The sequence below is a fragment of the Blautia liquoris genome (genome assembly GCF_015159595.1).
Lineage (GTDB): Bacteria > Bacillota > Clostridia > Lachnospirales > Lachnospiraceae > Novisyntrophococcus > Novisyntrophococcus liquoris.
In genome coordinates, this window is the sequence record NZ_CP063304.1 from 1,730,148 (window position 1) to 1,787,818 (window position 57,671).

50 protein-coding genes and 1 tRNA gene (2 of these 51 cut by a window edge) are annotated in these 57,671 nt (G+C 41.7%); 12 read left to right on the forward strand and 39 right to left on the reverse strand.

The window, feature by feature from the left end:
• Together INP51_RS07985 and INP51_RS07990 are read left to right on the forward strand one after the other, a co-directional pair.
• Positions 1 to 792, forward strand: the 3' portion of a protein-coding gene (locus INP51_RS07985) for an ABC transporter ATP-binding protein (protein WP_193737155.1). 9 nt of this gene lie to the left of the window's left edge; 792 of the gene's 801 nt are visible here — the last part of the coding sequence; the start codon falls outside the window, past its left edge; it ends in the stop codon at positions 790 to 792.
• Complete coding sequence (locus tag INP51_RS07990) at positions 752 to 1,552, forward strand: ABC transporter permease (protein WP_193737156.1); 801 nt, start codon at positions 752 to 754, stop codon at positions 1,550 to 1,552. The genes INP51_RS07985 and INP51_RS07990 overlap by 41 nt, the downstream gene beginning before the upstream one ends.
• A gap of 82 nt (positions 1,553 to 1,634) precedes the next feature.
• Here the strand turns inward: INP51_RS07990 and hisS are convergent, their stop codons facing one another.
• From hisS to INP51_RS08065, 15 genes are all read right to left on the reverse strand, one after another.
• Positions 1,635 to 2,891: a histidine--tRNA ligase gene (hisS, locus tag INP51_RS07995; protein ID WP_193737157.1), complete on the reverse strand. Its 1,257-nt coding sequence runs from the start codon at positions 2,889 to 2,891 to the stop codon at positions 1,635 to 1,637.
• Positions 2,891 to 3,526: an HD-GYP domain-containing protein gene (locus INP51_RS08000; protein ID WP_193737158.1), complete on the reverse strand. Its 636-nt coding sequence runs from the start codon at positions 3,524 to 3,526 to the stop codon at positions 2,891 to 2,893. Before INP51_RS08000 ends, hisS begins: the two co-directional genes overlap by 1 nt.
• Positions 3,474 to 4,928, reverse strand: coding sequence for a coproporphyrinogen dehydrogenase HemZ (gene hemZ, locus INP51_RS08005; RefSeq protein WP_331463531.1), 1,455 nt, complete (start codon positions 4,926 to 4,928; stop codon positions 3,474 to 3,476). The genes INP51_RS08000 and hemZ overlap by 53 nt, the downstream gene beginning before the upstream one ends.
• 13 nt (positions 4,929 to 4,941) lie before the next feature.
• Entirely contained in the window at positions 4,942 to 5,571 is a 630-nt protein-coding gene (locus tag INP51_RS08010; protein ID WP_193737160.1) for an MBL fold metallo-hydrolase, read from the reverse strand.
• Positions 5,572 to 5,575: 4 nt separating this feature from the next.
• Positions 5,576 to 7,882 (reverse strand): RelA/SpoT family protein, encoded by a 2,307-nt coding sequence (locus tag INP51_RS08015; protein ID WP_193737161.1) that lies wholly within the window; start codon positions 7,880 to 7,882, stop codon positions 5,576 to 5,578.
• A gap of 75 nt (positions 7,883 to 7,957) precedes the next feature.
• Complete coding sequence (locus INP51_RS08020; RefSeq protein WP_193737162.1) at positions 7,958 to 8,482, reverse strand: adenine phosphoribosyltransferase; 525 nt, start codon at positions 8,480 to 8,482, stop codon at positions 7,958 to 7,960.
• A 144-nt stretch (positions 8,483 to 8,626) separates the two neighbouring features.
• Positions 8,627 to 10,339 carry a single-stranded-DNA-specific exonuclease RecJ gene (gene recJ / locus INP51_RS08025; protein ID WP_193737163.1) on the reverse strand — a complete coding sequence of 571 codons (1,713 nt, stop codon included), beginning with the start codon at positions 10,337 to 10,339 and terminating at the stop codon, positions 8,627 to 8,629.
• A 104-nt stretch (positions 10,340 to 10,443) separates the two neighbouring features.
• Positions 10,444 to 11,802 carry a thioether cross-link-forming SCIFF peptide maturase gene (gene scfB, locus INP51_RS08030; protein ID WP_193737300.1) on the reverse strand — a complete coding sequence of 453 codons (1,359 nt, stop codon included), beginning with the start codon at positions 11,800 to 11,802 and terminating at the stop codon, positions 10,444 to 10,446.
• A gap of 118 nt (positions 11,803 to 11,920) precedes the next feature.
• Complete coding sequence (gene scfA / locus INP51_RS08035; protein WP_193737164.1) at positions 11,921 to 12,064, reverse strand: six-cysteine ranthipeptide SCIFF; 144 nt, start codon at positions 12,062 to 12,064, stop codon at positions 11,921 to 11,923.
• A gap of 64 nt (positions 12,065 to 12,128) precedes the next feature.
• The gene (locus INP51_RS08040) at positions 12,129 to 12,500 is read right to left on the reverse strand and encodes a TIGR04086 family membrane protein (RefSeq protein WP_193737165.1); all 372 of its coding nucleotides are present in this window, start codon (positions 12,498 to 12,500) and stop codon (positions 12,129 to 12,131) included.
• A 68-nt stretch (positions 12,501 to 12,568) separates the two neighbouring features.
• Entirely contained in the window at positions 12,569 to 14,134 is a 1,566-nt protein-coding gene (locus INP51_RS08045; protein WP_193737166.1) for a hypothetical protein, read from the reverse strand.
• Positions 14,135 to 14,285: 151 nt separating this feature from the next.
• Positions 14,286 to 16,130 carry an ATP-dependent zinc metalloprotease FtsH gene (gene ftsH, locus INP51_RS08050; protein ID WP_193737167.1) on the reverse strand — a complete coding sequence of 615 codons (1,845 nt, stop codon included), beginning with the start codon at positions 16,128 to 16,130 and terminating at the stop codon, positions 14,286 to 14,288.
• 140 nt (positions 16,131 to 16,270) lie between these two features.
• A complete protein-coding gene (locus INP51_RS08055) occupies positions 16,271 to 16,717 on the reverse strand; it encodes a threonine/serine exporter family protein (protein ID WP_193737168.1) in 447 nt (148 codons plus the stop codon).
• 2 nt (positions 16,718 to 16,719) lie between these two features.
• The gene (locus INP51_RS08060; RefSeq protein WP_193737169.1) at positions 16,720 to 17,505 is read right to left on the reverse strand and encodes a threonine/serine exporter family protein; all 786 of its coding nucleotides are present in this window, start codon (positions 17,503 to 17,505) and stop codon (positions 16,720 to 16,722) included.
• 6 nt (positions 17,506 to 17,511) lie between these two features.
• A complete protein-coding gene (locus INP51_RS08065; protein WP_193737170.1) occupies positions 17,512 to 18,183 on the reverse strand; it encodes a Crp/Fnr family transcriptional regulator in 672 nt (223 codons plus the stop codon).
• Between the two features lie 117 nt (positions 18,184 to 18,300).
• Here INP51_RS08065 and INP51_RS08070 point away from each other — a divergent pair, with 117 nt between their 5' ends.
• Together INP51_RS08070 and hcp are read left to right on the forward strand one after the other, a co-directional pair.
• The gene (locus INP51_RS08070; RefSeq protein WP_193737171.1) at positions 18,301 to 18,963 is read left to right on the forward strand and encodes an ATP-binding protein; all 663 of its coding nucleotides are present in this window, start codon (positions 18,301 to 18,303) and stop codon (positions 18,961 to 18,963) included.
• Between the two features lie 53 nt (positions 18,964 to 19,016).
• Complete coding sequence (hcp, locus tag INP51_RS08075) at positions 19,017 to 20,585, forward strand: hydroxylamine reductase (RefSeq protein WP_230406919.1); 1,569 nt, start codon at positions 19,017 to 19,019, stop codon at positions 20,583 to 20,585.
• A 56-nt stretch (positions 20,586 to 20,641) separates the two neighbouring features.
• On the opposite strand, the gene INP51_RS08080 is transcribed toward hcp, so the two are convergent.
• The 5 genes from INP51_RS08080 to ssnA all read right to left on the reverse strand — a co-directional run bounded on the left by INP51_RS08080 (position 20,642) and on the right by ssnA (position 28,064).
• Complete coding sequence (locus INP51_RS08080; RefSeq protein WP_193737302.1) at positions 20,642 to 21,661, reverse strand: M23 family metallopeptidase; 1,020 nt, start codon at positions 21,659 to 21,661, stop codon at positions 20,642 to 20,644.
• A 162-nt stretch (positions 21,662 to 21,823) separates the two neighbouring features.
• Positions 21,824 to 22,228, reverse strand: coding sequence for an RrF2 family transcriptional regulator (locus INP51_RS08085; protein WP_193737172.1), 405 nt, complete (start codon positions 22,226 to 22,228; stop codon positions 21,824 to 21,826).
• A 70-nt stretch (positions 22,229 to 22,298) separates the two neighbouring features.
• Complete coding sequence (locus INP51_RS08090) at positions 22,299 to 23,522, reverse strand: ROK family protein (RefSeq protein ID WP_193737173.1); 1,224 nt, start codon at positions 23,520 to 23,522, stop codon at positions 22,299 to 22,301.
• A gap of 193 nt (positions 23,523 to 23,715) precedes the next feature.
• Complete coding sequence (gene ygfK, locus INP51_RS08095) at positions 23,716 to 26,703, reverse strand: putative selenate reductase subunit YgfK (protein ID WP_193737174.1); 2,988 nt, start codon at positions 26,701 to 26,703, stop codon at positions 23,716 to 23,718.
• 29 nt (positions 26,704 to 26,732) lie between these two features.
• Entirely contained in the window at positions 26,733 to 28,064 is a 1,332-nt protein-coding gene (gene ssnA, locus INP51_RS08100; protein WP_193737175.1) for a putative aminohydrolase SsnA, read from the reverse strand.
• Between the two features lie 377 nt (positions 28,065 to 28,441).
• On the opposite strand from ssnA, the gene INP51_RS08105 reads away from it, so the two are divergent.
• From INP51_RS08105 to INP51_RS08130, 6 genes are all read left to right on the forward strand, one after another.
• Complete coding sequence (locus INP51_RS08105; RefSeq protein WP_193737176.1) at positions 28,442 to 29,104, forward strand: helix-turn-helix transcriptional regulator; 663 nt, start codon at positions 28,442 to 28,444, stop codon at positions 29,102 to 29,104.
• A gap of 55 nt (positions 29,105 to 29,159) precedes the next feature.
• Complete coding sequence (dpaL, locus tag INP51_RS08110) at positions 29,160 to 30,383, forward strand: diaminopropionate ammonia-lyase (RefSeq protein WP_193734384.1); 1,224 nt, start codon at positions 29,160 to 29,162, stop codon at positions 30,381 to 30,383.
• A 103-nt stretch (positions 30,384 to 30,486) separates the two neighbouring features.
• Positions 30,487 to 31,800, forward strand: coding sequence for a YgeY family selenium metabolism-linked hydrolase (locus tag INP51_RS08115; RefSeq protein ID WP_193734385.1), 1,314 nt, complete (start codon positions 30,487 to 30,489; stop codon positions 31,798 to 31,800).
• A 97-nt stretch (positions 31,801 to 31,897) separates the two neighbouring features.
• Positions 31,898 to 33,091 carry a knotted carbamoyltransferase YgeW gene (gene ygeW, locus INP51_RS08120; protein WP_193734386.1) on the forward strand — a complete coding sequence of 398 codons (1,194 nt, stop codon included), beginning with the start codon at positions 31,898 to 31,900 and terminating at the stop codon, positions 33,089 to 33,091.
• Positions 33,092 to 33,114: 23 nt separating this feature from the next.
• Complete coding sequence (gene arcC / locus INP51_RS08125; RefSeq protein ID WP_193734387.1) at positions 33,115 to 34,059, forward strand: carbamate kinase; 945 nt, start codon at positions 33,115 to 33,117, stop codon at positions 34,057 to 34,059.
• A gap of 119 nt (positions 34,060 to 34,178) precedes the next feature.
• Positions 34,179 to 35,537, forward strand: coding sequence for a uracil-xanthine permease family protein (locus tag INP51_RS08130; RefSeq protein WP_193734388.1), 1,359 nt, complete (start codon positions 34,179 to 34,181; stop codon positions 35,535 to 35,537).
• A 109-nt stretch (positions 35,538 to 35,646) separates the two neighbouring features.
• Here INP51_RS08130 and INP51_RS08135 read toward each other — a convergent pair whose 3' ends face one another.
• The 7 genes from INP51_RS08135 to INP51_RS08165 form a co-directional block, all read right to left on the reverse strand.
• Positions 35,647 to 36,933 (reverse strand): amidohydrolase family protein, encoded by a 1,287-nt coding sequence (locus INP51_RS08135; RefSeq protein ID WP_193734389.1) that lies wholly within the window; start codon positions 36,931 to 36,933, stop codon positions 35,647 to 35,649.
• A 15-nt stretch (positions 36,934 to 36,948) separates the two neighbouring features.
• Positions 36,949 to 37,326, reverse strand: coding sequence for a RidA family protein (locus INP51_RS08140; protein ID WP_193734390.1), 378 nt, complete (start codon positions 37,324 to 37,326; stop codon positions 36,949 to 36,951).
• A 48-nt stretch (positions 37,327 to 37,374) separates the two neighbouring features.
• The gene (locus INP51_RS08145) at positions 37,375 to 38,046 is read right to left on the reverse strand and encodes a helix-turn-helix transcriptional regulator (protein ID WP_193734391.1); all 672 of its coding nucleotides are present in this window, start codon (positions 38,044 to 38,046) and stop codon (positions 37,375 to 37,377) included.
• A 74-nt stretch (positions 38,047 to 38,120) separates the two neighbouring features.
• Positions 38,121 to 39,131 (reverse strand): aspartate--ammonia ligase, encoded by a 1,011-nt coding sequence (asnA, locus tag INP51_RS08150; protein ID WP_193734392.1) that lies wholly within the window; start codon positions 39,129 to 39,131, stop codon positions 38,121 to 38,123.
• 41 nt (positions 39,132 to 39,172) lie between these two features.
• Positions 39,173 to 41,362, reverse strand: a complete 2,190-nt coding sequence (locus tag INP51_RS08155; RefSeq protein ID WP_193734393.1) for a DNA topoisomerase III — start codon at positions 41,360 to 41,362, stop codon at positions 39,173 to 39,175.
• A 104-nt stretch (positions 41,363 to 41,466) separates the two neighbouring features.
• Positions 41,467 to 42,798, reverse strand: a complete 1,332-nt coding sequence (locus INP51_RS08160) for an ATP-grasp domain-containing protein (RefSeq protein ID WP_193734394.1) — start codon at positions 42,796 to 42,798, stop codon at positions 41,467 to 41,469.
• Between the two features lie 38 nt (positions 42,799 to 42,836).
• Positions 42,837 to 44,090 carry a glutamate-cysteine ligase family protein gene (locus INP51_RS08165; RefSeq protein ID WP_193734395.1) on the reverse strand — a complete coding sequence of 418 codons (1,254 nt, stop codon included), beginning with the start codon at positions 44,088 to 44,090 and terminating at the stop codon, positions 42,837 to 42,839.
• An 85-nt stretch (positions 44,091 to 44,175) separates the two neighbouring features.
• Here INP51_RS08165 and INP51_RS08170 point away from each other — a divergent pair.
• Both INP51_RS08170 and INP51_RS08175 read left to right on the forward strand, forming a co-directional pair.
• Positions 44,176 to 44,248 (forward strand) — tRNA-Thr (locus INP51_RS08170).
• A gap of 178 nt (positions 44,249 to 44,426) precedes the next feature.
• Positions 44,427 to 45,002 (forward strand): N-acetylmuramoyl-L-alanine amidase family protein, encoded by a 576-nt coding sequence (locus INP51_RS08175; RefSeq protein WP_193734396.1) that lies wholly within the window; start codon positions 44,427 to 44,429, stop codon positions 45,000 to 45,002.
• 101 nt (positions 45,003 to 45,103) lie between these two features.
• Here INP51_RS08175 and INP51_RS08180 read toward each other — a convergent pair whose 3' ends face one another.
• From INP51_RS08180 to pyrF, 12 genes are all read right to left on the reverse strand, one after another.
• Positions 45,104 to 47,341 (reverse strand): DNA gyrase/topoisomerase IV subunit A, encoded by a 2,238-nt coding sequence (locus INP51_RS08180; protein WP_193734397.1) that lies wholly within the window; start codon positions 47,339 to 47,341, stop codon positions 45,104 to 45,106.
• 21 nt (positions 47,342 to 47,362) lie between these two features.
• Positions 47,363 to 49,285, reverse strand: a complete 1,923-nt coding sequence (locus tag INP51_RS08185; RefSeq protein WP_193734398.1) for a DNA gyrase/topoisomerase IV subunit B — start codon at positions 49,283 to 49,285, stop codon at positions 47,363 to 47,365.
• A 158-nt stretch (positions 49,286 to 49,443) separates the two neighbouring features.
• A complete protein-coding gene (locus INP51_RS08190; protein ID WP_193734399.1) occupies positions 49,444 to 50,172 on the reverse strand; it encodes an MBL fold metallo-hydrolase in 729 nt (242 codons plus the stop codon).
• A 30-nt stretch (positions 50,173 to 50,202) separates the two neighbouring features.
• A complete protein-coding gene (locus tag INP51_RS08195; protein ID WP_193734400.1) occupies positions 50,203 to 52,269 on the reverse strand; it encodes an aminopeptidase in 2,067 nt (688 codons plus the stop codon).
• A gap of 73 nt (positions 52,270 to 52,342) precedes the next feature.
• Positions 52,343 to 52,657, reverse strand: a complete 315-nt coding sequence (locus tag INP51_RS08200) for a hypothetical protein (RefSeq protein ID WP_193734401.1) — start codon at positions 52,655 to 52,657, stop codon at positions 52,343 to 52,345.
• Positions 52,644 to 53,114, reverse strand: a complete 471-nt coding sequence (locus INP51_RS08205) for a VanZ family protein (protein WP_193734402.1) — start codon at positions 53,112 to 53,114, stop codon at positions 52,644 to 52,646. Before INP51_RS08205 ends, INP51_RS08200 begins: the two co-directional genes overlap by 14 nt.
• A gap of 47 nt (positions 53,115 to 53,161) precedes the next feature.
• The gene (locus INP51_RS08210; RefSeq protein WP_193734403.1) at positions 53,162 to 53,314 is read right to left on the reverse strand and encodes a hypothetical protein; all 153 of its coding nucleotides are present in this window, start codon (positions 53,312 to 53,314) and stop codon (positions 53,162 to 53,164) included.
• 19 nt (positions 53,315 to 53,333) lie between these two features.
• Positions 53,334 to 54,008, reverse strand: a complete 675-nt coding sequence (gene pyrE, locus INP51_RS08215; RefSeq protein ID WP_193734404.1) for an orotate phosphoribosyltransferase — start codon at positions 54,006 to 54,008, stop codon at positions 53,334 to 53,336.
• 64 nt (positions 54,009 to 54,072) lie between these two features.
• Positions 54,073 to 55,233 (reverse strand): M20 family metallopeptidase, encoded by a 1,161-nt coding sequence (locus tag INP51_RS08220; RefSeq protein WP_193734405.1) that lies wholly within the window; start codon positions 55,231 to 55,233, stop codon positions 54,073 to 54,075.
• A gap of 21 nt (positions 55,234 to 55,254) precedes the next feature.
• Positions 55,255 to 56,160, reverse strand: coding sequence for a dihydroorotate dehydrogenase (locus tag INP51_RS08225; RefSeq protein ID WP_193734406.1), 906 nt, complete (start codon positions 56,158 to 56,160; stop codon positions 55,255 to 55,257).
• Positions 56,161 to 56,940 carry a dihydroorotate dehydrogenase electron transfer subunit gene (locus INP51_RS08230; RefSeq protein WP_193734407.1) on the reverse strand — a complete coding sequence of 260 codons (780 nt, stop codon included), beginning with the start codon at positions 56,938 to 56,940 and terminating at the stop codon, positions 56,161 to 56,163.
• Positions 56,937 to 57,671: the 3' portion of an orotidine-5'-phosphate decarboxylase gene (pyrF, locus tag INP51_RS08235; protein WP_193734408.1), read on the reverse strand. 198 nt of this gene lie beyond the right edge of the window; 735 of the gene's 933 nt are visible here — the last part of the coding sequence; its start codon lies beyond the right edge, outside the window; the stop codon is at positions 56,937 to 56,939. The genes INP51_RS08230 and pyrF overlap by 4 nt, the downstream gene beginning before the upstream one ends.

Consider the following 57,671-nt stretch of genomic DNA (forward strand, 5'->3'; position numbering starts at 1 on the left):
CTATTAGAGTTAAAAAATATATGCTTTTCTTATCATAGCATGGAAGGTGAAACAAAAGCCCTCACCGATATCAATTTTACAGTAGAGGAAGGCGAATTTGTTGCTGTTGTCGGCCCCAGTGGATGTGGTAAAAGTACGATTCTGAACCTGATCTCTGGTTTAATTGAACCAGAATCCGGTTCAATTTTTATTAAAGGAAAACCACTTAAAAAGTCCGAAATCAATATCGGATACATGCTGCAAAAGGACCACCTCTTTGAATGGAGAACGATCTATCGAAACGTGATATTAGGTTTGGAAATCCAAAAAAAATTAAACAGCGAAACAAAAGCAAAGGTTGATGAAATGCTAAAGACCTATGGACTGGATGAATTCCGCGATGCCAGACCATCACAACTATCCGGAGGAATGCGTCAAAGAGCGGCTCTGATCCGCACATTAGCTCTTGAACCTGCACTTCTATTACTTGATGAACCTTTTTCGGCTTTAGATTATCAAACGAGATTATCCGTCGCAGATGATATCGGTCAAATTCTAAAAGCGCAGAAAAAAACCGCGCTGCTTGTCACACACGATATTTCGGAGGCGATCAGTATGGCAGATCATGTCGTTGTACTTTCCAGCCGGCCTGCGATCGTAAAATCAATCATTTCAATAGATATGGGAATTGAAAACCGGACGCCGATGACCTCGAGAAATGCACCGGCATTTAAGAACTATTTCAACAAGATATGGAAGGAGTTGAATGATCATGAAAATGAAGACGTGTACCGCACAGGAAGCATATCTTAAAAAACAGCTCTCCAGAAAATACCAGATACGTTTCTTCCGCATCTTCCTGCTGCTGGCTTTTATCCTCCTCTGGCAATGTGCTTCAGATCTTGGATGGATTGACTCCTTTATCTTCAGCAGTCCGGTAAAAGTGGTCAGGACGTTTTATAATATGGTGAAAGAACACAGCCTTTTTTTGCATATCGGCGTGACCTTGGCTGAGACATTAATCAGTTTTGCTCTGACGATTATATTTACAGTTGTAACTGCGGTCTGCCTTTGGCTCTTCCCCAGATTTGCAGATGTCATGGAGCCCTATCTGGTCGTACTGAACTCGCTTCCAAAATCAGCCCTTGCACCACTACTGATTGTCTGGCTGGGAGCTAATATGAAGACAATCATTATCGCAGGGATGTCTGTCGCACTATTTGGATCAATCATCAGTCTATATCAGGGGTTTCAGGAGGTCAGTCAGGAAAAGATGAAACTGATCTATACACTTGGCGGTAAAAAGTATGAAGTATTGACAAAGGTAGTCCTTCCTGCCTCCACTCCTTATCTGCTGAGCGCATTAAAAGTTGATATCGGTCTTTGTCTGGTAGGTGTCATCATAGGTGAATTTATCGGTGCAAGACAGGGTCTTGGATATCTGATCATCTACTCCAGCCAGGTTTTTAAGCTTGACTGGCTTATCCTTTCCATCATTATTCTCTGCGCAATTGCTATGATTCTATATCAGGGCGTCTGCTTCATAGAAAAGTGGTACAATGACAAAAAGTAAATGAGGAACCTATCATTCTGGTATTCTCCAATAAAAAAGGAGTGTGTGCAGGAAATATAACTGCCACACTCTCCTTCTATGCTTAGATCGTATCTGTAAAGAACTCACAAATCTCGTCGTATCCCTCCATATTGAGTTGTTCTTTCTGGAACTTTTTATTTTTTTTCATCATACAAACCTGAACAGATATCCCTGATTCGCGCTCCTTCGAAGCTTTTTCCAGAATCTCTGTCATCTGCGCAGAAGGCATATTCTTCTCTATCAGGTAAGCCTTTTTAACGGACGCGTCTGGAATTTTAAATTCTCTTTCCATCAGAAGCATTATGATACGTTCAAAGCCAATAGAAAAACCACATGCAGGAACTTTGTTACCCGTGAACTTTGCTATCATCTCGTCATAACGTCCGCCTCCGCCGACTGAGCCTCCGAATTCATCCATAGAAATTTCAAAAATTGTTCCAGTATAATAGGACATTCCCCGAACAAGTGTCGGATCAAATGCAATTTTAAAACTGGCACTTTTTAATGTATCCACAGTTTCTATAATCGCAGTAAGGCCTTCTACAACCTCTTGTTCCAGAAATTCACCCAGTGTCTCCTTGATATATTTAACGCCTGAAATATCCTCGGTTACATTTTGAAATAAATTCATATATTTGGAGACGGAATTGTGATCAAATCCCTCTTTTTTTAATTCTTCTTCAACACCATCAGGGCCAATTTTATCCATCTTATCCAGAATAATAAAAACTGTGTCGTAGGTATCTTCATCAAATCCGCTATAGTCTGCCATTGCCTTTAAGATTCGGCGATCATTAATACGGATTGTAAAATTCTTAAAATCTAGCTTTCCAAGCAATGTTGTAGTGGCCAATATGAGCTCAATTTCAGCCAGATTGCCCGGCTCGCCAAGTATATCGAGATCGCACTGCATAAACTGACGAAAGCGGCCTCTTTGCGGCCGATCAGCTCTCCAGACATTACCCATCTGCAATGCTTTAAAAGGGCTTGGAAGTTCATTTGCGTGATTCGAATAGTAGCGGCTTAGTGGAACAGTGAGATCATAACGCAGACCCTCATCTGTCAAGTCAAACTCGCTTTTAGCCTCATTGATCTTTAATTTCTTCCCTCTCTTTAATATTTTAAAGATTAGTTTCTCATTCTCACCACCCTGCTTGCTGTTTAGATTCGCCAGATGTTCCACACAGGGAGTTTCAATTGAAGAAAATCCAAATGTTCCGTATGTTTCTTTAATCAGACGAATTACATAATCCCGTATTTCCATCTCAAAAGGCAGGATATCTTTCATTCCAGTCACTGGTTTTTTCTTTAATGTCATTATTTAAAATCTCCTCTCTCGTCAACGGCTAGGTCACCTAATATGACCCTTTTCCGATTGTTTTCATGTATTACTCTTTGAAACGCCAGAAATATTTGTATGTCGAAGTTTCGGATATCTTCCACCATGAATTTGACAGCTGTTTCCGGATCAAAGGCTTTTCGATATGGCCTGTCAGAAGTCAGAGCACAGTAGACATCGCATACACGCAGGATTCGGGCGCCATAAGGTATCTCGTCCCCAAATAGATGATCGGGGTAACCACTTCCATCGTAGTTCTCATGATGATGCAGGACACACTGTGAAATAAAATCAGAATACCCTTGTCTCTCTACCACTTTATAGCCCTCAACCGGGTGCATACGTACAATTTTCATCTCTTCAACAACCAGTGGCTGATCATCAATTTCTTTTTCGAGAACAATTTTTCCAATGTCATGAAGGAATCCCGCTACTGCCAGTTCCTGACAATTTGAATTACTGTATCCCAGTTTTTCTGCAACATCATAAGCCAAGTTACTGACTTCACAGCCATGTGATATCTGCTCTGTCAGAGAATACTGGAGCATATTTCTGCGGTATTTACTGTGTTGATATTTCCTTGATTCCGGCTTCTTTTCGTTTAAGCATTTCATCGATTCTCTCCACGTAATTCTTCAAATCTTTAACATTTTCGGCACGTAACGTCCGCCTGCCGCCCTGGAAGACAAATTTTGTGGATGCACCTGCTCCTGCAGCCATAATGGTTTGTTTTTCTTCCATAATCAGTATATTGTATATACCTTCCTTGTCAAGTTTCGCATAACCTACATTTTCAAAATTTCCGGCGATATCCTTTTGGCGATAAAGATAGTAGGGATCCATATCCATCCCATACGCACAGTCCGCAGTCATCTGCATAATTTCCTGACTGTTTTCAAACGAGATTTCATCATACATATCTTTAAACAAATTCAGCCTCGCTGCTCGTTTAAGCGCGAGAGAGTGAATCGTAAGGCTGTCAGGATTCATCGCTTTAATCTGTTTTAATGTCCGGGAGACCTGCTCCTTATGCTCGCCCGGCAGACCTACGATCAAATCCATATTGATGTTGTCAAAGCCCATCTCGCGTGCCAGATTATATTTTGATATGATATCCTCCACGGTATGACGTCTGCCAATCAGATCCAGTGTTTCCTGATTCATCGTCTGCGGATTAATTGAAATTCGTGTCACCGGATACCGCTTAAGAATCATAAGCTTTTCTCTGGTGATGGTATCTGGTCTGCCTGCCTCAACCGTGAATTCTTTTACTCCTTTCATAGGAAATATACTTTGAATAAATCTAAGAAGTCTCTCCAGCTGATCAGGAGAAAGCGTCGTTGGTGTTCCCCCGCCAATATAAATTGTATCGCAGGAACGCCCTTTCATCTTAGACGCAATGAATTTTAACTCTTTGCATAATGCATCCAGATAAGATTCTACCATATAATTCCACTGGCTCATCGGATGTGAACCAAAAGAACAATACAGACAAATTGACGGGCAGAATGGAATCCCGACATAAAGACTATATCCATCTTTATAGTTGAATTTGTTCAATAGTTCTCTCTCTTTGTTGGCAACTGTAATTGCCAATGCGATTTTATCCGGGCTGATGCCATAAGTATCCCGCATAAGAGTAGCTGCCTCAACGTTTGTCTTCCCATCCTCCAGCATTCCCATCACAATCTTGGATGGTCTGATTCCAGTCAAATCGCCCCAGGGCAGCTCCCTTTTAGTAATCTTTGCCAATGCTTTATAGACAAGTTTCTTGACATAGTTTTTTCGTTCTCTTCGATCCGCCTGTGCAGATATCCGCGTAATCGTTCTGCTGATCTCCTGATCTCGTTCAAATACAAGGAAGGTAATAGAACTCTCTTCATATATTACCTGATATTGATAAGAATAATCACTGTCGGGCAGTTCGTCTCCCTCATACCATATCCTGATGGTACTTCCGGGATAAAATGCACGGATCAGAGAATAGATATCATATTCAAATTCTCTTTTGTTCAATTTCAGACTAAGATTAAGCAAGAGGGTTGTACCTCTTTTCAACAGAGATCTCTGTCGTCTGACCATGCCCCGGATAAACTTTTGTATTATCTGGAAGTATTGTAAGAAGACGTGAGATACTCTCGCGCATCTGCTGCATACTTCCCGTCAAAAGATCTGTTCTGCCATAACTTTCTGCAAATAAAGTATCACCGGAAAATAGTATTCCCTCTTCAGAAAGATAGAAGCAGATGCTCCCCTTTGTATGACCGGGCGTATGAAGTACAACAATACGAATCCCTGCAAGATTCAGTTCTTCCTCGTCACTCACAAGGAAATCAGCCTTCATTGAATATGCACTTGCCCAGGCGGCCGAGAGATTATTCTTGGCACTTTCTAAAACCTCCTGTTCCTGTTCACAGGCATAGACAGGAATATGATACTTTTCTTTCAATTCTTCGGCTGCCATCATATGATCAAAATGACCATGAGTCAGTAGGATTGCAGTTGGTATTGCCTGCACCTTTTGTATCTGATTTTCGATATCGCCAGCCTGTGCAGCAGGATCTATGATAAGAATCTCTCTGTTTTTTTTATTCATAACCAAATAGCAATTTGTATCTATCTTTCCCAATATGAGAGTTTTAATTACTATATCTGACATTGTATTATCCTTTCGAGCGTTCTATATCTATTACGCCGCTTACCTGGCGAATTTTCTCTATCAGACTGTTCAATTCTTCTTTTCCTCTGACAAAAAAAGTCATATCGACGGTAGCCTGTCCCTGCTTGTTAGTACTGACATTGATTTTTGAGATATCAATTTTTCGTTCCATAAATAATTTTGACAGATCCACCAGAAGTCCTGAACGGTCAAAAGCATACACATTAATTTCGACTGCATACATTTGGTTATTTGCACTGCCAGACTCCCATTCCGCATCGATCAGTCTTTCACGTTCAGACTCCGGAAGATTCAGTATATTAATACAGTCGGTCCTGTGAATTGTGATGCCTCGTCCTCTTGTTACGAACCCCACAATTTCGTCTCCCGGAATGGGAGAACAGCATTTTGAAAATCTGACAGAGACATCATGCGTACCGCTTACAACGATTCCAGCTTTCGATTTCGATACCGGAACTTCTATGATTGTGTCTTCGTTTGTACTTTTCAGTACATCATCATCGGAAATTTTTGTCTGATTTTCCTTATCATAAACATCAATCAGCTTATTTATGACCTGTCCTTCTTTCAGACCTCCATGTCCGACAGCGGCCAGCACAGAATCCCAGTCCCTAAAGCCGTACTTTCGTATGACGGCATTCATATAATTCGATTTTAGATAAACACCAAGATTTTTTCCTTTAATCTTGGCATAGCCATTAAGCATCTCCTTGCCTTTTAGGATGTTGTCCACTTTCAACTGAGCTTTAAACCATTGATTAATCCGATTTTTTGCCTGTGAGCTTTTTACAATCTTAAGCCAGTCTCTGCTGGGGCCTTTTGAATTCTGAGAGGTGATAATTTCCACACGATCACCATTCCTCAACTCATATTCAATCGGAACCAGCTTTCCATTCACTCTTGCACCAACCATCTTATTGCCGACTGCGGAGTGTATGGTATATGCAAAATCAATAGGACAGGAACCGCTGGGTAAAGTCTTGACATCGCCGGCCGGTGTAAAACAATAGACATTGTCGGAGAATAAATCAAGATCACTCTTGAGCAGACTCATGAATTCTTTGTTGTCTGACATGTCCTGCTGCCATTCCAGAATCTGGCGAAGCCAACTCAGTTTTTCTTCCTCCTGTTCAGGGCCTGTCTTGTTTCCATCTGATGCCTCTTTATACTTCCAATGGGCTGCAATACCATATTCCGCAATCCGGTGCATCTCAAAAGTACGAATCTGAATTTCGAAAGGCTGTCCGTTCGGTCCAATCAAAGTCGTATGAAGTGACTGGTACATATTTGGCTTAGGCATCGCAATATAATCTTTAAAACGCCCGGGAATCGGCGTATACATCTCATGAATCACACCTAACGCCGCATAACAGTCTTTGACAGTCTCCACAATAATACGAACAGCAAAAAGATCATATATCTGATCCAGCGTCTTGTTCTGATTCACCATCTTTTTATAAATACTGAAAAAGTGCTTAATTCTGCCGCTTACCTGTCCATCAATTCCCGCTTCTTCAATGTGATGTTTTACTTCCCGAACGATTGCATCGACATACTTTTGACGCTCTCCTCGTTTCATATCCACTTTTTCAACCAGATCATAATATGCCTCTGGTTCCAGATATTTCAAAGACAGATCATCCAGCTCAACTTTAATCTTGGAAATTCCAAGTCGCTGTGCAATAGGAGCATAGATATCCATTGTCTCACGGGCCTTTTCCCTTTGTGTTTCTAACGACCAGTATTTTGCCGTCCTCATGTTGTGAAGACGGTCGGCCAGTTTTACCAGTATCACCCGGATATCTTTTGCCATAGCCAGAAACATCTTGCGAAGGTTCTCAGCTTGCTCCTCAACTTTGTCAGCTGCGTAGCTGAGTTTACCAAGTTTCGTCACACCATCGACGATCAGAGCTACTTCATCGCCAAATTCTTTTCTAAGCTCATCAACTGTCATAACCGTGTCTTCTACAACGTCATGGAGAAGTCCGGATACAATACTTTCCTTGTCAAGTTCCAAGTCTGCAAGTATCACAGCAACACACAGAGGATGGATGATGTACGGCTCACCGGATTTTCTCTTTTGATCTTTATGTGCCTCGCTGGCCATCTCATAGGCTTTCTGGATCATGCTGATATCCGCCGATGGATGATACTTTCTAACACTGGAAATAAGCTCCTGATAGATTAACTCGGGGCTTGTAAAATCTTCTACGGCCTTTACATTCGCATCTGCCGCCGCGATTTCTTTTTGTAATTTTTCCTTTTCCATCATTTTTGCGTCTTTGTCCATATATTTCCTCACTTATGCTGAAAAGGCACTGTGCAGGATGGATACAGCTGATCCGCTCCATACACAATGCCAAAATTATTTCCCTTCATAACGTATTACAGAAGCAACATCATAACCTTTGAGTTTATCTCTTCCCTTTAATCCGGCTAACTCCATAAGAAATATAATCTTTTCTACCTTGGCCCCCTGTTGTTCAACCATCTTTGCACATGCCTCGATAGTTCCGCCTGTTGCAATTAAATCATCTACCAGTACAACTCGCTGGCCGGGTTTAATATCATCCTTATGCATCTCTATCGTTGCCGTACCATATTCAAGATTATAAGTCCGGCTAATTGTCTCACGAGGAAGCTTCCCTTTTTTTCGAATCGGTACAAATGGCTTGTGAAGATTGTAAGCGATAGGTACACCAAATATAAAACCTCTTGACTCTGTTCCCACGATCACATCAAAGTCCACTCCTTCCAGCAGATTCTGAAGCTCATCTATAGCCAGCTTAAGTCCGTCCGCATCCTGAAGGATACTTGTTACATCACGAAATATAACACCCGGTTCTGGAAAATCCGGGATACTTAGTACATAATCTTCTAATTTTTTCATTTAAGCTCCTCATCATCCATTCGACAACTATTGCCGATTTGTCATGATACCAGGGTCAAAAGGTCCTGCGTTTCATGCTCATCTTGTCATTATGTTACAAATTATATCATTTTTTTCCGGTATAATCAATAGGGCATTGAGGCACTATTGGTAGTTTATCACTGTAATCTGAAGGCTTTCCCGTCCCCTGAATTGATTGATTGTCGGATAGTAAGTCAGTGCCATAAGTCCATGAGTTTTGACATATTCAGCAAACTCCTCAGCTTCTCCGAAAAACACAGCATCCATAACATAGCCGTTTGTGTCGATTACCTGCATCTTGGCTACATTTTTATTCTTGCCAAATATTCGCACGCCTGTCACTTTCAATCCTTTTTGTGCAAAAAGAGGTTTCGAATTTCCCTTTCCAAACGGAGCCAGTAATTCAATTTGGCTGACCAGTTTTTTGCTGATATATGCAATCGGCATTTCGATATCAATGACCACCTTTTCCATCAGATCCGTTTCGTCAAGTGTACATACCTCATTGATTTTTTTTCGAAAGAGTGACAGATTCTCCATATCCAAGGAGAGTCCTGCCGCCATAGGATGTCCCCCAAACTTTGTCAGCAGTTCCTTGCATTTACAAAGCTCATCATACATAGAATAACTTTCGATGGAACGGCCACTTCCCTTTAAACCTTCCGTCGTTTTCGTTATCACAAAAGATGGCTTGTGATAATGTTCTCTGAGTCTTCCGGCGATAATGCCTGCCAGACTCTCATGACACTCGGGCAGATATACCACCAGAACTCTGTCTTTTTGTAAGTCCGATTGTTCGACATATGAGATTGCCTCTTTTGTCCCCTGAAGCGTCATTGCCTTCCGGCTTTCATTCAGTGCCTTCAAATCTCCCGCCAGTTCTGCCGCCTCTTTATTACTTTTGGCACAGAGCATCGCAAGTGCACGTTTAGCCGTGTCGAGTCGTCCGCTTGCATTTAAACAAGGACCCAGAACAAACCCTATATGATAGGCATTAACATCTTTTGAATGCAGCTGATTTTCACCCATAAGAGCCAGAAGTCCCTTGCTTTTTGTCTTTCTGAGACGTTTCAGTCCCTCTTTTACGATTACACGATTTTCACCTTGAAGATCCATCACATCGCCGATGGTGGCAAATGCCGCATATTCAATAAACTCTATAGACTCAGCACGGTCAATACCATGTCTTTGATAGAGGGCACAGATGAGTTTCCACGCCACCGCAGCTCCACAAAGCCCTTTAAAAGGATAATGACAATCCTGTTGTTTAGGATTAACGATTGCATCCGCAGGCGGCAGCAGATAGTTACGCCTGCCATTTTCGTCTTCGTATGGCACCTCATGATGATCAGTCACAATCACCTGCATTCCCAGATCTTTTGCTACTTTAACTTGTTCTGATGCAGCGATTCCATTGTCACAGGTTAAGATGAGATCAACACCTGCATCACATGCCTCGCGAACGAGTGATTCATTTAGTCCATATCCATCTTTGATGCGATCCGGGATCTGAATATCAGCCCTTGCTCCAACCTTTTTAAGTCCTGTGAGTAGAATATAGGTCGACATGACGCCGTCGATATCATAGTCTCCTATAATCCGGATCTTCTTTTTCGCATTTATCACGCTATCCAGAATATCCAGTGCTTTTTTCATATCTTTAAAATCTTTCGGATCATGGAGATAGTTCAGATCTCCATTGAGATATTCATCAATATTTTCATATCCGATTACGTCGCGATTTCGTATCAGTCTAGCAATCACAGGATCAATGTGGAAATCTCTCCCTACTTTTTTAAATTCGGCTTTTTTTGCCGCTACTACCCATCGTTCCATTCTATGCTATGTACCAATCCTTTCTCTAGTATAACAGGGAGCTGACCACAATGATTGTGATCGCTCCCCGACAAAAAAATTACAGATTACTGTCATGAATTGATTTACTCGTCTGCCAGCGCAGCTTTAATCATAAGAGCGCATTCAACTCTCTTTTGCTGCATCTTGCATCCAATTTCATAGACGGAATTAATATTATTGTGGAAATTATACGCATTGGCTGCACAACCGCCGCTGCAATAAAACCTTGCAAAACAATCCGAACATTCTTTTTTTGCGTAAACATTACAGTTTTTAAATTCACTGGTGATATCATCTCTTACGACACCTGTATCCACATTTCCAAGAATAAAGTCTTCATTTCCGACAAACTGGTGACATGGGTATAAATCTCCCCAGGGAGTTACAGCGAGATATTCTGTTCCCGAACCACATCCGGAAAGCCTCTTGTAAACACAAGGACCGCCTGTAAGATCAATCATGAAATGAAAGAAATTAAACCCTCTGCCTTCTTTTTCACGCTTAATCATCTCTTTTGCCAGCAGATCATATTGTTCAAGGATGATTGGTAAATCTTCCTCCCGGATCGCATAATCAGCTTCAGGGGGAGCCACAACCGGCTCAACGGAAATCTGCTTAAATCCTAAATCGGCCAGATGCAGGACATCCTTTGCAAAATCCAGATTATAATGTGTAAATGTACCGCGAACGTAATATTTATCTTGATTCCTGCTCTCGGCAAATTTTTGAAACTTTGGTACAATAAGATCATAACTACTTTTTCCGTTGCGGAATGGCCTCATAAAGTCATGAATTTCTTTTCGTCCATCGATGCTGAGCACGACATTATCCATCTCTTGATTACAGAAGTCCATAATTTCATCATTGAGCAGAACTCCATTCGTGGTAACTGTAAAACGGAAATGTTTATCATGGATGTTTTCCTGCTCACGTCCATAATGAACCAGTGCCTCTACTACCTTCCAGTTCATCAACGGCTCCCCGCCGAAAAAGTCAACTTCCAGATTTCGTCTGCTTCCCGAATGTTCAATCAGAAAATCAAGGGATTTTTTACCGACCTCATAGGACATCAGGGCTCTTCTGCCATGATATTCTCCTTCTTCAGCAAAGCAGTACCTGCAGGCAAGATTGCAGTCATGCGCAATGTGAAGACATAATGCTTTTACTACCAACGGACGATTCTTAAATGCATCAATTGCATTTTCATAAATATCATCAGTAAATAGCATCCCCTGCTTGTTAAGTTCTCTTAATTCTTCCAATGCTTCCTCTATTTCGTCAGCAGAGTATCTCCCATGTAAGGACTCTTTTATTTTATCATCGCTGACAGACTCGTCCAACAGTGAGATTACATCATAAACAAGGTCATCGACCACATGAATCGAACCGCTGTTGATATCCAGAACCATGTTATATCCATTACTTTTATATTGGTGTATCAAAAAAATTCTCCCTTCAAAAGTCAGCATAACACCATGAATCATGTTGTCATACTGGTATCTATACATGACAAAGTTCCCAAAACCTAAAAACAGGTATGGGAACTTTATGTCAGCAAAATTAATTTTTGTTCTCGCAGTGCTGATTTCCTACAGTACATGATGTCTTACATGCTGACTGGCAAGATGTCTGGCATTCACCGCATCCACCTTTTTTCATCGTGTTTTGCAGGCTTTTTGTATTCAAAGTTTTAATATGTACCATGTCTTCATCCTCCTTTTTTACTTTAACAGTATAACACGCCATACCAATCAAGGCAAGATGGATTTTACGATACCATTCCTCCTGCCATCCCACCGGCTATGCAGATAAGAAGTGTAGTAAACAAGTGATTTACAGACGAGGAAATTCCATGAAAGGCAACCAGGGAAATGATTAGCGTAATCAGAAAATAGATGATGCCCAGTACCATTCCCCACAGAAACTTCCTTTGTTCCATTGTTTTTCCCAAAATAAAGCCACCCAAAAAGCAGGAAACCAAATATGTTACAATAATCCCCACACTGACATTGGACTGACTCAGATCCAGCTTAAGTAATAAGAATGCAACCGTAAGCAGGCAGACGGCAGTCACAACATATGCCGCCAAAAGTGCTTTTCCCACACGTAAGATCTTTTGTGCATACTGCTGTGTTTCCATAAAAAACCTCCCTATATCTTCAATATGATATCTTCCTCATATCTAAATATATGGGAGGGTTGTTTTCTTTATTCATCCATTGATGATTCTGTCTGTCTTCTTCTATTCTTGATTTTAAGTCCTGCAAATGTCAAACCCGTTAACATGGATAGCACAGAGACAACTGTCAGAGGAAGAATCTGACTATTATCAGCTGTCTTTACAGCACCCGGGGTTGTTACCGCTGCGGTCTTTATCTTAGGCTCAGTTGTCTTGGGTTTTGTTGTCTTGGGTTTCGTTGTCTTAGAGTTTGACTGTCCACTCGGCTTTTTTGTATCATCCTGACCTTTTTGTGATGATTCATCGCTATCAGAATTCTGCATATCTGCCTTTGAAGAGTCAGCGTTATCAATTGAATCTTCAGTACTTGCAGTAGATAGTTTTTCCTTATCGGTCTTTCTATAAAAATCTTCTGTATTTCCAACAATAGAATGTCCAATAAACCCATCTTCTGAATCAGAATCACCATCATCATTGTTTTCAGCTGTCTTAAGATTCTGATCATCATTTGAATTTGCAGGCTGATTCTGATCTAAATCAGTCTCATTCGTGTCGTCCTCAGATTTTTCCTCCACAGGCATAACGTTTTCATCTGAGTTGTTCGAAACAACAGCACGTAATGGAGAAAATGTCCTCAAAGGCAATCCGTGATTAGACGTTTCAGATTCGTCCATCTTTTGCTCTCTGACTTTGGAATCTTTGTCCTCTTTCTTGGCTTCATTGTTCTGAGAATCATTTATTTTGGAATCTTCTATTTTAGAATCATCTGTCTTAGATTCTTCCATTTTAGAGTCATCTGTTTTAGAATCTCCGTTCTTAGATTCTTTTTTCTTAGGTTTATCCGTTTCGGAATCTTCGTTTTTAGATTCATCCTTTTTGGATTCGTCATTTTTAGATTCATCGTTTTTAGAATCATCGTTTTTGGATTCGTTGTTTTTGGAATCTTTGTTTTTAGATTCATCCTTTTTCGATTTATCCGTTTCAGGATCCTCTTTTTGGGACTTATCTTTTTGTGACTCCTCAGTTTGGGACTTATCTACTTTGGATTCTTCCGTTTTGGAATCTTCTGTTTTAGAATCTTTATCATCCTTCTTGGAATCTTCTGTTTTGGGATTCTTTGATTCATCTGTTTTAGGATCATCTTTCCCGGTACTCTCATATGTAGCCCCTGTTTCTTTAGCAGAATCATCTGTCGAAGACCCAGAGATTGTCTCTGAGTGTTTTAGGGAATCCTTATATTCCTTCACAGTCATGCTTTTCACAGATTCGGAAAGTTTTGATTTTTCGTCTTTTGTAATCGTAGAATCAGAACACAGTACAATAATCTGATTGCTTCCAAGCAGTTTAGCCGCCTGACTTAAAGTTTTGACAGCTGTCTTTTCAGTGAATCCGTCATTTTTATCATCTCCGCTCTTTTTATCCAGATATATCACCTTTGTAGCTGACTCTTCACCCATTATCTGTGTCTGACTGACGGCGGAGTCTTTTGCCGGATCGGAAGCTGCCATTGTCGGATAGGGTGCACTGGAAATGGTGAGTACCAGAGTCAGAATCACACCTGCCGCTTTTGTATTTCTCATCATTTTGTTTCTCATATTAAAATTTTACTCCTCAGTTATTTCTACATGAATCACTATTCCAACGTATTATAACACAAATTTCCAAAAATCGACACCCCCTATTATACAAAAAGCGGATGTGCAAAAACTCACTCCGCTTTTTGTATATCAATTATCTGGAAAGAACTTAATTTTCCGGGATGTACTCTGGTTCTCTTTGCAATATTTCCATAAATTCATCACCGGTAATCGTCTCTCTTTGATACAAGAACTTGGCAAGTTCATGTAATTTGGGCAGATTCGAAGAAAGTAGATTCTCCGCTTTCTTATATGCACTATTAACGAGAGCAATCACCTTTTTGTCAATTTCAGAAGCTGTGTTTTCAGAACACATCAGGGAAGAGTCTGCGCTCAGATACGGATTAGTAACTGTTTCAAGTGCGACCATTCCAATCTCATCACTCATTCCATATCTTGTAATCATCGCACGAGCCATCTTCGTGGCCTGTTCTATATCGTTTGAAGCACCCGTTGTGATCGAATGAAAGATCAGACTTTCAGCTACCCGGCCTCCAGTCAGTGTGGCAAGACGATTCTCAAGTTCCTCTTTTGACATTAGGTTATGTTCTCCCTCGTCTACCTGCATCGTGTATCCAAGTGCACCAGAAGTTCTTGGTATAATTGTAATCTTCGTAACCGGTGCAGACTGAGTCTGAAGAGCTGCGACCATAGCATGTCCTACCTCGTGGTAGGAAACAATCAGTTTCTCCTTGTCAGATAAAATTTTATTCTTCTTCTGATAACCTGCGACAACTACTTCAACACTCTCTTCAAGGTCTGCCTGCGTCACAAACTTTCGTCGGTCGCGAACTGCGCGAAGTGCTGCTTCGTTGATCATATTGGCAAGTTCGGCACCGCTGGCTCCAGGAGACATTCTCGCAATTACGTCAAAGTCGACACTATCGCTGATGTGTATATCCTTTGCGTGCACTTTTAAGATATCAGCCCGGCCCTTGAGATCCGGGAGTTCCACTGGTATACGGCGGTCAAAGCGTCCCGGGCGGAGAAGTGCCGCATCAAGTGATTCCGGTCTGTTTGTAGCGCCAAGAATTACAACGCCTTTCTTTCCGTCAAAACCATCCATCTCGGTCAGAAGCTGGTTCAAAGTCTGTTCTCTCTCGTCATTGCCGCCCATATTTGCGCCATCACGTTTTTTACCAATGGTGTCAATTTCATCAATAAATACAATACAGGGGGCTTTATCATTCGCCTGCTTGAAAAGGTCACGCACCTTAGCTGCACCCATACCGACAAACATCTCTACAAATTCTGAACCTGAAATTGAGAAAAACGGAACATTTGCCTCTCCGGCAACTGCCTTGGCAAGCATGGTCTTTCCTGTTCCGGGAGGGCCTACGAGTAATGCTCCTTTTGGCATCTTCGCACCGATTTCCGTATACTTTTCCGGATTATGAAGGAAGTCAACGATTTCAAGAAGAAGCTCTTTTGCTTCATCTTCACCTGCAACATCCTTAAACTTGATTCCAGTCTCCGACTGCACATAAATTTTTGCGTTGCTCTTACCAAAGCTCATGGCATTTCCCATACCGCCATCACCCATTCTCTTTGACATCTGCCGCATCAGCAGCTGACCCAGAGCAACCATCAGTACAATAGGCAGTACCCATGAAATAATAAAAGCAAGAATTGGTGAAGTTCTCTCCACAATCGGAGATCCATACTTTGTAATCCCTTTTTCGTCCAGTTCCTGAATCAGATTTGGATCATTTAAAGGACCTGTTTTAAAGTAATTTTTTTCATCCTTATCTGAAAATGTGATTTTGTCCTGCTCTATCTGAACTTTCCCGATATCGCCTTTCTCTATCATCTGTTTGAAAACACCATAATCAACTTCCTTCACTTTCCGCTCTGCCATATTCGGAAAAAATATGGCATTAAGAAGCAGAATTACTAATATCGCTATAATATAGTAAAAAGCCATCGGCTTCTTTGGTGACTTGACTTCTTTCATATACTTCCTCCTGACTTTTTTAGTTTACTATATCATAGACTATACGCAAGTTTTTATGAAAAGTCAATAAACGTAGAAATTCTTTATAAAATTTACAGACTTTTATGATTTTATGAGTACCTGGTTCCAGAAATTCTACCTCATGATCGCACAAAATTCTGCCTCCATCCCTTCTTAAAGACCCGGAACAGAGAATCCATCAAAAAGATGGCCAGAGCGATAACTCCAGCTATTTCCAGAGTTTCAATCAAATAACGGCTTGTCATGCTGCCTTCTTCCATGGTCATGGAATATACGATTCGGTACATTCCCGCTCCCGGCACAGTAGGAAGAATTCCCGCAATGAGAAATAATGTCACGGGGGCTTTGAATTTTCGTGCAAATGTATGTGACAAGAACGCTATGACCAGTGCAGACCAAAAGGACGCGGCTACATTTCCCATCGTCAGCAAATCGTGGCATATAAGAAAGATCAGACCGCCTACAGCCCCTACGGTACCGGCAAGAAGCAGATAACGTTTTGGCACTTCTATTAAAAGCGAAAAAGCTACGATTGCAATAAAAACACCAATCAGTTTTAAAACCATATTTAGATTCCTCCAATCATCCATCTTCCGGCTGTCATACCGGCACCGACTCCGATCGCTATAGCCGCTGCTATCAGAAAAGCCTCCAATATTCCGGCCGCACCAGATAAAGTATCGCCCTGCAAAGTATCCCGTACAGCATTGGTAATTGCCACACCTGGCACTAACGGCATGATTGCACTGATAATAATTGTATCCATATTCAGGTTAATTATTACACTCTGAAGGAGAACACTGGACAGTGCAATTGATGACCCGCAGATCACATCCAGAAACAAATCATTCACCTTTAACTTTTTTGCAAATGTTGTCAGAAGAGCCTCCACGACCCCGACTATAAGTGCAGCCACGGCCTCTGATGTTTTTCCACCTAAAAACAGAGCAAATCCAAGCACAACGCCGATTGTTCCCAGATTATAGACCAGTCTGCTGTATTGACGTCCTTTCAACTGTCTTAATTGACCATATGTTTCGTCCAGAGTCATCTCGTCAGTGCAGAACTTTCTTGATATTTCATTCACTCCTACAATATTGTTCAGATTGATTCCTCTGCTTCTGACTCTTCGAACGATCGTTAAGGGTTTTTGATCTTTTTCCTGTAAAGTGACAAGAATCGCTGTGTTATACGCCACAGGATCAACATGCTCCGCTCCTGATTTATTCAGAATATAAGCCATCGTGTCTTCGACTCGATAAGTTTCTGCACCACTTTTCAACATGATTTCACCTGCCAGTACTGCAGTCCTCATTAATTGTTTATTGTCTAATTTTTTCTCATTTTGTCCCATATCTAATTACAACTCACTCATCTGATTCAGCAAAGAAAATTTATTTTTATTATATAGTAATAAACCTTCTTTTTTCATCTTGCCAAGTTCATTCGACATCGCACTTCGGTCAACACACAGATAATTGGCCAGCTGCTGTCGATTGAAGGGAACTTCAAACTCTTTCTTCCCCTGAACTGCCGCCTGATAAGACAGATAAGACAGAAGTCTTCCCCTTATAGATTTCGGTGTTGTGTGACTAATCTTTCTTGAAAGATTTAGATTTTTTGCAGCCATAATAGAAAGCATATTTCGAACAATTTTCATATAGAATGATCTGGAATTGTCACCTGTTTCTATGAGATGATTCATATTGAGAAAAAGAATCTCGGTTGCTTCCGCTGCCACCACATCAATCATCAATAGTTCCTTTTCTGCGCACACATACGCCTCTGCAAATACACGCTTTATACCGATATTATCCAGAATACTCACATTGCCCCATGCATCATCCTGTTCAATATTTACACTTCCGGAAAGTACAAGACCGATAGCATCCACAAAAGTCCCACTGTGATAGATGACATCATCTTTTTTATAATCTTTGGTATATGCTTTTAGACAACTTAATGCCAATTTTATCTCTTTCTCCGTAAGGCCTTTAAAAAGCCTCGTATTTGAAATAAATTTGTAGTTCATAGGAATTCATCAAACCTCTTTACGTATTTTCTCGTAATTTTGTTGTTTTAACAACATACATTTCTTGATGATTATAGTATGATCTCATCATGAAGTCAAGAAACAGGAGGTAAAGATTTGATTCGAAAAATTATACAGATTGATGAAGATAAATGTAATGGATGTGGTCTGTGTGCAGATGCCTGTCAGGAAGAGGCAATTGAAATGGTGAACAACAAAGCAAAGCTGACACGCGAGGATTACTGTGATGGTCTTGGCAACTGCCTTCCAGTGTGTCCCGCTGATGCGATCACATTTGTAGAAAAAGAAACCGCTGAACTTAAATCTATTGAATGCCCTGGCTCCCGTATGAGACAGTTCACCCGCAAAAGCGCCACACAATCATCTGCTCCTGCGGCTGCATACGACCAGCAAGAATCTATGTTAAGGCAATGGCCCGTTCAGATCAAACTTGTGCCGCTTAGCGCCCCTTATTTTGAAAATGCAGATCTTTTGATCGCCGCTGATTGTACGGCTTATGCCTATGCAGATTTTCACAACAAATTTATTCGAAATAAGATTGCATTAATCGGATGTCCCAAACTTGATGATGTAGATTATACAGAAAAACTCACTGAGATTATCAGCCAGAATCAGATAAAGAGCCTTACAATCGTACGCATGGAAGTTCCCTGCTGCGGCGGACTGCAGTATGCAGCACAAAACGCCTTGAAAGCCAGTGGCAAATTTATTCCCTGGCATGTAGTCACAATATCGACAGATGGCAAAATTCTTGATTAAAGGATCTATGATCTTTTTAATAAATAAATGTTACAAACAGGAGGTAAAATCAAATGGAACAACAAATGTTTTGTTTTCAATGTGAACAAACGGCAAGGGGATTGGGATGTACCGGATGTACCGGATGTGCCGGAGTCTGCGGGAAGACCCATGATGTGGCAAATGATCAGGATGATCTGATTGGTGCACTGATTGGACTTTCTAATGCAGTAAAAACCCCGGATAGTGAAACTGATAAACTGATGTTAGAAGCTCTTTTCACTACAGTGACGAATGTAAACTTTAATGAAGAAACAATCAAAGAAATGACATCAAAGATAGACAGCGAAGCGGCAAGATACAATATCAGCAGTCTCTCCCATTATGACATGAAGAAGCTATGGAATGCCGATGAAGATATCCGTTCCCTGAAATCTCTGATTTTATTCGGAATTAAGGGCATGGCAGCCTATGCATATCATGCTATGGTTTTGGGATATACGGACACAACGGTCAATGAATTCTTCTATAAGGCCTTGCGTACAATCGGCGAGAAAGGGACTATGGACGAACTTCTTCCTGTGGTTATGGAAACCGGAAAAGTTAATCTTGCCTGCATGGAACTTTTAGACAAAGCGAATACCGAATCCTACGGTACTCCCGTTCCAACTACTGTACCGCTGACTGTGGAAAAAGGTCCGTTCATCGTGGTAAGCGGACATGATCTCAAAGACCTTAAACTTCTGCTTGAGCAGACAAAAGATAAGGGGATCAATGTCTATACACATGGCGAGATGCTTCCGGCACACGCATATCCGTTACTAAAAGAATACCCACAGTTAAAAGGCAATTACGGTACGGCATGGCAAAATCAGCAAAAAGAATTCGCCAATATTCCTGCCCCTGTTTTATTTACCACAAATTGTCTGATGCCTGTGAAACCTTCTTATGAAGATCGTGTATTTACTACAGAAGTTGTATCCTATCCTGAGCTGGTACATATCGGGGATGATAAAGACTTCGCACCAGTAATCCAAAAAGCTCTGGAACTGGGCGGTTACAATGAAGACACTGAATTCACTGGCATCAATGGCGGTAAAGAAGTCACAACCGGTTTCGGACATGGAACAGTGTTATCCGTTGCAGACAAAGTAGTGGATGCAGTTAAAGCAGGAGATATCAAACACTTCTTTCTGGTAGGAGGATGTGACGGTGCTCGTCCGGGCAGAAATTATTACACAGAGTTTGTAGAAAAAGCCCCGACTGACAGCATTATTCTCACCCTTGCATGCGGAAAATATCGTTTCAATGATCTGGATCTTGGGACCATCGACGGACTGCCAAGAATCATGGATATGGGACAATGTAACGATGCATATAGTGCAATTAAAGTTGCAGTAGCACTAGCAGACGCTTTTGACTGCGGAGTAAATGAGCTTCCGCTCACGATGGTTTTGTCCTGGTATGAACAGAAAGCTGTTTGTATCCTGTTGACATTGCTTTCACTTGGGATAAAGAACATCTACCTTGGGCCTACACTTCCGGCTTTCCTGTCTTCGAACGTGTTAAACTATCTGGTAGAAAACTTTAATATCTCACCTACAAGTACTCCAGAAGAAGATCTCAAAAAAATATTAGGATAAGTTTTAATTAACAATCAATAAAAGGACTTCAGGAAGTGCTGCCTCCTGAAGTCCTTTTATTGAATTGTATGGTCAATCATATCATATACACGATAGTAATCTTTTGTCTTGCTGTCTTTATAGGTTTTGGAACGGTTCTGGTTTAGAAATCGTGTGAGGTTATAACAGTCAACCCAGATTTCATTATTTCCTTCTTTTTGTGATTCATCAAAAATCAGCTGCAGACCCCAGTGAAGATGAACTGTATCGATATTATTTACATTTTCCTTCGAACTATATCCGGTATGTCCCATATATCCGATCACATCACCGGCTTTTACTTTACTTCCAACTTGCAGATCCTGATGATACGGAAAGTTCTGTCTCAGATGTGCATAATAATAATATCGCCTCTTATCAAAGCTTCGAATACCGATTCTCCATCCTCCATACTGATTCCATCCCAATGCCTCTACATATCCTGATTCAATTGCAATTACAGGTGTCCCGATCTGCCCCATCATGTCATGGCCAAGATGTGGTCTGCTATATCCATATGCACGCGGCTTGCCAAAATCGTCATAATCATCATAGGCAAATCCTCCGGCAATCGGTGAAAACGCTTTAAGGCCATAACATTCTTCCCAGATCCTCTCTCCACTCTCGTCTTCTTTTTCTATCTCATAATCGCCAACCATTCCACCAAGAACTGCCTGGTATGCTTCGAGATAATAATTATAATACTTCTTATCTCTTGTCATATCCTCTAAAGTATTCTCTCTATTGACAAGTACTTCAGCCACAGTCTGCATGTCAGATGACTTATAGTTTGAAAAATCGCCGCCATTTCTGGAAGCAAGATAAGCGAGCAAGGTTATCCAGTTTAATTTAACTTCCTGCTTATGAGTTTTTATATCCCATTGATAAGCATCCTGCAGCGCCTGATAGGTCACATTGAAATCAACCCATTTTATGTAATCTTTCTTTTTTTGTGATTTATCTTTGACCTTTGTTACCTTTTCCTGGCCTTTTTCTTCGTTTTGACTTTCATCTTCTGACACTTCATTTTGACTGGCATCTTGATCTTTTATCGGCATAAACAGTGCCCGCGGCTTAGATCCTATCTTAGCGGCAGTATATCCCAGAATCAATAATGCACAGAGAAAAAATAAAAGAATCTTCTTGTTGCTGAAATGAATCTTCACATAGATTACCCGCTATAGAAACCTCTTTCTATATTTACGCATCATTATATGAAGTTATGACATCGAGAAAACTGCCGACAGAGATTTACTTTGCAATTCACCGGTCAAAATCTCCTGCACCCTGTAGAATTCCTGATGGAGTTTACAGATATCGGATTTTGTATTTCTTGAGCAATTATACTCGTCCTGAAGACATTCTGTAATCAGCAACTCTTTATCAACAATTTCGATTACATCATAAAGTGTGATATCATCCAAACTCTTTTTTAAAGCATAACCGCCGTTCGTTCCGCGATAACTTTGGATGACACCCGCCTTTTCCAACTTTCTGGTTATTTTATATGCGATAGAAACACTGATATCCTCTCTGCTGCACATTTCGCGGACACTGATAATTTTATTATCAGCCAATGCTCTTAAGATCCTGACCGCATAGTCTACTTCTCTGGTAATTAACATATCTATAACCCTCCGACCCTGTTATCATATCATGCTGTACCATTATAGTCAAGCTTTGAGGCATGTTCTTCTAAAATGGCAGTTCAATTTCGCCTGTAAACAGGTCCATGATTACATTGCATGCCGCCCCAAAAACTGTTACGTCTGATCTGAAGCTGGAGTGTTTTACCCGAATACTTGTATATCCCTGAACAAATTTATGAGTATTGATTTGATTCTCCAGGTATTTTAAATACTTTTGTGGAATGTAAGTCCCCTGATCACCGAGGATAACCGATACCGGATGTAGTATATTAATACTGCTCACGATTGCAATCAAAAGATCATCCATTAGTTGATGTAGGATTTTATCCACTTTTTCATCAGAAGACATCTCACAATACTCTCTAAATGTCAGATCTTTTTTCGTTTCCGTTTTCAGCTTTTTAAGAACAGCCTGAGCACTTGCATAACTTTGGAGGCATCCTCTGTTCCCACAGGTACACAGTGCACCCTGAGGACGTATACATACATGACCGATTTCCGGGGCATATCCTTTGCTGTTGCGAAAGAGCTCTCCCTGACTGATTACACCCGAGCCAATCCTATCACCCAGGCCGAGATAGATAAAATCATGTTCTTCTTTCCCCGCACCGAATAACGCCTCAACTAAAGCGGAGCTATTTGCCACAGAATCCATGACTATTGGATATGAATATCTTTGTCTCAGTCTGTCTGCCAGCATTACATTTTTGATTCCATAGAAATTCGAAGGATTCAAAATTTCCCCTCTGTTAATGTTAACTGGGCCAATTGATGCGATACCTATCCCTATAAGATTGGCTTCAACCTCAATCATGGCATCAATCAGCTCGATCACATCCTCTACCAGTTTTTCGGCATTCAGATCATCTGCATAATTGATTCTTTTTCTCCTGATCGTATGAAGTTTTAGATCGCACAATATTGCCTCACAATATGTTGCATCAACCAGTATGCCAAGGACTTTAGGAGCCTTTTTATTGATTTCTAATGTGATAGGATTTCTTCCACGCACATCGTTTTGAAGTTCTTCCGCTTCCACGATTATGTTTTGCTGACGAAACTCGGATATAATATTCGTTATCGTCATTTTTGTCAACTCTGTCTCCCTGGCCAGCTCAATTCTAGAGTGACATTGTCCTGTGGCAATCAATTTTAATATTAATCCTCTGTTATGCTTACTGGAGATACGACTATTCTCACCTTTTTTTCTCATCCTCTCACCTTTTTCATCCTTCTTTGGTACTTTATGCATCATCTCTTCTGTCATCATGCTAAGTTATAGTATACATTGTTTTACTTATCAATTCTATATGAATTCCGAAATATTTGAATAAAAATATGGGACTGTCGCACAGCTAATGTGACAGTCCCATATTTTTATTCAACGTTTCATTTTTCTTGTAATGTTATGATACACGGATTACTCCGCACTTTGTGCTCACGTATCTTCGCTCCGGTCGGTACTAAACGAACATATATGCGTATGATTTCACGACGGTGTCGATCATCCCGCGAAGTCCCTCCGGAACGGACGGTGAATCTGTTCCCACTTTATAATCGGAAATCTGTCCGGCAATTCGAACTTTACATTCTCCGGTTTCTTTGTTTACAACAAGGAAACCATGGTTTTTGCTGTTTTCCATATCTTCCTGTGTCGCAAACAAAGTAAACTTATCCAAGTATGGAGCACTGTCATATGGACAGAACGTTTTACAGTTTCCACATTCATTGCACATATAGTCTACATGAATAATCTGGTGTTTTTTCATTCCCGGAACTTCAATCGAGATATTTGCACGGTTCGGACATACTTCCACGCAACTCTCACAGATGCTGTTGCAGGAGAGACAGCGAGTACCATCCGTAATTTCGGGAGACTCTTCATTTAGGTTCCCTTTTCTTCCGTAAACTATTTCAGAAGGTGTCATTGTTGCAAACTCATGATCAAACTTTTTACCCAGAATAGCCTCGGCGGCCATTTTTCCGTCACGGATTCCCTCAACAATTGTAGCCGGACCAAATACGCAGTCTCCAGCTACATATACTCCAGGTACAGAAGTTTCCATTGTCTCCGGATTAACGAGCACACGGCCCCTTTCGTTCAGTTCAATATGATTTTCTTTATAGAATTTAGCCGGAACTTTCTCGCCAACGGCAGAGATTACGGTATCTGCCGGAATCTTAACAGTCTCTTGTGTTTCATAAACACTACGACGGCCGCTGTCATCATAATCGCCGAGTTTCATCTTTTTACAGATCAACTGTCCGTCTTCCATTTTCACCGGGCTCAACAATTCTGCAAAATCAATGCCATCTTCGATTACCATCAAAAGTTCTTCCTCGTCTGCTGGCATGTAACGCTTTGTTCTGCGATAAACAAGTGATACCTTTTCTACTCCTTCATTCCTCTTAGATGCTCTGGCAACATCCATTGCAGTATTTCCGCCGCCGATAACAGCAACATTTTTACCCAGATTTACGTGTCCTGAAGTTTGATTGAAATCTTCAAGGAACTCAATTCCGTCATATGTCTCTTTACCGTCCAGGACCAGTGTATTCTTTTCAGAAGCCCCAACAGAGAGAATGACATAGTCGTATTCTTTCTTAAGTTCATCGATATCTGTCACTGTTGTGTTATTTACAAAGTTAACTCCCATGGCTTTTACGAGGGATACATCTTTGTCAATATCTTCATCATTCATACGAAATCCTGAGATTGAGTTGCGGGGCACGCCGCCCATCTTCTCTTTCTTTTCGATGATCGTAGCCTGAATTCCTCCTCTTGCCAGAAAATATCCTGCTGCGAGACCAGCTGGTCCTCCGCCAACGATAACAGCCGTCTTATCAGAAGTAATCTCAGGCTTTTTCAGTTTCTTTATCAGTTCATCATAACCGCCTTTTGCTGCTTCTAATTTGACTTTACGAATATTCACCGAAGTCTCGTAGAAATTACGTGTACATTTATTCATACAGGTATGTGCACAGATCGTACCAGTAATGAACGGAAGCGGGTTCTTGTCTATGATAACTTCCAACGCCTCTTCCATCTTTCCTTCCTGAACCAATTTCAAATAGGAAGTAATATCCTGATGTATCGGGCATTGTTCCTCACAGGGAGCCATAAAACAGTCCACAAGTGGAACTTGCTTTCTGGATTTTCTCGAAGGTAGGGGCTTTATCGGTTTTACATAATGACAATCTTGCTTTGCAGACTCAACAATCGCCGCTGTCTTCTCTACATCGACACCACGAAAGGACTTCACCTGCAGTTTTTCCAGATTCTTTGCTATCTGATCAAACCTCTCATATCCGCCTGGCTTTAATAATGTGGTGGCCATTGTAACCGGCCAGATACCTGCATCAACAATTTCGTTGATGTTAAAAGCATCTGCACCGCCTGAAAAAGAAATGCGCAGACTGCCGTCAAAATCCCTCGAAAGATTTCTGGCTACCGACATAGATAATGCAAAAAGAGATTTTCCGGACATATACATCTCATCACCCGGAAGCTCCTGGCGAGTAATATCCACCGGGAATGTATTTGTGATTTTAACCCCAAACTCCAGTCCCCTCTCTTCACCAAGTTCCTGAAGTCTGTGCAGCATCGGGATTGCTTCCTCATATTGAAGGTCTTCTTTAAAATGATGATCATCGAATGCTACATAATCATATCCCATCTCATCCATCGTCTTTCTCGCATAATCATAACCCAAAAGAGTCGGATTACACTTGACAAAGGTATTCACCTTCTTCTCTGTGAGAAGATAATTTGCAATTCTTTCGATTTCCTGAGGAGGACATCCATGTAAAGTCGAAAGCGTTGCTGAATCAGTTATCTGCGGACCAATGGCATCCAGATCATGGACAGAAAACTTCTTGAATTTGCCCATATTTTTGGCGAGCCATTCCTTACATTCCTTAAATATTTTTGTGTCGGAGGCATCTTTCATTCCTTCGATAAAACGGTCAATCTTTGGCAGCTTAATGCCTTCCAGATCATATCCCACGGACATATTAAACTGAAAACCATCCGGTGCTCCCAGTCCAAACTCTGTGGCAATCACTTTAAGTGCAAACCACGCTTTCACATATTCATCAAAAGCCTGGGAAACATAAAGTTCCGTGGACCACTCTGAATTATAACATTCGTCATTTGCTGCAATACATGGTTTCTCAACTACAAGATCTTCTCCGTCAATTTTCTGAACTGTTTTCAGTTCAAAGAAACGGGCTCCGCCATAATAAGAAGCAACTATGTTTTGGGCCAGCTGTGTATTAGGACCTGCTGCTGGTCCCATGGGGGTTTCCAGTTTCTTTCCAAATATCTCGTAATAACGTTTTGGGTTTGCGATATATGGCCTGCGAAGGCCAAAAACCGTTCCCTTTTCATGTTCCTCAAAAATCCAATCCATCAGTTTATTAAATGGAATTGGAGTCATCTTATCACCCATTCTCTAATCCTCCTGTTTTTTATATACCCTTAAGCGTTAACACGTGCCCAGAGTTTCTTCGCTTCTTCTCTGGATTCAAATAAAATCTTTTCTTCATCGATACCCATCATCTCACGGTCTTTCATCAACACCTTTCCGTTGCAGACAGTAGTCACGACATTGTTTCCGTTCATGCCAAATAATATATGACCATTGATATTATCGGCATTCAAAGGAGTCCTTGGAATGTAGTCCATAACAATAACATCTGCAGCAGCTCCCTTTTTCAGTATACCCAGAGGTTTCCCGAAATACCTGCCCGCCATCCTGGGATTTCCCTCAAACAGCATCTGCGGAACTTCACTCCACGCTGCATTCGGATCACAGAGATGATGTTTATGAAGAATGTTGGCAACTTTATATGATTCTATCATATCCTGAGTGTATCCATCTGTTCCAAGTCCTGTTAAGATACCCTTGTGAACAAGTTCCATCGTAGGAGGGCACCCGGCTGCATTTCCCATATTGGACTCCGGATTATGAACTACCATGGTGTTTGTATCCCGGATCAGATCCATCTCATGAGGATTAATATAGATGCAGTGCGCCAAAAGTGTTTTCTCACCAAGGATATTAAAGTCCATCAGACGATCAACAATTCTCTTGCCGTGTTTTTTCAGACAGTCATGCAGATCCTCGATACCTTCTGCAACATGGATATGATAACCAACCTCATCCGGTTTATTCTCAGCAGCCAGTTCGAAGGTCTCATCAGAGATTGTAAATTGAGCATGCATTCCCATCATTCCTGCAACCATGTCAGAATCATCAGCGAGAGCATGTTTGATCCATGCAGCATTTTCTTTTACTGCTTCATGAGATTTTTCCATGCCATCCCGATCTGAAATTTCATAACAAAGACATGTTCTCACGCCAAGTTCCTCTGCAGCATCTCCTATGGCGAATAAACTGTCGTGAATTTCGCCAAAGCTTGCATGATGGTCGAAGACTGTGGTCACCCCGTTTTTAATAGAATCCAGATATGTTACTCTTGCACTCTGTCTCGTAGCTTCATTGGTCAGATTCCGGTCAATCTTCCACCATTGCCCATCTAAAATACCGATGAGTCCATGCGGATGATAGCCATTAATTGAAAGGCCTCTTGCCATCGCACTGTAAATATGCTCATGCATGTTAATAAATGCAGGCATAATCACTTTGCCCTTTGCATCCACAAACTCTGCGTCAGGATACAGTTTCTTCATTTCTTTTGTGGTACCCACATCTTTAATCACATTGTCCTGTGTAACCACCGCTCCATCCGTGATAAAAGGATTCTCTGGATCTCTGGTTACCAGACGTCCGTTTCCAATTAATAACATATACCTTTTCTCCTTTACTTTCATTCCCTTGCCAATATCTTTTGATTGTTGCACCTTAAGTCTTCTTCCTTCGCTTGTAGGTGTCAAGCTAAATATTTATTAGATGCTGATTCTGCACTGCTAATGTTGAAAAAGTTCTTTTTATCCGAATTCTTCATACAATTAGAACATATTTAAATCTTTCATAACAAGTAGGATAGAAGTCTGTATGTACTAATTTTATCATGTTATTTAAGCATTTGCAAGCTTCATAGTAATATTTTTAAGGCAGCCTAAATTTTTTTGTATTTCCCTATTGATTTTTTCGTTCTGTGATGCTATGATGGGGTCAGATGGAACCGGAAATCTAAATTTTAATTAGGTGATCAGGAGATATTATGACTTATACACTGGAAATACTTACACAGATTGCAAAGGGAGTGGCAAAACAGTTTGGACCGGACTGTGAAATTGTCATTCACGATCTCGCAAAGCATGATCTTGATCATTCCATTGTCTTTATTGTCAATGGGCAGATCACAAACCGCAAGATCGGTGATGGTCCTTCAAAGGTTGTCTTAGAAACCATGAATAAAAAACCGGAAAAAGTAAAAGATCATTTAAGTTACCTGACTCGGACTTCTAACGGTCGAATTCTAAAATCAAGTACGATGTACATCAGAAATAAAGATGGTGGAGAGATTATGTACATCTTTTCAATTAACTATGATATCACATCGTTGATGACCGTTGAAAACGCGGTCAAAAACATCGTTGAAACGGAGTCGCAAGGCGCCAGACATCATTCACCGGATCCAATCGTCCACAATGTCAATGATCTGCTTGATTCTCTCATTCAGGAATCTGTTGAGCTGATAGGCAAACCGGCTGCTCTTATGAATAAAGATGAAAAAGTAGAAGCAATTTCATTCTTAAATGATGCGGGAGCCTTACTGATCACCAAGTCCGGTGACAAGATTTCAAAATATTTTGGAATCTCAAAATTCACTCTCTACAGCTACATCAGCGAAAGCAACAAAAAAAATGAAGATGCCAGATAAAGGCAATACTGCTTTTACCGGTCGAAACCATCAATTTTATAAGGAGGTTTTACAAATGAATCAGGAAAAGATTCTGTGGGTTGAAAACCACATGCCAAAAAGTGAAGACAAAAATCTTCCAGTCATGTCTCTGGAGGCAGTAAAAAAGGCAAGAGAGTTTCATGAGTCCATACCAGGATATAAACCAACGCCTTTGGCAAAATTAAATGGTATGGCTGATTATCTTGGGTTAAAAGAAATTTATGTAAAAGATGAGTCCTATCGGTTTGGTCTCAATGCATTCAAAGTCCTGGGCGGTTCTTTTTCCATGGCTCGATATATTGCAAAAAAAACCGGCCGTGATGTCTCTGAACTTCCCTTTAACGTACTGACTTCAGATGCTCTTCGAGAGGAGTTCGGACAGGCTACATTCTTTACTGCTACTGACGGAAATCATGGCCGAGGAGTTGCATGGGCGGCCCATCGTCTCGGTCAAAAAGCAGTTGTCTATATGCCAAAAGGTTCTACAAAGACACGTCTGCAGCACATCCTTAATGAGGGTGCAGCAGCGACGATCGAAGAAGTAAATTATGATGAGTGTGTGCGCATGGCCGCAGATGCCGCTTCCAAAGTGGAGAATGGTGTTGTCGTTCAAGATACCGCATGGGATGGCTATGAAGAGATTCCATCCTGGATCATGCAGGGATATGGAACCATGGCTATGGAGGCCGACGAACAGCTTGCCTCTTATGGCTGTGACCGTCCGACACACGTATTTGTTCAGGCCGGCGTAGGATCACTGGCTGGTGCTGTTCAGGGATATTTTGCAAATCGTTATCCGGATAATCCGCCGACAGTTGTCGTTGTCGAAGCTGCCCCTGCCGCCTGCTTATATAAGGGTGCCAAAGCCGCAGACGGAGAACTTCGCAAAGTGGGCGGCGATATGCTCACAATCATGGCGGGACTTGCATGTGGTGAACCGAATACAATTTCATGGGACATTCTGAAAAACCATGTGAAAGTATTTATCTCCTCTCCCGACTGGGCTGCTGAAAAAGGCATGCGTATGCTTTCCGCTCCTGTCAAAGGAGATCCACAGGTGGTTTCGGGAGAATCCGGTGCCGCACCGTTCGGAACACTGGCATCAGTCATGATGATGAATGAATATAAAGAATTAAGAGCTGCCATCGGTCTTGATGAGAATTCTAAGGTTCTTCTGTTCTCTACGGAAGGTGATACAGATCCCGACCGCTACAAAGAAATCGTCTGGGATGGTAAAAACGACCACTTTTTTGACTGATACAGGGTTCAAATTTTGAATTCACAGATGTACGAAACACATATTTATGTGATTTGTAATAGAATCTATTGACTTAAGATTAATCAATTGAGGAGGTAACAAAATGGATTTAAACAAAATAAAAGAAGTTGCCCAGAATTATCAGGCTGATATGACGAAATTTTTGCGTGATATCGTAAAATTTCCAGGAGAGAGTGCCGGCGAAAAAGATCATGCAGAGAGAATCGCCGAAGAAATGCGTAAACTGGACTTCAACAAGGTCGAAATTGATCCCATGGGAAATGTCCTGGGATTCATGGGAACAGGTAAAACCCTGATCGCATTTGACGCTCATATTGACACTGTCGGCATTGGCAATAAGAAAAACTGGGACTTTGATCCTTATGAAGGATTCGAAAGTGAAACTGAAATCGGCGGACGTGGTGTATCTGATCAGCTGGGCGGAATTGTATCTGCTGTATACGGTGCAAGAATCATGAAAGATCTTGGATTATTGAATGATGAGTATACGGTTCTTGTCACAGGTACTGTTCAGGAAGAGGACTGTGACGGACTCTGCTGGCAGTATATCATTCACGAAGACAAGATTCGTCCGGAGTTTGTTGTCTCGACAGAGCCTACAGACGGCGGAATCTACCGCGGACAGCGCGGACGTATGGAGATCCGTATTGATGCAAAGGGTGTATCCTGCCATGGTTCAGCTCCGGAACGAGGAGACAACGCAATCTATAAGATGGCCGATATTCTTCAGGATGTACGTGCATTGAATGAAAATGATGCTGCTGATGACAAAGAAGTCAAGGGCCTTGTTAAGATGCTCGATGAAAAATACAACCCACAGTACAAAGAAGCAAACTTCCTGGGACGTGGAACTGTCACTACATCCGAGATCTTCTTCACATCTCCAAGCCGCTGTGCAGTTGCAGACTCCTGCTCTGTTTCTCTTGACCGTCGTATGACAGCCGGTGAGACCTGGGAGAGTTGTCTGGAGGAAATCCGCAATCTTCCAAGCGTTAAGAAATATGGAGATGATATCAAAGTGTCCATGTATGAGTACGCACGTCCTTCCTATAAAGGGCTGACATATCCCATCGAGTGCTATTTCCCGACATGGGTAATTCCACAAGACCACAAGGTAACCAAGGCTATGGAAGAGACTTATAAATCACTGTATGGTGAAAAACGTATCGGTTCTGAAGAAACTATCGATTCCAGAGTTGATCGTCCGCTTACAGACAAATGGACATTCTCTACGAATGGTGTGACAATCATGGGAAGAAATAATATTCCCTGCATCGGATTTGGACCTGGTGCTGAGGCTCAGGCACATGCTCCGAATGAAATCACATGGAAACAGGATCTTGTAACTTGTGCATCTGTTTACGCTGCACTTCCAACATTCTATTTCGATAAGTAATTAATACAGTACCTTGGTCAAAGGGTCATAACTTATATTCTATATCAAAAGTCGTGACCCTTTTACTAGCAATAAATATATTTAAAGGAGATTTTATATGAAAACATTGCAAGATTACATTGACAAACTGAACAAACTGAATTTTAAAGAAATGTACGAGAATGATTTTTTCCTGACATGGGAAAAGACAGATGATGAACTGGAAGCTGTATGGACGATTGCAGATGCATTCCGCTTTATGCGCGAAAACAACATCTCCACTAAGGTATTTGAAAGTGGTCTTGGAATATCACTTTTTCGTGATAACTCCACGAGAACACGTTTCTCTTTTGCTTCGGCCTGTAACCTGCTTGGCCTTGAAGTACAAGATCTGGATGAAGGAAAATCTCAGGTTGCCCATGGTGAAACAGTACGTGAGACAGCAAATATGATTTCCTTTATGGCTGATGTTATTGGTATCCGCGATGATATGTATATCGGAAAAGGTAATGCATATATGCATGAAGTTTCTGATGCAGTAAAACAAGGTCACGCCGACGGAATTCTTGAGCAGCGCCCGACTCTTGTAAGTCTGCAGTGTGATATTGACCATCCAACACAGTGTATGGCTGATATGCTTCATATCATCCATCATTTTGGTGGAGTTGAGAATCTCAAGGGCAAAAAACTTGCTATGTCATGGGCTTACTCTCCTTCTTATGGCAAACCACTCTCCGTTCCGCAGGGTGTCGTAGGTCTTATGACCCGTATGGGAATGGATGTTGTCCTGGCTCATCCCGAAGGATATGAAATCATGCCTGAGGTTGAGGAAGTTGCTAAAAAGAATGCCAGCAAATCCGGCGGATCTTTCCGTGTATCTCACGATATGAAAGATGCTTTCCAGGATGCTGATATCGTTTATCCAAAGAGCTGGGCTCCATTTGCTGCTATGGAAACTCGTACAGATCTTTATTCCAAAGGTGATCAGGCCGGTATTGATGAACTGGAAAAGAAACTTCTCGCACAGAACGCAGAGCACAAAGACTGGTGCTGTACAGAAGATCTGATGAAAACTACAAAAGACGGCAAAGCGCTCTACCTCCACTGCCTGCCGGCCGATATCAATGGTGTCAGCTGTGAAGAAGGTGAAGTCGAAGCTTCCGTATTCGATCGGTATCGTGATCCTCTTTACAAAGAAGCAAGCTACAAACCCTATGTGATTGCAGCCATGATTTTCTTAAGTAAATTTGAAAACCCACAGGAAGTACTCAAGAAATTGGAAGAACAGAAAACTCCCAGGATTTTTAAATAAAACAGAATAATAAGGTGAATAATATGAAAGATAAGAAGCGTATCGTCATTGCTCTTGGAGGAAATGCCCTCGGCAATACTCTTCCGGAGCAGATGGCAGCCGTTAAGACCACAGCCAAAGCAATTGTGGATCTGATCGAAGAAGGGTGTGAGGTCGTTGTCGTACATGGCAACGGTCCTCAAGTTGGCATGATTAACAATGCCATGGCGGCGCTCTCCAGAGAGAATCCAGAACAGCCCAACACTCCTCTCTCAGTTTGTGTTGCTATGAGCCAGGCCTATATTGGCTACGATCTGCAAAACGCACTGAGAGAAGAACTGTACAACCGTAATATTAAAAATATGCCGGTTTCAACTATGATCACCCAGGTTCGTGTAGATAAAGACGACTCTGCTTTTTCCAATCCGTCCAAACCTATTGGACATTTTATGACAAAGGAAGAAGCTGATCATGCAGAGAAGAATTATGATTATGTGATGAAAGAAGATTCCGGGCGTGGTTATCGCCGTGTGGTAGCCTCTCCCAAACCAGCAGAGATTATTGAGATCGATGCTATTCGTTCTCTGATGGAATCAGGACAGCTTGTTATCGCCTGCGGCGGCGGTGGAATCCCCGTAACTCGTGAAGGAAACCATCTAAGGGGAGCAAGTGCAGTAATTGACAAAGATTTTGCAAGTGAACTTCTTGCAGAGCAACTTGATGCAGACTTTCTGATCATACTGACCGCAGTAGAAAAAGTTGCAATTAACTTCGGAAAGCCGGAAGAGAAATGGCTGGATGACCTCGATTGTGGTACAGCAAAGAACTATATAGATCAGGGACAATTTGCTCCTGGATCTATGCTCCCAAAAGTACAGGCAGCTGTTACTTTTGCTGAATCAAAGCCAGGCAGAACCGCTTTAATTACTCTGTTGGAGAAAGCAAAAAAAGGCATCCTTGGAGAAACAGGAACCCGTATTCATCAGTAAAATATCTTAGAATGCGGATGTTTCTATTCTGGCATGACAGGTATGGCTGTGGAATTTGTGTTCCACAGGCCAAGTCTGTCATGCCTTTTGTAATTTTCAAACTGGAAAGAGAGAGAATAATGACTGAAACTACACAAAAGTTTAAGAAAAACGCATCACTCTTTGAAATGGAGGGAGTTCCCAAATTTTCACAAGCCCTGCCTCTGGCCTTACAGCATGTAATCGCTATGATCGTCGGGTGTATTACACCGGTAATAATTGTCAGCTCGTCAGCCGGCGTTTCCAACGAAACACAGGTAATTCTAATTCAGGCCGCACTTGTTTTTTCAGCGGTGTCAACTCTTCTGCAGTTGTTCCCGATTCATTTGTTTGGGCATAAGATTCAATTAGGATCAGGTCTTCCCGTGATTTTGGGGGTCAGTTTTGCCTATGTTCCAACGATGCAGTCAATTGCTTCTGAATCGGGCATCGGGACTGTTCTCGGCGGTCAGCTGGTAGGCGGCTTTATCGCCATTATTGCCGGTTTTCTCATGAAAAGGATACGCAAATTCTTTCCGCCAATTGTAACGGGAACTGTTGTATTTACCATTGGACTTTCTCTGTATCCTACAGCCGTTGCATATATGGCGGGCGGAAATGGAAGCAAAGATTTTGGTTCCTGGCAAAATTGGCTCGTAGCTTTAATCACGCTTGCTGTCGTCACACTGTTAAATCATTTCGGTAAAGGCGTGTGGAAACTTGCATCCATATTGATCGGTGTTGTTGCAGGGTATATTATCGCATACTTTTTTGGCATGGTTGATTTTACAAGCATCGGACAGGCCAGTGCTTTTCAGCTTCCGCACTTTCTGCCAATTAAACCGGAATTCGAGTTCTCGGCCTGTTTTGCATTCAGTGTCTTATTCCTGATTAACTCGATTCAGGCGCTTGGAGACTTCTCAGCCGTGACATCCGGAGGACTTGATCGTGAGCCTACTGACAAGGAGTTACAAGGGGGTATCGTAGGATTTGGAATTACGAATATGATCTCCGCTCTTTTCGGATGTCTCCCATCAAATCCTTATGGCCAGAATGTCGGCATTGTAACTACAACAAAGGTTGTCAATCGCTGCGTACTGGGTATCTCTGCACTGATACTTCTCATTGCAGGAATTATTCCAAAGTTCTCGGCAGTTCTCACTACGGTACCTTATTGCGTACTGGGGGGTGCTACTATCGGTGTCTTTGCTTCTATCGCAATGACTGGAATGAAGTTAGTCGCAGGATCCGGGATGGATTATCGAAGCACTTCCATCGTAGGGCTCTCAGCAGCACTCGGTGTTGGTATCTCTGAAGTAAATGGTTCCCTGGCTGCATTTCCTGCATGGGTTACCACGGTATTCGGAAAATCTCCAGTCGTAATCGCCACGATTGTGGCTGTACTGCTCAATATCATTATTCCAAAAGAGGATCATAAGGCAGACGAATCGAAAGAATAAATAAATACAATCGTAATATTCAAAAAAAAGAGAGATCCAAGAATGGTTAAATTCCTGGATCTCTCTTTTTTATAGTTCTACTTATAAACCTTCTGCATAACAGAACAGTTTAAAACAATTTTCTTCCGGATATATATTTGTGAACGACTCCCTCGTCACCAGACAAATAAAGGAACCTTTCCAGTCGATCTTTCAGATTCAGTTCCTGTGGATGAGGAATTTTACTCTCATCCAGAACCAGAAGATCTCCCTCATATCCTTCTTCAAAACTTCCCACTTTTCCGAAAAAGCTGCCTCCGCCCTTTGTACCCATAAAGAAAGCTTCCTCCATGGTGATCGGTTTCAGCTGATTACCAAGAAGCCGAAAGCGAAGCTTCGAGACTTGAATGGCATCCGTCATTGCACGAAAAATCGACAAATTCGCACCTCCAGCGACATCAGTTCCAAGACCGATATTCATGTCTTCATCAAGATAAAGACGGACAGGTGCAGCTCCGGAAGTCAGATTTTCATTCGACTGAGGACAATGGGCGATAAAAACACCTTTTTCTTTCATCAGTTTTATTTCTTCCGGAGAAGAATGCACGCAATGAGCCATAATAGTGGGCACGTCACCGCCAAACAAATCAAATCGGTTATAAGCATCTCCGTAGAATTTTGACTCCGGCATCAATTCCTTTACCCAGTCTATCTCACTTAAATTTTCAGACAGATGCGACTGAACAGGAACATGAAACTCCTTTTGAATTCTCGACAACATACTCATAAGTTCATCCGTACAGCTTGGAATAAATCTGGGCGTCAAAATCGGCTTCACATGCGGATAAGCATCCTGCGTCTTTGAAAGCCATTCGGCTGTGTCCATGGCTGATTTCATGGCACTTTCTTCGCAGAGATAATCCGGACTATTCCGATCCATATTTACTTTTCCGACATAAGCACTGATACCTGCATCACTTAGAAGCTGCATCAGAAGTTCGGTCGCCGGAATATGAATCGTCGCAAAAACGCTGGCTCTCGTAGTTCCACTCCGTTTCAGATCATCTGTAAAGATATTATAAGCCTTCCTGGCATAGTCGAGATCCTTATATTTACTCTCCTCCGGAAATGTATTGGTATCCAACCAGTCAAGCAGCTCCAGATCCATCTTCAGCCCACGAAATGCATACTGTGGAGCATGCACATGCAGATCAGTAAGTCCCGGAATAATCAGATGTCCGGTACAGTCCTCCATCCATGCACCTCGATACTGTTCTGGTATTTCATGAAAAACCCCTTTTACAAGCCCTCCCTCCAGGATTAGATAACTGTCAGCATATGTTTTAAGCGTATGCTTGTCAGTACTGTAACAGATATCACCCTTCAGAATTCTGGCTTCCTCTTGTTTTTGTTCCATCCCATCACCTCAATGTCAAACCTCAACCATACACTCAATCTCTACTTTTCCGCCTTTTGGAAGACCGGCAACTGCAAAACAGGAACGCGCCGGATTATTTCCTTCAAAATAATCGCCGTAAAGCTCATTAACTTTTGCGAAATCTCCCATATCTGCAAGGAAGATAGTTGTCTTAAGAACTTTTGATTTGTCTGTTTTGGCTTCCTTCATGATTGCGTCAAGATTCTTAAGAGAATTCTTTGCCTGCTCTTCTACGCTTTCCGGAAGATCTCCTGTTTTTGCATCAATACCAAGTTGTCCGGAAATAAATAGAATACCATTGCATTTCACAGCCTGTACATAAGGCCCAATTGCCGCGGGTGCTTCTTTTGTGTTAATAATTTCTTTTGCCATAATTAATCTCCTTTGTGTCCTTTTGGGACAGTAATCTAATTTTATGATCTATGCTTTCAGCTGTTGTTTAGCCTTGGCAAGATAACGGTAGACGGTCGGCTCACTCATCGCCATTTTATCGGCGATGAAACATACACTGCCTTTCAGCAGAAATGCTCCCTCTGCATAAAATTCATTGATAATCTCCTGCTTTTTCTGCTGAGAAGAAATATCAACATTAAGATATTTGTCCATCACAGTATGATATATACTCTTCAAAGCAGAATTGCCGGCATCTGAGAGAACTTCTCCTTCATAGTGAATCGCTCCCGGCTGATTCGCCGGTTTATCCTCACCTAGTCCAATACTGTCGATAAAACTCTTTAATTCCATAAATACCTCTACGTTGAAATTCACGCAGAGAGCACCGATCGCTGATCCGGATTTATCACGGATCAACATAGTCGAAGAAGTAAAAGGTTTTCCATCTTTTCCGGAAGCCTCATGCTGAACTATGTAATTTTTTCCATGTCCATGCGCTGCAGTATCGTCTTGCATCATCCTCATTGCGAGATTTGTCATCGGAGAACCGACAGTTCTTCCACTTTGAAAACCATTGGCAATCGCCACAACAGCATGTGCCGGATCCGTGAAATCATGGAGTACAATCTCATACTGTTTTCCCAGAGCTTTTCCCAAGAATTCTACTATCGCTACATAATGTTTTAATTCCTGATGCATGTCAGCCGTCCTTTCTTCTACTTTTCTAGTATACCATAGCGATAATGTATTATCAATAATATGAAAACTTTTTATCACAAAAGCTGAATTCCACAGGAATTCGCAACTTTAAGAGTCTCTTTTGGCCATACCGAACACTGCACCTCCCCGATATGTGCCTTTCTCAGGAAAAACATACAGATTCGGGACTGTCCAATTCCGCCGCCAATCGTGAGCGGAAGACGGTCATTAAGGACTGCCTTTTGAAAGTCAAGATCTGCCCGCTCCTGGCAGCTGCTTTTATCAAGCTGTTCTTTCAGACTTTTCGCATCAACACGAATTCCCATTGATGACAGCTCAAGTGCGATATCAAGGACAGGGTAGTATACGATAATATCTCCGTTCAGTCTCCAGTCGTCATAGTCCGGAGCCCGACCGTCATGCGGTTTTCCAGAAGAAAGCTTATCACCAATCTGCATAAGAAAAACTGCACCTTTTTCCTTCACAATCTGATATTCTCTCTCTTTTGGAGAAAGATCCGGATAGCGATCAAAAAGTTCCTGTGATGTGATAAAAAAGATATCCTCTGGCAGGAATTCTGTAATGTAATCGTACTGAATACTCATATATTTTTCCGTATGTTTCAGCGTTTTATAGATCTGTTTCACCGTACCCTTTAATGTGTCTATATTTCTGTCCTGCCTGGTTATGATTCTTTCCCAGTCCCACTGATCTACGTAAATAGAATGGATGTTGTCCAGTTCCTCGTCCCTTCGAATCGCATTCATGTCCGTATACAATCCCTCACCTGGTTTGAATCCATATTTTTTCAATGCATAGCGCTTCCATTTTGCCAGAGAATGTACGATCTGGGCATAAGCATGATCCGCATTCCTGATTTCGAATTCCACAGGTCTTTCAACTCCGTTTAGATTATCATTGAGACCCGTCTCCGGCCGCACAAAAAGTGGTGCTGTAACTCGAAGCAGATTCAGGCGTTTTACAAGTTCCTGTTGAAAAAAATCTTTTACGGTCTTAATCGCAGCCTGAGTCTCATGTAGACTAAGAGCCGATGCGTATTCCTGTGGAACTATTATTTCTACCATATTCTTACCTCTTCCATATTTTAATAAAAACAAAAAGGATTTTAGTTCAGATGTATCCCCTTCAATGCATCTGCAAATGCATTGTTAACTGGTTCTTGTGCTTCCCTCTTCTGTGCTTTCATATATTGTGCAACATCCTTTTTGGACACACCACCGCCTTCTTTTTTCCTTCGCTCCTTAAATTTATCCAATCTTTCTTTATGACCGCATATACAGATAAATGTTGCATCTTCACCATTTCCGTACAATTCCATCTTCTTATGACAGACAGGACATCTTGCATTCGAAGTACGCGAGATAACTTCCCGGTATCCACAATTTCGATCCTGACAGACAAGGAGTTTTGAATTCTTTCCTTTCACGGAAAGGAGGCGTTTTCCGCAGTTTGGACACTTTTTATTCGTCAGATTATCATGGTGATAACTTCCCTCCTCTTCCTTGATTTGGTTTACAAGATCCTTTGTATAATTCCTGATTTCGTCCGTAAACTTGTAACTTTTGAGATCTCCGCCAGCGATTGCAGAAAGTTTCATCTCCCAGCTGGCGGTGAGTTCCGGCCTCTTCAGATCCAAAGGGACCAATCTCAGGAGCTGCTTTGCTTTACTTGTGAGTATAATCTCATTTTCCTTTTTCTCCAGCAGAAATGTGTTGAACAATTTTTCAATAATATCTGCTCTGGTCGCGACAGTTCCCAGTCCTCCGGTTTCTCCCAGAGTCTTTGCCATCTTCGTATTCATTGATTCCATATAACGAACCGGATTTTCCATGGCGCTAAGCAGGGTTGCCTCTGTAAAACGCCTGGGCGGCTTTGTCTTTTGCGCCTGCACACGGATAACAGGATTCTCAAAGACTTCTCCTGGCTTAAGGAGCGGCAGATTTTGTTCCTTCAATCCATCTGTGTCCTCTTCGCTCTGTGTCGCCTCCGACTCATAAACCTCACGCCATCCCATCTTTATCATTCTTTTTCCTCTGGCCTGAAAGATCTCTCCTCCCAGATCTGCACTGATCATTGTCTCCTCATACACAACTGGGGGATACAACACACTTAAGAATCTGCGAACTACAAGATCATAGATTTTCCGTTCCTCCGAAGAAAGAGCCGCAAGATCTACAAATTGCTCAGTCGGAATAATCGCATGGTGATCCGAAACTTTGGCATCATTTACAAAGGACATTTTTTTCGAAAGTTTCGTCTGCTTTGCTTTTGATGCCAGACTTCGATACGGTCCCACGGATATAGCTTCGAGTCGTTCCGCAATCGTCGGAATAATATCCGCAGTCAGATAACGAGAATCTGTTCGGGGATATGTAAGTAATTTATATGTCTCATACAGACGCTGCATGATATTTAATGTCTGTTTTGCCGAATATCCAAAATGATTGTTCGCATCTCTCTGCAATTCCGTAAGATCATAGAGCAGTGGTGCAAACGTCTTTTTTTCTTTCTTATCGACTTTTGTAAGCTTCAAACTGCCCTCTTGTGCTTTCCTTTGAATGGATTCGCTTCTTTCTTTCGAAAATGTTCTGGCACTGTTGGTCTTTTGATCGATCCAGAGATACTTCACATGCCCGGCCTCAGCTGAAATCATATAATACGGTTTAGCTGTAAAAGAGCGGATCTCTTCTTCCCGTTTTTCAATCATGGCAAGTGTCGGTGTCTGTACTCTTCCACAGGAAAGTTGTGCATTATATTTGCATGTCAATGCACGCGTACAGTTGATTCCTACCAGCCAGTCTGCTTCTGCTCTGGAAACAGCAGCATGATAAAGATTGTCATACTCCCTCGCATCTTTTAGATGGGCAAATCCTTCCTGGATTGCTTTATCTGTCACCGAAGAGATCCACAGTCGTTTACATGGCTTTTGGTTATGAGCTTTATCCAGAATCCATCTGGCAACCAATTCACCTTCTCTTCCCGCATCCGTAGCGATAATTACCTGATTAATATCCCCTCTAAAGAGAAGCTTTGTAATCGCATGATATTGTTTCCCTGTCTTAGGTATCACTTTGATTTTAAGTTTATCAGGCATAATAGGAAGCATAGAAAGCTCCCATTCTTTATATTTCTTATTGTAGTCTTCCGGATCCTGCAATGTCACCAAATGTCCGAGGGCCCATGTTACGACATACTGGCTTCCCTCCATACATCCGTCACCTTTTTTCGAACAGTGCATAACCCGCGCAATATCACGCCCTACCGACGGTTTCTCAGCTATCACTAATGTTTTCATCTACATTAAATACCTTTCTATATCCGAAAAATAGCAGAGGAATAGTGCATGTCGCCATGACCATCCCTCAAAAATAACTCCCTGTCTGAAACTATGTTCCAACACTATTTCTTGTTTTCCAGGACTAATGTTGCAACTTCCTTTTCGTTATACTGGGATGAAATAATCCCACCGTCTGAAAGTCTGGAGTAGACTCCCTTAAAACTTCCATTATATACATATAGTCCCGACATATTGGTATAAGTTTTAAATTTCGCATCATCCTCTGTGAAAGAGATGTTTTCAGTTCTGTATGGGGGACAATATTCCTGATAGATATATCCCTGATTGATATTTTCTCTTACAATCGCCAGCCATTCTTCTTCGCTGAAGTCAATTCCCGCAAACACTCCTTTTGATGCATAGGAATCAAGCGGCTTGATAATCCACCTGTTCTTATCTTCAGTCACCTGATTCACATCAAAGAAGTGATCATCAAGAAGGTTTGTATAAGGAATATGTTCATTTACAAATAGCTGCTCCTCTCTGGTCAGAAGGCTTAAAGTGGGCTCCTCACGCAGCACCTTAAAAAGCCATTTATTGTGAATAATCTGCGTACAAAAAGATCCCATAATACAGACATCCTGGTTTTTGACAGCCTCTGTGAAATCTCGCACTTCATCGTAATGGGCCATGATATCTGTAGTAACAGCTCTTCGATAGATGAGATCAACCGGGATATTAGATGGTGAATATAACACATGATCTCGATATTTCATCTTTGTAATCTCACAAACCTCACAGTCGTAGCCATACTTTTGAAAACGCTTTTTAAATTCCTCAAACTCCGTAACTGAACCATTGTCAAGAAAATCCACAATTGCAATATAAGGTTTCTCAACTTTCTTTTCATACGTATCATACAAGGATAAGGAAGTTTCCACCCAGCTGTCAAAAAGTTCAAACGATTTAAACTGATATTTTTCCTTCATCTGAACATGAGCCGGATTCAACTCTAAAGCCTGATTGAGCAGTCTATCCTCATTCATCGCGCTGGTTCCGTCCGTATTAATCTCACAGAATTTAAACGAATGGTCATCTTCATTAAAAAAGATATCAAATCTTGCAATTGGAAGAAGACTGTCATAGAGATTCGGAACAAGGATCAACTTTTCAAGTTCCCTGGAAAATGGAAATAATTTTCTATATTCGGGGTTATCTAAATATTCCCGAATCACCTTTGTGAAGATACTGTAGGTTATCTTGACAATATTTTGAAAGATACGAATGGTATCTTCTGAAAACACTTTCGGTATCTGAAGCGTATGAACCCGAAGACGCCCATGATAGTAGGCGGGTGAATTCATAAGAAAGTCCTTCACAGACTGCGCAGCCTTTTCACTTTCTTCCATATGTTCTTCTATATACGATTTATACTCTTCTTGTATTGATTCCAATATTAACTCCTTTTTCAGTAAAATGTCTGTTAAATTTTTTATAATTCATTCTTTTGATATTTTGCAGCTAATGTAGTCTTTTCATCCACCAGACTGAAAAAGGGATCCAAAAGCTCCTCTTCTCCGTTTTTGAGGTGAGTCTTTGCAAGCGTTAACAGTTCCAGGAAAAACTGATCCGCCAGAACACCATAAATTTCCCCTTGATAGCCATCTTTGCAAAGAGACTGATCTGCTCTTTGTATATCCCGGATTGTTACATGATACCGGGAAAGTAGAATTTCTGAAACTTGTTTATCAAAGAAAATTCCCTTAATAAAAGCCAGATAAGCCATCATATATTCGGCAGGTATACTATCAGCACCGCGAATTTCAACATAGTTCTTAAGTCTGACATCCAGAAAAGTCATAGAGATGATATGATCTACGTCCTCAAGACTAAGTAGCCTCTCATCCCAGATATCACAGACACGATCCTCACCACAATAAACAAAGTTGTCACCCTCCGGTTTCATAATCGGGGGCAGATTCCACAGATATTCGGCGTACGTATGGAAACCGAAATCTTCGTCAAAAAGTCCTTTGGGAATTCCACAGCGTTTCGGGTCTACATTGTCCCAGATTTCTGTGCGTGCCAGATGTTCGGAGTACGGATTCCCCTCAAAAATCGGTGAATTGTCTGTCAAAAATTTGATGGCAGGCATAATCAGATATGCCGTCCGATACTTACGAACAAAATCCTCTTCACTGCAGTAATCGATGGATATCTGTGTTGCCGCAGTTCCCCTCATCATGTTTCTTCCTCTGGTACCGGAAGTCTTAAAATACTGATCCATGAAGCGATATCTCTGTTTCGGAATCAAAGGCAGATTATTCACCTTGCTTTTGGGCTGATATCCAATATTTAATATTTCATATCCCTCTTGTTGAAGATATGGCTGTAAAATCTTAAGAAAACTATGATAAATTTTCATGATTGTCCGGATATCTTCTCTTGGAGCAATACTGATCTCAAATTGACAAGCCGGCTCCAGACTTATTGAATAATCTGCATTGGACAATCCCAAAAGACTGTCCTGCTCATAATAGAAATGAGGATAATAGGGCTTCAGCTGATCAAGCAGCCAGCCTATCCCATGTTTCTCGTAATAAGTTACAGCTTCCAAAGTATCTTTATGCACGATGATATGCTCAATCTCCATGCCAAGTTTCTGAATACAATTCATCTTGCATCCATTACGAAAATGTTCTTCCAGAATCTTCAGATTCTGCTGCTTAAAATAACTGTTCACCATTGCTCCTTTTTGATCTGTAATTTTTTTAAAAAAACAGTTGATTTATTTTGAAAATAAGGTATAATATTCATTGTGCGTTGCACAAGCCGAAATAGCTCAGTTGGCAGAGCGCTTCACTCGTAATGAAGAGGTCGTCAGTTCGAATCTGATTTTCGGCTTTATTTTTTTGTCTTAAGACTCCCCTTTGTGTCATGTATCAGTGATATACTAATTATGACCCTTATCATCTAATATACCATAGACACGCTGATTTATCAAATTGAATTTTGATGGTCAATGATGACTTCACAGCATATGTTAAGATAAGAGAACAAATGTATAAAGGATGGTACGAAATTGGCAATACAGGTATTTATAGACCAGGGACACAACCCAAGCGGTGTCAATGCAGGGGCCGAGGGATTCGGCTATAGAGAACAGGATATCACATATATGGTAGGAAGATATTTGGCTGATATTATGGCAGACGATTCAAGATTTGAGGTCATGCTTTCAAGGCCCACCCCAGAAACATCCCTTGGAACAAGTAACGCTACCAGTTTAATGGAACGAGTGAATATGGCAAATGAATGGCCTGCCGATTATTTTATCAGCATACACGTGAATTCCAATCCAAACCCTGCCGTAAACGGAAGCGAAGTATATGTATATGAGTTTGATGATGTGGCATCTGCTCTTGCCGAACAGATACTTCTGGAGATCGTAAGAAGAACCGGCACGAAAAATAATGGTGTCCGTGAAAATCCCTCACTCTATGTTTTAAGACGTACGCAGATGCCTGCAGTCTTAGTTGAACTAGGTTATATTTCAAACGAAGATGATGTGCAAAAGCTGGTAAACGATCAGTATCAATTTGCATATGCAATCTACGTAGGGCTGTTAAATTATCTGGAACTTCCTCAGATTCTCTAGAAAACCACCTGTTGTTTCCCTGTTGCCTTGGGTTCACGGTCCTGCTCTGCATAAAGTATGAAAACGCAGACCCTGAGCCCATTATTTTTCAAAAGACAATATTACTGTTTTTTAGTTCCCCTGTTATCACGTTTTGCCAGTTTCAATCGGTTGAGAGACAATTTCTTATCCTTGTAGTCTATCTTATATTCTATTCGGTTTGCCAGGAGATAGCCATGGCTGATAAAATCATCTTTACCAAGCCGCATTCCCCGAACTCCAATAGCAGTTTTTTTCTTTTCAGGCACTTCATTAGCAAGAAACCGTAAGAAATATCCCTCTTCACTTTGCAGGACAAGATAATCACTTTCATCGAAGATCCCCACAAGTATCAGGCGATCGTCGTCATCTGCCAGTTTCGTTGCTGCTATTGTTTTCTTTGACACATTGAATTCAGAACCTTTTACAACCTTGCACATACTGTTTCGAGAGACGAATATCAATTCCCTGTCTGTAATATTCTTAAGATTTGAGACAAATACCATTTGCTCTTTCGAACTGTCATATTTGCAGATGTTGTCAATCGGTATTCCCTTGTCCCTGAACTTGCCGCAAGGCAGGTCCAGCACCTTGAATGAATGCATCTTTCCAAGATCGGTGAATATACATATTTTATCCGTATTCATGCAGGAAAATATGAATTTATTCTCAGTATCCGCTGACTCTTTATTCCTCTCATATGTTGCACAGTCAATGGTTTTCGCGTATCCAAAACGATCCATGAGGAAGACAATCTCTGTTTCTTCTATCTCAGCTTCTTTCAAAACAATTTCTTCTGAATTTTCGATCTTCGTTCTTCGTTTTCTTCCAAACTCTTTCTTAATTGAATCTAGATCATCCATTATTACAGAAGCCATAGAGTCGTAATTGTTTAATATATCTTCGTAACGACTGATTCTCGCAAGTGTCTCATCATGTTCTTTTATCAGCGCTTCCAGTTCCAGACCGATCAAACGGTATAAACGCATTTCCAATATTGCCTGTGCCTGTCTGGTTGTAAATATCAACTTTTTGGCAGCTTTCTCACTGGATTTTGTCTTAAACTTAATACCTTCTGTTTTTCCCATAGTCAGGCATTCTTTTACCTGCTTCTGGCTCTTACTTCCTCGAAGGATCTCGATAATCAGATCAATCACATCGTATGCCTTAATCAGGCCTTCCTGGACTTCTTTTTTATCCATCTCTTTCGCCAGAAGATTCTGATATTTTCTGGTACAGGTCTCAAATTGAAAGTCGACATGATGTTCTATGATTTTCTTTAAGCTTAAGACCTCCGGGCGGCCATCTGTCACAGCAAGCATATTGACTCCAAAGGTATCCTCAAGCCTTGTTTTCTTGTAGAGAAGGCTAGTAAGATATTCGATGTCAGCTCCCTTTCTGAGCTCCAGAACAATTCGGATCCCCTCTTTTGATGACTGATTAGATATGTCAATAATATCGGAGGTTTTTTTAGAATCTACCAGATTTGCAACATCATTTAAAAATTTACCAATGTTTGCGCCGATCATCGTATAAGGGATTTCGGTGATTACAAAATATTGTTTTCCCGCTTTTCCTTTTTCTATGGATATTTTCCCTCTGATCTTGATCTTGCCGCTCCCGCTCTCATAGATCTGTTCCAATTCATCTTTATTTGCAATGACTCCCCCTGTCGGAAAATCGGGTCCCTTGATATATTTCATCAGTTCCCTTGTGGTGATATTCTGGTCCTTCATATAGGCTTTGACTGCATCCGCCACTTCACCGAGATTATGAGGTGGTATGTTTGTAGCCATACCTACGGCAATTCCATCCGCACCGTTCACAAGAAGGTTCGGAATTCTCACTGGCAGAACTTCCGGCTCCTTTTCTGTCTCATCAAAGTTCGGTATAAAATCAATAACATCTTTATCCATATCTTTAAGATAGACTTCCTGCGTGATTTTTTCCAGTCTGGCCTCAGTATAACGCATGGCAGCCGCTCCGTCTCCCTCTATAGAGCCAAAGTTGCCGTGTCCATCTACCAGTGTCCTGCCCTTTTTGAAGTCCTGTGCCAACACAACAAGAGCCTCATAGATCGAACTGTCACCGTGAGGGTGGTATTTCCCCATGGTGTCACCGACAATTCTGGCACATTTGCGGTACGGCCTGTCGTAGAATATGCCGAGTTCCTGCATATCATACAAGGTCCTTCTCTGTACCGGTTTTAATCCATCTCTCACATCAGGAAGTGCACGTGCAACAATCACACTCATGGCATAGTCGATATATGATTTCTGCATCAGCTCGGAATATTCTGTTTTTATAATCTGCTCATCCATTTTTAATGCTTAACCTTTCTTCTATATATCTAGTTCTGCGTCTCTTGCATGCTCATAGATAAATTCTCTTCTTGGAGGAACATCGCTGCCCATCAGGGTCTCTGTCACATCAGAGGCAAGCCTGGCATCTTCAATTTCTATCTGCTTTAAAAGTCTGGTCTTCGGGTTCAGAGTTGTCTCCCATAACTGGCTGGCATCCATCTCACCTAAACCTTTATATCTCTGAAGACTAAACTTCGTGTTTTTATGGCTTTTTCTGTAGTGTTCCAGGGCCTTATCATCATACAGATACTCTTCTTCTCCTTTCGAGGGCATTACCTTATAAAGAGGAGGCATGGCAACATAAACGTGTCCTTCATAGATGAGTTCCGGCATGAATCGATAAAACAAAGTCAGCAGCAATGTAGAGATATGTGCACCATCCACATCGGCATCCGCCATAATGATAATCTTATGGTATCGCAGCTTACTGATATCAAAATCATTTCCGTATCCTTCTGAGAAACCGCACCCAAAAGCGTTGATCATAGTCTTGATCTCTGCATTAGCCAAAACTTTGTCAATGGTGGCCTTTTCCACATTCAATATTTTTCCGCGGATCGGCATAATAGCCTGATAATTTCGGTTTCTGGCCATCTTTGCAGAACCGCCGGCAGAATCCCCCTCGACAATGAAGATCTCGCATTTAGACGGATCTCTGCTTTCACAGTTTGCCAGTTTTCCGTTCGAATCAAAGGAATACTTCTGTTTTGTGAGCATATTTGTCTTGGCTTTCTCTTCCGTCTTCCGAATCTTAGCGGAACGCTGGGCACAGGCCAGAACATCTTTTAAGACTTCCAGATTTCGGTCAAAATAAAGCACTGTTTCCTCACCGGTAACTTTGCTTGAAGCTTTCAAAGCGTCTTGATTATCAAGCTTGGTCTTGGTCTGGCCTTCGAATCTGGGATCCGGATGTTTAATTGAAATCACCGCTGTCATCCCATTGCGGATATCAGCTCCTGTAAAATTTGGATCCTTATCTTTTAGTATCCCAAGTTCTCGTGCATAATTATTCATGACAACTGTAAACTGTGTCTTAAAACCAGTCAGATGTGTTCCGCCTTCTGCGTTAAAGATATTATTGCAGAAACCGAGCACATTCTCCTGAAATTCATTGATATACTGAAAAGCAATCTCAACCGTAATACCTTCACTCTCTCCTTGAAAATAAATAACATCATGGATGGGTTCTTTCTTTTTATTCAAATCTTTGACATAACCCCTGATTCCATCCGGTTCATGGAATATAAACTCCTCTTCGCAGCCTTTTCTCCTGTCTGCGAATTCAATGATCAGATTTGGATTCAGATAAGCAGTCTCATGAAGACGAGATTTTACTTCCGCCGATGAGAAAATGATTTTTTCGAATATTTCAGAATCCGGGAGAAAATTCACGCGTGTTCCGGTCTCTTTTGTTTTTCCGATTTTTGGAAGAAGACCATTCTTAAGTTCCAATTTCGGAACCCCTTTTTCATAGTAATCATGGTGAATATATCCATCCAGGCTGATTTTAATATCAAGATAACTGGATAGAGCATTTACCACAGATGAACCAACTCCGTGGAGCCCACCGCTTGTCTTATATGCCTTATTATCAAACTTTCCTCCTGCATGAAGCGTGGTAAATACCAGTCGCTCCGCCGAAACACCTTTTTTATGCATTCCGACCGGTATGCCTCGGCCGTTATCATTTACTGTACAAGAGCCATCTGCCTCAAGTATTACTTCTATTTTATCGCAGTAGCCGGCAAGGTGCTCGTCCACAGCGTTGTCCACGATTTCATATATCAGATGATTTAATCCTTTTTTCGTTGTACTGCCAATATACATACCGGGCCTTTTTCTGACCGCTTCCAGCCCTTCCAATACCGATATACTGCTGGCATCATATATTCCTTTTGCCATAATATCACCCTTACTTTTTTATGTTATGATGCAGGCGTCAAAAGGTATTTTGACGCTAATGATACAAGGGCATTATAGTGCCCCTCGGGACATTATAACACCCTCAAATGGAATCTTGCAAGTTATTAAAAGGATTTAACAGCACATTTGTTCTGGTGTCAGTCTTTGATCTCCCAGTCCTGACCCAAACAGCTGATATCTATAATCTCTTCTTTCTCTCTCTCGTCTTTTAAAGAATCACGGAATCTTTTGACCGTATCATACCTCTCCCACAGATGCATAGGGAAGATGGCCCTGCACTTTACATGTTCCATGAAATATCGAATTCCCATATCATAATTATCTCCCAGTCTGGGATCCAGCGGGAGAAATGCAAGATCGACAGGAATATTCTCAAGTTTATCAATTTCACTTTCAAACCTGCTGATCATATTATTTCTGTCCGCTTTCGTGTCCTCATCCCAGATCCAACAGTTTAAATCGCCGGCATGGAAAACATAATGACCTTTGTATTTCACAAGAAAAGAGACGCCGCAGTCCGTGGAATCAAAAGTCCCGACTTCGAGTCGAAGTTCTCCTGATACAGGTAAGTTAAGCTCTTCATCCACTTTAAGGAACTTAATCTTCGCCGCAGTATCGTCCGGCAAAGACAGCTTGATTACTTTCCTTCTGATATCAGAAGACAAGATATAACTTACCTGCTCATACTCTGAAAACAGATTAAAAATCTCCGGGTTAAAATGATCCTCATGAACATGGCTTGCAAACACAAACAGAGGTTTCCTTTTGTCCCATTCGGGAACCGCTCCCTTATAATAATCGAAAACCCAGACGCATTCCTCCCACTCAACTGCAAATCCACTGTGCTGTATATAAGTAACTTTCATACTAATCTCCTCATCTGGTTTCTCGTGTAACTATTCGTGTTCTGCTAAAGGTTCATTCAGTTCTTCTGTCCCGGGAAGGACAAATCTTCCCTTTTCAATTATCTTATCTCTGGTACCGTCTTTTCGAATTACCTCTATCAGACCAAGTTCATCATAGGGGATCGTGATATCTGTGTGACATCCGAAGTAGGCAAGGTTTACATCCTTTTTACGGAGCAGGGATCTCTCGTTGTCTCTGGCTATGATCTCTTTCCCATCCGGGTTATAGACAGCCGTATCCTCCTGCCAGCTGTAGCAGGTATCACCAAACGCAAAATGCGGACCTGTCTTTTCTGCAATCAGAATTGGCAGTTTGTCCTCAATGTGATAGGTTCTGGCCATCCGGTAAGCTGTCGTATTCGTTCCAATTGCAAACTCCCCCATAGGAATGGTATCGTGATGAAAAAGAATATTTTCCTCGATATATCTTCGGTTCTCACCCTCATCATCAAAATTTTTACAACTATAGTCTGATATCATCCCATCCTTTACCTGGATCGTCAGATCCACATAGTTTAATTCATTTAGAAAGACTTTACTTACATTTAACACACCGTCTGTTCCCTTCAAAATCGGAGATGTGAAGACTTCGCCGACAGGAATGTTCACATCAGCCACGCAATTTTCGAAATTCGTCTGTCTCGAAGGGTCTGTCAACTCATGGAATGAAATCGTGATGTCTGTTCGATTACCGTTCATACCGACAACATGTGCACATACACCCAAGTCAAGTACCTCAATGATAGACTGTTGGATTCTCTGATATTTTTTATAATCCAGGGTATTGACTTTCACAGTCTCTTCAAAGATTTTCTCAAAATCTGCCCCAATTTCAGGAACCGGATAGGCAATGATGGTAAAGCTTCTCTCCTCACCTATAATATAGCGATTCACAATCTGCCCCGCTTCATTGTCGTACAGAACCTGAAGCTTTTGCTGTTCCACAGAAAGAGTCAGAGCATCCTTGCAGCTTACCGGTTCAAACGGTTTCTCCCCGAAGATCTCCATAACGGCAGGACCGCCGTGCCGGGCAGCCTTTTCCTTCTGATTTTCATATGCGTTTTGAAGAGCACGAAGCTTTCTCTGGATCAATGCCTTATCGATAAAAAGGGCAGCATCATTTTTGTGGTCAAATTCAAACTGCTGGTTCGGGACAGCCCCATAATAGCCATTCTTCCCTTTTTGGTTCTTTTGCATAATATGAGATGCCGTGCGGTATATCGTGGGTTTAAGACCCATGTCCGCAAACTGTCTTATCGCACACCTCACAATTCGCTCAAACCCCAGCGTGTATCTGATATTAACGGTCTTTTTCTTCTCCAAAGGCTTATTCTCAACGAGAAATCCCGTTCGATAGCCTTCCGTAAAGGTCAAAGCCATCGCCTCAATTTCTTCTTCAGGAAGTGTATTCAAAAAAGCTGCTGTCGTTTCCTCGTTCTTCGTCACATATTCACCGAATTGATAGAGGTATCTCAGATCTGTAAGATCGGAATTCATAATAATATCGACAGCAAAATTACATGCCGGATCTACTGTTCCATCCACACTCTGCTGCATCAATTCATCTGCATAATCGCTCATATAGTAATAGATGCTCTCTCTTAAATACTTTTCCCTCGGGTATGCATCCGTTTCAAATTCCTGATAAATTTCGAGAAACAATTCCATGCCTATTGTCATATCCCAGATTCGCTGCTCATATGCATATACAACCGTTCCCCGCAATTCTGTATAAAGCATACTTAAGATCTGACCGTAATCTCGTCCTAGTATCTTGACAGCATAACCGGGATTTCCGTAGCTGTTTTCATAATTTCCAGGTAATAACTCTTCGTAAAGCCCTCTGTTATACGCGCGGAGATCCTCAAGTGTCATATCATCAAAGATGTTCTCTTTTACGTTCGAAAACAGTTCGTCCATCTGAATCAAAAATCCTGCTTCCCGACAGAAAAAGTCTCGAAATAACGGCTCAGTCTCTGGATTTATATATATCTCACGAATACGCCCGATGGCAAGTTCATATCGCTGTGTTACAAAATCATCTTTGTTTTCTTCCATCTAACATTTCTCCTTTTTCATCTCTATCATAGGGGGCAAAGTGTATTTTGACGCTAATGATACTGCAACTTGATTATGAGATTCCGGTTAAAAATAGTGCAAGCCAGAGGACAGCCAGAATTCCACTGGCCATCGATCCAATGGTACTATACCTGTGATTGACGTTCTTCTCAGAAAAGCTTTGAATTCCAAGATAGAATCCATACGCCGACAGCAAGAATGAAAACAGTCCCATAGCTCCCAAAAACGTTCCGCCATTTCCCTTCATGACTAAAGATATGACCGCACCTGCAAGAAGGAGTGCAAGCGATATACCCGCCGCCACTATGGACTCCCATCCCTTTTTTGATTTTATGTCCGGTTCCAGTGAATATTTATATTTTTTCAAAAATCACCCTCCTGATTCTATTGCAGACAGCAAAGATAAGATAGCCAAGTGCTGCACCCGCTGTATTTAAAAGAAGATCATCGACATCAAAACACCCGACTTTAAACACAAGTTGTAAGGTCTCGACGATAAGACTTAATGTGAATCCCAGTAGAGTCACCAGCGAAAATCTTTTAAGTCTTTGGTGCATGACTGGGAGAATAAATCCAAAGGGAAGAAATCCGATCACATTGCCAGATATATTCAAAAAGGCCGAAAGCATTCCCACCTTGTCCCGATATACCCAAAATCTTCGGATTTCTTTAAATAAAATCAGGTTATAGCGATATCCCTGTGTCTGCATCGCTCTCCTGCCATACTCTTCTGAAAGAAAGAGAAAATATACAAGTGCCAGTATATATATCAGAAACACTATGCGTCCAAACAGACGAATCGCACTTTTAGTCGCTGTTCTCAAAGATCATAACCCCTTCATGTTTGTTCGTACTCCCGTATTCAGTCATATTAGAATGTAATTTCTCTTTTTTGTTTCAGGAGTCTGGCACCGCTTACAATCATAAGGATTCCTGTCGCAATGCCACTCACAAGTGTAATAATACCAAGCGCAATATTTCCTGCTCCGACAGATTTCATAATCTTATATGTTTTTTCATTCATAATAATCAACTCCCTTTCTTTAACTTACACCATATTCTTTATAATATGCGTCGAAAGAAGCCTTCAGCCGCTCATCAATGATAATCTGTCCTTTATACGGTTTTTGATACAGGTTCTCTGTCACTTCCGCCATCGTCACGATTGCACGGGCTGGGAATCCATACTTCTCCTGAATCTCTTCTAACGCACTCCTTGTCGTCTTTCCCCTTTCCATTCGATTGAGGGAGACGATAAGGCCTTTGATTTCAACATCCCCTTGTGCCTTTATGATCGGAAAGGTCTCCTCGATGGATTTACCGGAAGTGGTGACGTCTTCGATAATCACAACCCTGTCTTTGTCATGGATCGGACAGCCCAGCAATATTCCCGCATCGCCATGATCTTTTATTTCTTTCCGGTTGGAACAATACCTTACATCCACACCGTAAAGTTCGCTGATCGCCATAGATGTCGCAACTGCAAGCGGAATTCCCTTATAAGAAGGACCAAACAGCACATCAAAATCCAGTCCAAAGTTGTCATGGATCGCTTTTGCGTAATACTCCCCAAGTTTTTTCAACTGCGTTCCTGTTACATAAGCACCAGCATTCATGAAAAACGGCGATTTTCTTCCGCTTTTTAACGTAAAATCCCCAAATTTCAAAGCACTGCTGTCTATCATAAATTCAATAAATTCCTTTTTATATTCTTCCATCCGTTTTCGCCTTTCTTTGTTATATGCAATTCTAACACAGCTGTTATGCTATGTGAAGTCTGAATCAAAAAAGCTGATTTCTGGCCAGTGTCCAGTATACTTCCTCACATCTTTCGATATCCCGAACCGGTACAGATTCGTCCGGTTTATGTGCCAGCTCCAAGTCTCCCGGTCCGTAAGACATACAATTGTGATTATGCAGTCTGCCTGCGATCACCGCTGTATCAGAATAACCCGGGAAGAATGATACTTCCGAAGAAGCTCCTGTCTCCTCACATGCTCTCTTAAGAGCCCGCAGCAAAACAGAGTTCTCATCCTTTTCAATAAAAGGACGATCTCCGGTAATTTTCCAGGATACATGAATTCCTTTTACCTGCAGGGAAGCCTCTTTGACAGATTCCTCCACAATACTGACAGCGGCATCGGTATCGACAGGCGGAACCAGACGCATATCAATCCATACTCTGCAGGAATCCGGTACGACATAAGGGCGATACCCACCTTCGATCTGTCCAAAGGTCACTGTGGATATTCCAAGATCCTTATGCCTGGGACACATCTCAATTCTGTGCCTGATATTGGAAATAATCTCAGCCATTCCTGCGATAGCATCTACACCCTTCCATGGAGTACTTGCATGTGCAGTGACCCCTGAAACGGTAAGTTCAAACCAGGTGCGCCCTTTATGTGCGACTTCAATCCGCTTGCCTGTAGGCTCAGTGTCAAGTATCAGGCAGTCTTTATCAACCCATCCATCTGCAAGGACAGCTTCACTGCCGCGCATGAAGTCCTCCTCATCAACAGTGCCTATAAATAAAAATGTACGTTTTGGCTTCCTGCCCTTTGCCGCCTCTTCGGCCGCTCTTTTAAAAGCAGTCAGAGCACAGGCAAGACCGGACTTCATGTCGCAGGCACCTCTGCCATAGATTCTGCCATTCTTCTCTTCGGCACTTAATGGACCCGCATTTGTCCAGCCCTCGCCCAGCATAACCGTATCCATATGGCAGATGTAGACAAGTGCAGGCAGATCTTTATTTCCCTCTATCGCTGCCATGATATTATATCTCCCCGGCAGAACTTCTTTTTTTATAACCGGAAGCTGAAGCTTTGAAAGCCAGCTGAAGATATAGTCACCAATCTGCCCCTCATAATTACCCGGATCGGAACTATCAATACGTATTAATTTTTTAGTCAGTTCAATTGCATCTTTTTGATACTGATTCAACAGAATCACTTCCCTTTCTTCTCATCGATCAACAGCACCAATCAATTCATTAATGTCATTTATTTTATTAGTTATCATATAGTCTTTTATCCCTTTTACAACCTCCTGCGCTGCATAAGGATGATAGAAGTTTGCAGTCCCAACCGATATAGCAGATGCTCCCGCCAGCAAAAACTCAAGTGCATCCTCTGCGTCTGCGATTCCTCCCATTCCTATCACAGGGATATCGACTGCATGTGCCGCCTGATAAACCATCCGCACTGCGACAGGCTTTACTGCGGGTCCGGAAAGTCCTCCGGTTTTATTTGCCAGCGCAAATGTCCTTTTGTATATATCAATCTTCATGCCTGTGATCGTATTAATCAGAGACAATGCATCGGCTCCACCATATTCTGCCGCTTTAGCCATCCCAGAGATATCTGTCACGTTTGGAGATAATTTCATAATCACCGGCTGACCGGCATATTTTTTCACCTCACGTGTAATCGCTTCTACGGCTCTTGGATCCTGTCCAAACGCAATTCCCCCCTCCTTTACATTCGGACAGGAAATATTGATCTCCAGCATATCCACGTCTTCATCAGACAGACGCTCAACTACTTCACAGTAATCAGCAACAGTCTTTCCACAGACATTTACAATTATTTTTGTATCATATTTTCTAAGGAAAGGCAGATCCCTGTCACAGAAGACCTCAACCCCGGGATTTTGCAGGCCGATTGCATTTAACATGCCGCCATATACTTCTGCGATCCTTGGAGTCGGATTGCCAGGCCAGGGGATATTAGAAACCCCCTTAGTCGTCAAGGCTCCCAAAATATTCAAATCCACGAATTCGCTGTATTCTTCACCGGAGGCAAATGTTCCAGAGGCTGTCGTCACAGGATTGTTCCATGTTACACCGGCTATGTCAACTTTCATATTCATCTATATTTCCACCTCCGAAGCATTGAATACAGGACCATCTTTGCAAATTCTTTTATTATGAACATTAGAATGACTGTCCACCTCTTTTGTCTTGCAGACACAGGCAAGGCAGGCACCGACTCCACAGGCCATCCGCTCTTCCAAAGACAGATAACATTCAATATGATGCTCCGCTGCATACGCCTTGACCGCACGAAGCATCGGCGTCGGACCACAGGCAAAGATAATATCTCCGTTGAGATGATGTTTGGATATGGCATCCATGACATTTCCCCTTGTCCCAATACTCCCATCCTCAGTGGCAATAAATACCTCTCCGGATTTTTTTAACTCATCCGTCAAAAAAATGTCCCCATCTCTATATCCAAGAATGATTTTGTTATCATTGCCACCAGCAAGCGCTCTGGCAAGCTCTACCATAGGCGGAATTCCGATTCCGCCTCCGATAATCAGTACTCTTTTACCCTGTACCCCCTGAAGCGGAAAACCGTTGCCAAGAACACCCATAACCGAGGCTTTATCTCCCGTGTGAAGCATGGATAATTCTCTGGTTCCTGCCCCTGCCACTCGATATACAATCCGAAGGGCACCTTTTTCTTTATCAACCTCACATAAACTGATGGGGCGAGGCAGAAGCCTGGCCCCATCAGCACAGTATAGAGAAAGGAACTGACCGGGTTTGGCTGCTGCCGCCATTTCCCTTTCATCAAGCCACATACTATAGATCGCCGGTGCCACCTCCTCCTGAGAGATTACTGTGCTCCATGTTTTTTTTCTCATATTCCGGCCTCCAGCGCACCATTGATATCCGAAATCATAGCCAAAACTGCAGCTCGCGATGCTTCCTCAAAATGTTCCGGCCCATACTGACTATAGCTATCCTGCAGATAAGCGGCGATAATTCCTCTCGAAGAATTAACAATAGCTCCCAGTCCGTCTTCATTGAAAAAGTGTATGAGATCTTTTCCACGTCCTCCCTGGGCACCATATCCCGGAACCAGAATATAAGACTTCGGCATAATCTTTCTTAAAGCCTGACCTTGCTCCGGATATGTGGCACCCACCACTGCGCCGACATCGCTATAATTTCCACTCATCAACTCCATTCCCCAGGCCGCCACTTTTTCACCGACTAATTCATATAGATGTCTGTGATCCTCGAGCATCTGATCCTGAAAATCTCCACTTGACGGATTCGAAGTCTTCACAAGAATAAACAGTCCCTTATTCTCTTTTTTGCAGACATCTATGAAAGGTTTTATTCCGTCAATTCCCAGATAAGGATTAACTGTGGCAAAATCCTCATGAAAAGGTGAGAATTCCTGATCCTCTATGCGGACATTTCCCAGATGGGCCGTGGCATAGGCCTGCGAGGTAGAACCGATATCCCCGCGCTTGATATCCCCGATCACAATCAGGCCCTTCTTCTGACAATAAGATATAGTCTTTTCATAAGCTTGCATGCCCCAAATTCCAAATTGCTCATACATGGCAATCTGAGGCTTTACAGC

Coding starts and splice junctions, on each gene's coding strand:
- INP51_RS07990 (WP_193737156.1), top strand. CDS start 752: ATGAAAATGAAGACGTGTACCGCACAGGAAGCATATCTTAAAAAACAG.
- hisS (WP_193737157.1), bottom strand. CDS start 2,891: ATGACATTAAAGAAAAAACCAGTGACTGGAATGAAAGATATCCTGCCT.
- INP51_RS08000 (WP_193737158.1), bottom strand. CDS start 3,526: ATGAAATGCTTAAACGAAAAGAAGCCGGAATCAAGGAAATATCAACAC.
- INP51_RS08010 (WP_193737160.1), bottom strand. CDS start 5,571: ATGTCAGATATAGTAATTAAAACTCTCATATTGGGAAAGATAGATACA.
- INP51_RS08015 (WP_193737161.1), bottom strand. CDS start 7,882: ATGGACAAAGACGCAAAAATGATGGAAAAGGAAAAATTACAAAAAGAA.
- INP51_RS08020 (WP_193737162.1), bottom strand. CDS start 8,482: ATGAAAAAATTAGAAGATTATGTACTAAGTATCCCGGATTTTCCAGAA.
- recJ (WP_193737163.1), bottom strand. CDS start 10,339: ATGGAACGATGGGTAGTAGCGGCAAAAAAAGCCGAATTTAAAAAAGTA.
- scfA (WP_193737164.1), bottom strand. CDS start 12,064: ATGGTACATATTAAAACTTTGAATACAAAAAGCCTGCAAAACACGATG.
- INP51_RS08040 (WP_193737165.1), bottom strand. CDS start 12,500: ATGGAAACACAGCAGTATGCACAAAAGATCTTACGTGTGGGAAAAGCA.
- INP51_RS08045 (WP_193737166.1), bottom strand. CDS start 14,134: ATGAGAAACAAAATGATGAGAAATACAAAAGCGGCAGGTGTGATTCTG.
- ftsH (WP_193737167.1), bottom strand. CDS start 16,130: ATGAAAGAAGTCAAGTCACCAAAGAAGCCGATGGCTTTTTACTATATT.
- INP51_RS08055 (WP_193737168.1), bottom strand. CDS start 16,717: ATGGTTTTAAAACTGATTGGTGTTTTTATTGCAATCGTAGCTTTTTCG.
- INP51_RS08060 (WP_193737169.1), bottom strand. CDS start 17,505: ATGGGACAAAATGAGAAAAAATTAGACAATAAACAATTAATGAGGACT.
- INP51_RS08065 (WP_193737170.1), bottom strand. CDS start 18,183: ATGAACTACAAATTTATTTCAAATACGAGGCTTTTTAAAGGCCTTACG.
- hcp (WP_230406919.1), top strand. CDS start 19,017: ATGGAACAACAAATGTTTTGTTTTCAATGTGAACAAACGGCAAGGGGA.
- INP51_RS08080 (WP_193737302.1), bottom strand. CDS start 21,661: ATGCCGATAAAAGATCAAGATGCCAGTCAAAATGAAGTGTCAGAAGAT.
- INP51_RS08085 (WP_193737172.1), bottom strand. CDS start 22,228: ATGTTAATTACCAGAGAAGTAGACTATGCGGTCAGGATCTTAAGAGCA.
- INP51_RS08090 (WP_193737173.1), bottom strand. CDS start 23,522: ATGATGACAGAAGAGATGATGCATAAAGTACCAAAGAAGGATGAAAAA.
- ygfK (WP_193737174.1), bottom strand. CDS start 26,703: ATGGGTGATAAGATGACTCCAATTCCATTTAATAAACTGATGGATTGG.
- ssnA (WP_193737175.1), bottom strand. CDS start 28,064: ATGTTATTAATTGGAAACGGACGTCTGGTAACCAGAGATCCAGAGAAT.
- INP51_RS08105 (WP_193737176.1), top strand. CDS start 28,442: ATGACTTATACACTGGAAATACTTACACAGATTGCAAAGGGAGTGGCA.
- dpaL (WP_193734384.1), top strand. CDS start 29,160: ATGAATCAGGAAAAGATTCTGTGGGTTGAAAACCACATGCCAAAAAGT.
- INP51_RS08115 (WP_193734385.1), top strand. CDS start 30,487: ATGGATTTAAACAAAATAAAAGAAGTTGCCCAGAATTATCAGGCTGAT.
- ygeW (WP_193734386.1), top strand. CDS start 31,898: ATGAAAACATTGCAAGATTACATTGACAAACTGAACAAACTGAATTTT.
- arcC (WP_193734387.1), top strand. CDS start 33,115: ATGAAAGATAAGAAGCGTATCGTCATTGCTCTTGGAGGAAATGCCCTC.
- INP51_RS08130 (WP_193734388.1), top strand. CDS start 34,179: ATGACTGAAACTACACAAAAGTTTAAGAAAAACGCATCACTCTTTGAA.
- INP51_RS08135 (WP_193734389.1), bottom strand. CDS start 36,933: ATGGAACAAAAACAAGAGGAAGCCAGAATTCTGAAGGGTGATATCTGT.
- INP51_RS08140 (WP_193734390.1), bottom strand. CDS start 37,326: ATGGCAAAAGAAATTATTAACACAAAAGAAGCACCCGCGGCAATTGGG.
- INP51_RS08145 (WP_193734391.1), bottom strand. CDS start 38,046: ATGCATCAGGAATTAAAACATTATGTAGCGATAGTAGAATTCTTGGGA.
- asnA (WP_193734392.1), bottom strand. CDS start 39,131: ATGGTAGAAATAATAGTTCCACAGGAATACGCATCGGCTCTTAGTCTA.
- INP51_RS08155 (WP_193734393.1), bottom strand. CDS start 41,362: ATGAAAACATTAGTGATAGCTGAGAAACCGTCGGTAGGGCGTGATATT.
- INP51_RS08165 (WP_193734395.1), bottom strand. CDS start 44,090: ATGGTGAACAGTTATTTTAAGCAGCAGAATCTGAAGATTCTGGAAGAA.
- INP51_RS08180 (WP_193734397.1), bottom strand. CDS start 47,341: ATGGATGAGCAGATTATAAAAACAGAATATTCCGAGCTGATGCAGAAA.
- INP51_RS08185 (WP_193734398.1), bottom strand. CDS start 49,285: ATGGCAAAAGGAATATATGATGCCAGCAGTATATCGGTATTGGAAGGG.
- INP51_RS08190 (WP_193734399.1), bottom strand. CDS start 50,172: ATGAAAGTTACTTATATACAGCACAGTGGATTTGCAGTTGAGTGGGAG.
- INP51_RS08195 (WP_193734400.1), bottom strand. CDS start 52,269: ATGGAAGAAAACAAAGATGATTTTGTAACACAGCGATATGAACTTGCC.
- INP51_RS08210 (WP_193734403.1), bottom strand. CDS start 53,314: ATGAATGAAAAAACATATAAGATTATGAAATCTGTCGGAGCAGGAAAT.
- pyrE (WP_193734404.1), bottom strand. CDS start 54,008: ATGGAAGAATATAAAAAGGAATTTATTGAATTTATGATAGACAGCAGT.
- INP51_RS08225 (WP_193734406.1), bottom strand. CDS start 56,160: ATGAATATGAAAGTTGACATAGCCGGTGTAACATGGAACAATCCTGTG.
- INP51_RS08230 (WP_193734407.1), bottom strand. CDS start 56,940: ATGAGAAAAAAAACATGGAGCACAGTAATCTCTCAGGAGGAGGTGGCA.